The organism is Sphingomonas sandaracina, assembly GCF_036663695.1.
In the GTDB taxonomy this organism is placed as follows: domain Bacteria; phylum Pseudomonadota; class Alphaproteobacteria; order Sphingomonadales; family Sphingomonadaceae; genus Sphingomonas.
In genome coordinates this window covers 171156-228826 of the sequence record NZ_JAXOJK010000005.1, presented here as the reverse complement: position 1 = coordinate 228826, position 57671 = coordinate 171156, and the positions used below count along the sequence as shown (strand labels likewise).

Sequence of the window (57671 nt, the reverse complement as noted above, 5' to 3'; positions counted from 1 at the left end):
CGTTTAGCGCGATTATCGCGGTGCCTGGATGCCGTCGTTCATTCGATATATGGCAAATCTTGGCTGTCGTCTCAGTTGCTTCCGGTCTGACACAGTCATAGAGTAAGGCAGTTTACAGGTGAGGAACAATCCCATGAACGCTACTGATGAACGTCGCCGAACGGGAAGAAATCACCTTCTGATTGCAGCAGTCGTCGTCCTCGTGGCCGTCACCCAATATGCTGGCCTAAAAGAGGCTGTTAGCGACTTTGAACAAGGCTTCCGGGATGGCGTCGGCCGGCACTGAGCTGAGTAAGCGCTGAGTACTGTCGCTACCCGAAGCCTGAAGCAGCCTGATCGCTTTCCTTTCCGTTTGGACATACATGATGCAAAAATTAAAAATCTGCATCAAGCTCAACTCCTAGGCATAGCCTTCACCCTGCATAAGCGAAGTATATCTTTCCTCGCCTCGGATCGATGACCGTTACACCGCCACCGCGTTCATAGGAGTAGAATGAGCTGGGGTTCTGTATTGCATAGTTTATTTCGGAATCCCGTCCTTTCTCGATAGGGATCGAAAAACTGTACTTGTCGAGATACTCGACAAGATTTGCTTTGTGACCGTGCGGCTCGGAAGTGCTGTCATACTGGCGCCAGCTATTATGGGATCCGCTCTCACCAACAGGCGTTTGATGCCACTTTGTTAAGCTACCTGGGAGCGTGGCTCCAAGATGCTGTCCTTGTTTTCGAGCCCAATCGGCGCTTCCACTCATCATTCGGTAGACGATAAACCCGGTCTCATTGTCTCCCGGCATGCCAATGCCCCAGGATTTTTCGAGCCGATACTCAATCCATGAGACATGAAGTGGCTCAGGAACTCGGGACAACACAAAACGGAGTTCATTGGCCTTTAAGGCCAAATACGGTGAACTGATCGCCAAAGCGCCGGCTAAAACGATCGCTATCCTTTCACCGTGATGCTCGTTGCCCGCATTGACCCACCTCGCGCGGAGCCATCGATACCAAAAGTACAGCCCGAGAACCGGTAGGGCCAAGAGAAGCAAAAGACATAGAAGAACAACAAATCCGGCCATGGCTCGCTCCCGTGCCCTGCCGAACTAACCGACTAAGACTAACAGGTCGTGACCCGCATCGATGAGGGCTGACGTGACCCCCGCTTTTTTCTCCAGTTGAAGCTAGAGTCCGCCCCCGGAAAGGGACGGACAGATGAAGCGGAAGCAGTTTTTGGAAGAGCAGATCATCGGCATCCTGAAGGAAGCCGAGGGAGGTGCGGTGGTGACGGATCTGTGTCGTCGGCACGGGATGTCTAGCGCGACCTATTACGCTTGGAAGGCCAAGTTCGGCGGTCTGGAGGTGTCCGATGCGAAGCGGTTGCGGGCGTTCGAGGAGGAGAATGCGCGGCTCAAGCGACTGCTGGCGGATACGATGCTCGACAATCCTGTCCTGAGCGAAGTCGAAGGGGGCACCGAGCTGGCCTCAAACGCGGTGCTGGCGTGGTCGGGCGATGCCGGCGTCGAGTGGCACTATATCGCTCCGGGCAAACCGACGCAGAACGGGTTCGTCGAGAGCTTCAACGGTCGCATGCGCAACGAGCTACTCAATGAGACGCTGTTCTTCACGGTCCGCCAGGCGTGCACGATCCTCGCCCGCTGGGTCGAGGACTACAACACCGAGCGGCCACACTCCTCGCTCGGCTACGCCACACCGGCCGCCTTTGCCGCCGAACTCAAAAAGCAACGGGCGGGTTTAAACCCGTCCGTTGCTTCACCCGCGCTCCTGCGCGACAACAACGGTCGGTCTCTGGTTGCAGCTGGATGAAAGGCGGGGGTCACGTCACATCGCACCACTGTCATTTCATAACAGCCGCCCTGGCCATCGCGATCTGGTGACCGAGGTTTGACATTTCGACCTTATGTTCGAGGTGGGCGCTAACGGTTCAGCCCGCACGAAATCGGTCGCCGCCGGTTGCTGTGAACGTGTCTGACCTTCTTTGACGGCGCCCTAGCAACCGAACCGAGTCTTGCCTGACTTGGCATAGCTCGCACTTCATTCGCCGGAGATGATCTTACCGGCAGCAGCTACCGTGGGCGCTGCTGCGCGAAGAAGGAAACGGCTGTGACCCGCGTTCTTGGCTCCGTACGGTCGACGCGTTATCCACGACCATATGCCGCGCGCAGTCGGCGGCGATGTGCTGGGCGGTCGTCATCGCGACGATGGGGACGGCAAACGGAGGGCGAGCATGGCGGCACCTTTTCTTCGGGTCCCCTCATCTAGGCCGCAACTGCGGTACCAAACACAGGCTCTTGGTAATCAAACGTAACGGTTCGTATGCACGTTCTACAAAGCGGCGGCATTGCCGTCCGGGTGGCAATCGGCTTGGGCCGGATCCGGCACGGCTCGATCGGTACGGTGGCGAGGCGAACCCCGCCACCGGCCGTTCAGAACTTGACGCTCGTGCTCATGAAGAACGCACGGCCATAAGGGTCGTAGGTCGAAGGATAGGTGTTCGCCTGCTCCTGGTTGTCGCCCAGGATCGGGGGCTGCTTGTCGAACAGATTGTTGACGCCGACCGACCAGGTGAAGCCGGGCTTCACCTCGAACGCCGCGGTCAGATCGAAGTAGTTATACGCCTTAATCCGCTCGACCGCATAGGTCGTCGTGCTGTCGTCGTCCTTTACCGAAGACAGGTGACGATACAGCACCGATACCGTGACCGGCCCGGTCGCATAGGTCGCGCGGGTCGACAGCCGCCACTTCGAATACGGGTTGCCGCAGGTCACGCCGAACTTGCCCGCACAGTTGAGCGTCAGGTCGGGGATCGCCGCGACCGGGTTGTAGTCGAACGCGATCAGCCGCGTGCCGCTGAAGCGCAGGTCGAGCCGGCTGGTGTCGCTGCCGAACGCGCCGAAGCCGAGCGCCGTACCGTAGCGGGCCTCGAAGTCGACGCCGCGGGTCTTGACGCCACCGGTGTTGGACAGCGCGTTCTCCGCGTCGGTGATCGCATAGCTGTTGGAATCACGCGGCAACGACGAACAGTAACTGGTGTTGTACGGCGTGAAGTTGTTGTTCGCATCGCCGTAACATGCGCGGATCAGGTTCGCGGTGCCCGCCGTCGAGATGTAGTTGGCGATGCTGATCTTGTAGTAATCGGCGGTGAACGAGAAGCCGCGCAGGAAGCTGGGCTGCAAGACGATGCCCGCGGTATAGGTGTCCGACGTTTCCTCGCGCAGGTTCGGGTTGCCGCCATTGACCGTCTGGATCTGCGTGCTGCCGCCGTCATAGGCGGTGCCGAGCAGTGCCGCCGGTACCCCGGATGCGAGGCAGCTCGCGTTCAAGTTGGTGTTGGTGACTGCCACCGCGGTCGTGCACGGATCGGTCGCGGTCGGGAAATCCTGCGACGATCCGCTGTACAAGTCGCTGACCGTCGGTGCGCGCACCGCACGCGAATATTGCCCGCGCAAGCTGACGTCGCGGATCGGCGACCAGACCGCGCCACCCGAATAGGTGTTCACCGACTTCGCCGCGGTCGAATAATAGGAATAGCGATACGCGCCGTTCACCTCGAGCCGGTGGAAGAACGGCTTATCCGCCAGCAACGGCACCGCGACCTCGGTATAGGCTTCCTTGACGTCGTATCCGCCGCCCAGACCTTCGCCGCCGTTGAAGCCGACCACGTCGCCCGAGCTGAGCGCATAGTCCGGGTCGTAGCTGCCCTGCTCCTTGCGATATTCGGTGCCGAACACGATTCCGGCGGGGCCTGCACCCAGGTCGAACAGGTTTGTGTTCGAGATCGACGCGCTGGCGACCTGCTCGCTGATCGTGCTGGTATTCTGCGTCGGGATCGAGATGAACGCCGCCGCCGCCTCGCTGATGTTGCCCGCGCCGAAGATGTTGAGCGGAACGCAGCCGTTGCTGGCGTCCGAGCAGACCAGATTGCCGTTTGCGTCGTAGGTCGTCTTCAACGCCTGCAGCACGCGGCTGCGCGAGACGTTGCCGGTCTGCTTCTCGACCGAGCGGGTCTTCGAATAGCTGTAATAGGCGTCGTAGTTCCAGCCGCCACCCAGATCGCCGTTGGCGCCGAGCAGCGCGCGATAGGCGGTGTTGTCGGTGCTCGAGACACGCGCGCCGACTTCGGTCAGGCGGCGATAGATGGTCGAGGTGACATAGCCGTCGCCATCGGTGTCGAGACCGCCGAGCAACGCACGCGAGCTGGGCGACAGGAACGAGGAATCCGCGTCGAGCTGTACCGAGCCGGTGAACGGCGTCGATGCGAGCTGGTTCTTGACGCGGTTGTTGACCAACTGCCCCTCGGCATAAACGTTGAACGCGCTGCTGACCTCGTAATGCGTCTGCGCGCTCATCAGGAACCGCTTCTGCGGGACTTGGAGATAATTGTCGGGCGCGTAGTTATAGGCGTCGGTCGCCGAGTTGTACGGGGTGTAGCTGCCGTCGCTCTCGAACTTGCGGTTGACGCCGCCGATCGCGAAGCGCGTGCCCTCGATCGATCCGGATCCGCCGGCGATCAGCCCGCCCTCGCCGTCGTCGACCAGCGCCTGGCGCGAATAGTCGCGGGCGCCCTGCAGGATGCCGTCACGCTTGGTATAGTCGAAATAGAGCGTCGCATTGCCGCGCCCGTCGGCGAAATTGCCCCCGAGCAGCATGTTGGTGTTGAACGTACCGCCGTCGCCGGCTTCGTTGATGCGGTAATTGGCGTTCGCCTGAACGCCGGTGAAATCCCGTTTCATCACGAAATTGACGACGCCCGCGACGGCATCCGAGCCGTAGACCGCCGAGCGGCCGCCGGTGACGATGTCGACGCGATCGATCAGGCCGGCCGGGATCGTGTTGATATCGACCACCTGGTTGGAATCATACGCGACGTACCGCCGCCCGTTGACCAGCACGAGCGTTCGCGTCGAGCCGAGCCCGCGCAGATCCGCCGTCGCGACGCCGCCGCCGGGATTGTTGGATGCGCTGGTCACGCTGGGAACGAGCTGCGGCAGGTCCTTGATGATGTTCTCGACGTTGACCTGGCCGGACAGCGCGACTTCCTGCGAACTCACCACCGAGATCGGCGACGCCTGGTCGAGTTGCAGCCCGCCGAGACGCGATCCGGTCACCACGATCGCGTCGCCCTCAGCGGGGGCCGGCGATCCTTGTGCGGCATCCTGCGCAGTCGCAGGGGCTGGATCTGTCTGCGCCCAGGCAGGCGTCGCGATACCAAGCAGAAGCGTAGACGCCAGAAGACGCTTGCGAAAGTCTAGATGCATGTCGTTACTCCCTGATCCACGACGTTGAACATTGTGGTGGATATGTGCGGTACGGATTGGGTCCGCCGCTCAGGGTCTGAAGACTGGTCCGTGGTTCGACAATGAGGAATCCGTCATGGAAACGTCATCATTGATTGCTGTTGCTTTCCAGGCACTCTTTATCACTGAATGCATCTACACGGTGACTGTTGTTTTCTCGAATATTTCAGCGGTGTATTATGTGAAGACGACGCGCGTCGGTTTCACTTCGTTCGGCCCGGCCACTAGCCCGAACGGCGTGACAAGCTTGCCCCGCGACCGCAGCTGCACGCCGAAGGCGATCGTCCAGCGCTGGCGAATGGCGCGATATCCGTTCGTATAGGTCATTGGAACGTTGCTCCGGCGGCCATCGCCTTGCTCGGGCTCAGGCCTTGTTGTTCGAGGAACTGGTTGAGCCCGGCCACCAGGTCCTGCGCCGCGGCGCTGGTCAGGACGATGCGACCGACGACGACGCGGTCGACCGACGGTGGCTGGCGGGCATGGTCGCAGCGAGCGCTCTCCAGTGTCAGCACGATCACGCCGTTGAGATTGGCGAGCCCCGCAAAGCCCGTCGCGAACACTTCCGGCGCGAACGGATTGTCGATGAGCGCGGGCAGGGCCGGCATGGGTTCGGGTTCCGACGTCGGAACGCCCTTGATGGCGACACGCATAGTATACTCCTTCGCTAAGGGCCGCGATGTCGTGCGTCCCGGCGCATCTCCTTGGCTACGCGCGGTGTCCGGGACATTTCCCCCGCAACTCCGCGCTGACACATCGCCCTCGAGTCGATCGGGATGTGTCCGGTCTGTGATGGGCCGGAAAGGTCGGAACATTCCGTGGAAACATCGCACCGCGAAAGGCCGCCGTTCACACTGGAGCGCAGGCATGATTTTCGATTTGAGCGCCGGATCCATGGCGCTTGCCATGATGGGCATGGCCATGCCGGTACAGGCTGCGCCGACGGCGGCCGGGGCCGAAGCGCCCTCTCGCGTCATCAGGACCCTGCGGGTCGAGGGATCGCAGCGCATCGAACCCGAGACGGTGCTGTCCTACACCAAGCTGCGGGTCGGGATCCCCTATACGACCGAGACGCTCGATCAGGCGCTGAAGGACCTGCAGGCCAGCGACCTGTTCGCGGACTATTCGATCGCAGGCGTCGAGGACGGCAACATCGTGCTTCGGGTCCGCGAGAACCCGATCATCAACCGCGTGATCATCGAGGGCAACAAGGCGCTCAAGACCGACAAGATCACCAAGGAGATCAAGCTCGCGCCGCGCCAGATCTTCACGCGGACCGCGGTGCGCCAGGACATCGCGCGGATCATCGAACTGTATCGTCGCCACGGCCGGTTCGCCGCGGTGATCGATCCGAAGATGGTCAGCCTTGATCAGAACCGCGTCGATGTTGTGTTCGTCGTCAGCGAGGGCCCCAAGTCGAAGGTCCGCCAGATCAATATCCTCGGCAACACCGTCTTCTCGCAGGACCAGATCCGCGCGCAGATGGCGACCAAGCAGGCGCGCTTCAAACGGCTCCTCTCGTCGGCGACCAGTTACGACCAGGATCGCCTCAGCTACGACCAGCAGAAGCTCCGCCAGTTCTACCTCACGCAAGGCTATGCCGATTTTCGCGTCACTTCGGCTGTGGCCGAACTGACGCCGGACAAGAAGGACTTCATCATCACGTACGTGGTGGAGGAGGGGAAGCGCTATAAATTCGGCGACGTCAGCGTCGACAGCCAGATCCGCGACTTCGACAGCAAGAAACTCGCCGCCACGCTGCCGCTCAAGAAGGGTGATTGGTACAACGCCAAGCTGGTCGAGGATTCGGTCGACAATCTCAGCCAGACCGCGGGCCTGTTCGGCTACGCCTTTTCCGAAGTGAACCCGGAGTTCGCGAAAGACGCCGACACGCTGACGATGGGGATCAACTTCAACATCGCCGAGGCCAAGCGCACCTACGTCGAGCGCATCGAGATCAACGGCAACACGCAGACCAAGGACAAGGTCGTCCGCCGCGAGATCCGCCTCGCGGAGGGCGACGCCTTCAACAGCTTCCAGGTGAAGCGCTCGCAGGACCGGATCAACTCGCTGGGCTATTTCCAGGACAAGATGGAGATCAAGCAGCTGCCGGGGTCGGCACCCGACCGCGTGATCCTCGAGACCAACCTCGAGGAGAAGGCGAGCGGCGAGCTGCAGCTGTCGGCCGGCTATTCCAGCCTCGAAAACTTCATCGCCTCGGCCAGCATCACGCAGCGCAATTTCCGCGGCATGGGCCAGGAACTGCGCGCCAATGCCAGCATCTCGAGCTATTCGAAATCGGTCAGCCTTGGCTTCACCGAGCCGTATCTGTTCGACACCAACGTGGCGCTCGGCGGCGATATCTTCCGCCGCGACTACAGCTCGTACAGCACGACGGGCGACAGCAACGACACCACCTACGAACAGGTCTCGACCGGCTTCCAGATCCGCGCCGCGGTGCCTTTGACCGAATATTGGTCCGCCACCGCGCGCTACGGGCTGTCCTACGATCAGGTTACGCTCGACAAGGACACCTATTACACGAACGGTGCCTGCGACCCGGCGATCGCCGGCGCGTATCTGTGCGACGCGGTCGGCAATCGCTGGACCTCGTCGGTCGGCTATTCGCTGGTGTTCGACAACACCAACAGCCGCATCCGCCCGACGAAGGGGAGCAAGTTCAGCGTCAGCCAGGATTTCGCAGGGCTGGGCGGCGACACCAGATATATCCGCAGCACCGCCAACTACACGAAGTACATGGATCTCGGATCGAGCTTCATCCTGTCGGCGCATGCCGAGGGCGGATACATCAAGGGGCTGGGGCAGGATGTGCGACTGACCGATCGCTTCTATCTCGGCGATCCGCAGATGCGCGGGTTCGATATCCGCGGCGTGGGGCCGCGCGTGACACGCACCTATTACGACACGTCGACGATCCCCGCGACGCTGTCGACCGGCAACAGCAGCAACTCGCAGACCGCGCTGGGCGGCACCACCTATTACCAGGCACGCCTGGAGCTCGAATTGCCCTTGGGATCGGGCGCGCGCGAAATGGGGCTGAAGCCGTCGATCTATATGGACGTCGGCGCGGTGTTCGGCGGCAAGTCGCCGACGCTGACCGACACCTGCGCAGCCGCGACCGCCGCGGGGACCGCCTGCGTCGCCGGCACCCGCCAATATACCAACAGCGCGGGCGAGCTGCTGTATCTCGACAGTACCGGTGCCAGCACGACCGTCAACACCGGCGCCGCCTACACCTACTCGCTGGGGTCGTACCGCGAGACCTATTCGGGCAATTCGGCGAGCCCGCGCCTGTCGGTCGGCATCGGCGTGAACTGGGCCTCGCCGTTCGGACCACTGCGGCTCGACCTGGCGAAGGCGTTGTTGAAGGAACCGGGCGACGACACCAAGCTGATCACGTTCAATGTCGGCACGCAGTTCTGATCCCAGTTCTGATCACAGCCCTGTAACATGTGTGGACATACCGCAGACATCCCCACCGTCCACCGGCCCCTCCCGAGCGGCGTGCAGGACGCCGCCTAATCGGGGCAAATTCCATGAGCATTGTATCGTTCAAGCGGGCGCTGTTCGGCTGCTCGTTGTGCATCGTCGCGACGCCGGCGTTCGCGCAGTCGACCGGCACGCAGGATTTCGACGAGATCGTCGTCACCGGCAAGACGGGCGACGCGGCGGTCGGCGGTGTGGTGCTGCCGGCGACATCCAAGGCCAAGGTGGGGCTGGACGCGACCTTCATCCAGCACGAGACGCCGGGCCAGTCGATCAACGATACGATCAACATGCTGCCGGGCGTCAGCTTCCAGAACAACGACCCTTACGGCTCGGCCGGCGGCACCCTCAGCATTCGCGGCTTCGACGGCAGTCGCGTATCGCAGATGTGGGATGGCTTTCCGCTCAACGATACCGGCAGCTATGCGATCTATTCGAACCAGCAGCTCGACCCCGAACTCATCGGCCAGGTGACCGTCAGCCTCGGTTCGACCGACGTCGACAGCCCCAGCGCGTCGGCCACCGGATCGACGATCAACTACACCACGCGCAACCCGTCCGAAGATTTCCACGTCAATGTCGCGGGGTCGGCGGGCGACTATGATTTCATGCGTATGTTCGGCGTCGTCGATACCGGCGTGTTCACGAAGTTCGGCACCCGCGCGTTCATATCGGCCAGCAAATCGACCAACGACGTCGTGTTCACCGACACGGGCAAGATCGACAAGACGCAGATCAACGCCAAGATCTATCAACCGATCGGCAACAACGGCGACTTCATCTCGCTTGCCGGCCATTATAATCGCAACATCAACAATTTCTTCGGATCGGTGCCGCTGAGCAATGTCGGCACCAGCGTCGGCACCGGCTCGGGCAACCGCTTTCCGCAGACCAAGGACGAGCGCTTCTACGACGTCGCCAACTGCGTCAGCAGCGCAGGCGTCGCCTGCGGGTTCGGCGCGTATGACTATCGCTACAACCCGTCCAAGACCGCGAACCTGCGGCTCAACTCGCGCTTCACGCTCAGCGACCGCCTGACCGTCACGGTCGATGCGGCCTATTCCTATACGCTCGCCAATGGCGGCGGCACCGCGACCGCGCAGGAAGGCTCGACGACGATCGGCGGGCAGTCGGTGGCGGGCTATGTCGGGAGTACGCCCTATTTCGGCGGCGTCGACCTCAACGGCGACGGGGACACCCGGGACGCGGTGCTGGTCAGCGCGCCGAGCACGACCGAGACCAACCGCTATCTGCTCAACCTCGGCCTGCGCTACGACTTCAGCGATACGCAGACGGTGCGCGTCGGCTACAGCCTCGACTATGGCCGCCACCGTCAGACGGGCGAGCTGACCACGATCAACGCCTATGGCCTTGCGAACACGCCGTTCGCGAACACGGCCCCGCTGCTCGACGCGACCGGCACCGCGCTCCAGAAGCGCGATCGCTTTTCCAAGGCGATCCTCAACCAGGGGTTCGGCGAATATCGCGGCCGTTTCTTCGACAACAAGCTGACCGTTACCGGTGGCGTACGCGTGCCGTTCTTCAAGCGCGACCTGACCAATAACTGCTTCACCACCAGCGCGACCGGGGCGCTCATCTGTTCGGGGCAGAACGCCGCGACCGATGCGGTGATCGCGGCTACGTATCCCAACTACCAGGGACCGCAGAACCGGACGTTCGATTACAACCGTGTCCTGCCCAGCGCCGGCCTGCTGTATCAGCTGACCGCGCCGCTGGCCGTGTTCGCGAATTATTCGAAGGGCATGCAGGTGCCCGGCACGGACAATCTCTACAACAGCTTCTATTATGCCGAAGGCACCAGCGGCGCCGAGGGCGCGAAGCCCGAGACGACCGACAATATCGATGCCGGCCTGCGGTACGGCCAAGGGCGACTACAGGCGCAAGTCTCCGGCTGGTACACGGTGTTCCACGACCGGCTGGCTTCGTCCTACGACCTTGAGACCAATACCACGATCTACCGCAACCTCGGGACGGTGCACAAATACGGCGTCGACGGCAGCGTCAGCTATCGCCCGGCCGATCCGCTGACGCTCTATGTGTTCGGGTCGTACCTGAAGTCGAAGATCCTCGACGACGTACAGGCAAGCGCGACCACGACCTATCTGACCGCCGGCAAGCGCGAGGCGGGCGCACCGACCTACACGTTCGGCGGCCGCGCCGAGGGTAATGCCGGGCCGATACGGCTGGGCATCGAGGCCAAGCGCACCGGCGCACGCTACGTCAACGACCAGAACCTGCCGGTCGTGATCGGCGGTGTCCAGGTCTATGGGGCGAAGGCACCGGCCTACACATTGGTCAACCTCGACGCGCGCGTGTCGCTCAAGCCGCTCGGCCTGAACGACCAGACCTTCCTGCAGCTGAACGTCACCAACCTGTTCGACAAACTATATGTCGGCGGCTTCAGCGGCACCAGCGCGACCAACTCGCTGACCTATGCCCAGATCGGCGCACCACGCGCGGTTTCGGCGACCTTCAACATGGGGTTTTGAGGGGCCAGGGAGGGGCGGCGGTGCCGTCCCTCTCTCGGCAGTCATTGGCTCTCTGCGCTGCCGTTGCCCATTCGATATACCCGGCGACGGGGGTGTGAGATCGCAATCGCAACCTCGCCATCCACGATCGATACTATGGTCCGAGTCGAATGGATGGGAGCAACCGTTCGTCGCCAAGACTGTTGCGTCATGATCGATGCGTGGCCGGTCACTCGCCGTCGACCCCGGGCTCATATCGTGTAAGAAGGATCCTGTTCTTTCGGCCCCGGGAAATCACAGGATGGTCCTTGCGGCCCTGACGTTATTACCATTTGCTGCGGCCCTCGTGCTGGCTTTCTATACGGACGGATGTCGCCGCACGCATGTCGCGATCGCCACGGGAGCCAGTGCGCTTGGGCTGGGCTTGCTGCTTGCCGCAGCTCCTGCGGTTCTGGCGGGGGCGCCGCTGGCGCTTCGCCTTACCTGGATCCCTGCGCTGGGGCTCGACCTCAGCTTGTGGCTCGATCCGCTGGGGCTGGTGTTTGCCGGGTTGATCCTTGGTATCGGGCTGCTGGTGGTCATCTATGCGCAGGGGTATCTGGCGAAAGACGAGGCCACGGGACGCTTCCTGTCGTTCCTGATGCTGTTCCAGGGGGCGATGGTCGGGATCGCCCTGTCGAACAACATCTTGCTGATGCTCGTTTTCTGGGAAATGACGAGCCTGTCGTCGTTCCTGCTGATCGGTTTCTGGCGCGACCGTGCCGAGGCCCGGCAGGGCGCGCGGATGGCGCTGGCCGTGACGGGCGGGGGAGGTTTGGCGCTGATCGCGGGGATGCTGCTGCTGGGGCAGGCGGCGGGATCTTACGAGCTTTCGACGATCCTGACGCGGGGGCAGGTCGTCCTGGCATCGCCACTCTACCCCGCGATCCTGATCCTCGTGCTGCTCGGCGCGTTCACCAAGTCGGCGCAGTTTCCGTTCCATTTCTGGCTGCCGCACGCGATGGCGGCGCCGACCCCGGTCAGCGCGTATCTCCATTCGGCAACGATGGTGAAGGCCGGCGTCTTCCTGCTGGCACGGTTGTGGCCGGTGCTGGCGGGCAGCGAATTGTGGTTCTACCTCGTCGTTTCGACCGGCCTCGTCACGATGCTGTTCGGCGCGGGCGTCGCGCTGTTCCGCAACGACCTGAAGACGATCCTCGCCTATTCGACGATCAGCCAGCTGGGGCTGATGGTCATGCTGCTCGGCTTCGGTACGGCCGCGGCCGTCACCGCGGCGATATTCCACATCCTCAACCACGCCGCGTTCAAGGCGGCGTTGTTCATGAATGCCGGGATCGTCGATCACGAAACCGGCACGCGCGATATCCGCAGGCTCGGCGGGCTCGCCGCGCTGATGCCGCTGACCGCGACGCTGGGGACGGTGGCGGCTGCGGCGATGGCCGGCATCCCGCCGCTCGGCGGGTTCATCTCGAAGGAGATGATGCTGGAGCAAAGCGCGCGCACTGCGTTCGCCGGGCAGACGTTGCTGGTGCCCGTCCTCGCGACGCTCGCCGCCCTGCTGTCCGCCGCCTATTCGCTACGCTATGCGATCAAGCTGTTCTTCGGGCCGCGTCGGTCCGGCCAGACGGCGGCGCCGCCGCACACTCATAAGGCGGCCGCGCCGCATGATCCTGGGGCGGCCATGATCGGTCCCTCGGTGGTCCTCGTGGGCGTCGCCTTGTTGCTGGGACTGGTGCCGATGACGCTTACCGGACCGCTGGTCGCTGCCGCCACCGCTGCGGTTACCGGCGGCGCGGTGCCGGCGCTGCATCTGGCGTTGTGGCACGGCATCAACCCGGCGCTGGGCATGAGCCTGATCGCCGTGCTGCTGGGCGGCGTGGTCGTGTGGCGGCATCGCGCGCTGGCAGCGGCGATCGCCGGGCGGGCCGCCCCCGATGCCAAGCGCATGTTCGACGTCGCGATGGGGGCTGTCGTCCACCAGACGCGGCGCGCGTCGCTGGCGATTCATGTCGGCTCGCTGCAACGCTATCTGCTCGCGCTTTTCGTGGTCGCCATCGTCCTCGGCCTCGATGGTGCGTCGACGCCGGGGGGACTGTGGACCGGCCAGCGTCACCTGTTGGCGGCGTCGCCGGTGGAGATCGTGGCATGGCTCGCGCTGGTCGCCGCGACGCTGACCGTCGTGCTGACGCATCGGCAGCGTTTTCTCGCGCTGATAGTCATCAGCGTCATCGGGCTCGTCATGGCGCTGGCGTTCGTCCACCTTTCGGCGCCCGACCTGGCGCTGACGCAGATCGCGGTCGAGGTGGTGACGATCCTGTTGCTGCTGCTCGCGCTGCATCTTCTGCCCAAAACGCCGCAGCAACTGTCCAGCGTCGCGCGTCGTCTTCGCGATGGCGCGATCGGCGTGGCGGCGGGCATCGGCACCGGCTGGACCGCATGGGCGGTGATGACGCGGGACCTTCGCGACACGGTGTCCGCCTTCCACTGGGCCAACAGCTATTCGGGTGGTGGCGGCACCAATGTCGTCAACGTGACCCTGGTCGATTTCCGCGCGTTCGACACGATGGGCGAAATCATCGTGCTTGGCATCGCAGGCCTGGCGATCTTCGCGCTGCTCGAGCCGGCTGCGCGCGGTGCCGCCGGCCGTCGCTTGCGCCAGTGGCGCAAGGACATGCCGCATTCGCCCGAGCGTCATCCCATGATGTTCGTGATGGCGACCCGGCTGTTGCTGCCACTGGCGTTGCTGGTCGGCATCTACATCTTCCTGCGCGGGCATAACCAGCCGGGTGGGGGCTTCATCGCTGCCCTGGTCTTCGCGATCGCCATCCTGCTCCAGTATCTGGCATCCGGGTTCGACTGGACCGACGAGCGGCGTCGCATGGGTGAGCACCCGCTCATCGGCTACGGGGTATTGATCGCGGTGGCGACCGGATTGGGATCGCTGGCGTTCGGCGCACCGTTCCTGACGAGCAGCTTCGGATATTTCCACCTCCCGCTGATCGGCGAATTCGAGCTGGCGACCGCGACGCTCTTCGACATCGGCGTCGCCTGTGTCGTGCTGGGCGCGGTGATGATGGCCCTGTCGCAACTCAGCCATGTCGCACAGCGCGCCGCCCGCGCCAGCGAAGCCGATGATGAAGGCGCCGTCCGATGAGCCTGGGCCCGATGAGCCTGGAGTTTCTGGTGGCCAGTGCGATCGGCGTGCTGACCGCGGGCGGGGTCTATCTGGCGCTGCGCGGTCGCACGTTTCAGGTCGTGCTCGGGCTGACCCTGTTGTCCTATGCCGTGAACCTGTTCCTGTTCGCCGTCGGTCGGCTGGTGATCGACCGCCCGCCGCTGTTCGCCAAGGGCATTACCGACCATGCCGATCCCTTGCCGCAGGCGCTGGTGCTGACCGCGATCGTCATCACCTTCGGCATGACCGCGCTGGTCGTCATCCTGTCGCTGCGCAGCTTCCTCGAAAGCGGATCGGACCAGGTCGACGGGATCGCCGATGCCGGCCCCGACGAGACTGCGCCATGATCGCGCTCGATCATCTCGTCATCGCGCCGGTGGTGATCCCGGCGCTGACGGCGCCCGTGGCGCTGCTCGTGATGCGCCGCCATCGTCACGTCGGCGTCGCGGTATCGCTGGCGGGGTGCGTCGCGATGCTCGCGGCCGCACTCGCGTTGTTCGGGATCGTACAGGACGACGCGATCCGTGCCTATCCGCTGGGGGGATGGCCCGCGCCGTTCGGTATCGTGCTGGTACTCGACCGCCTGACGGCGATCATGCTGGTGCTGGCCGCGGCGCTGTCGCTGATCGTCATGATTCACGCCGTCGTCACCGCGGTCGATCGCAAGGGATGGCATTTCCACCCGTTGTTCCATTTCCAGCTGCTCGGGCTGAACGGCGCGTTCCTGACCGGTGACCTGTTCAACCTGTTCGTGTTCTTCGAGGTTTTGCTGATCGCGTCCTACGGCCTGATGCTGCACGGGCAGGGCGGCGCGCGGCTGAAGGCGGGGGTCGGCTATGTCATCGTCAACATCGTCGGTTCGGCAATCTTCCTGATCGCGCTGGGGTTGCTCTACGGGCTGACGGGAACGCTCAACATGGCGGATCTCGCGCGGCGCGTGGCGCTGCTCGGAGCGGCCGACCAGGGGCTGATCCGGATCGCCGGGCTGCTGCTGTTGACGGTCTTCGCCCTGAAGGCCGCGGTGGTCCCGCTGCATTTGTGGCTGCCGCGCACCTATGCCGCAACGACTCCGGCCGTCGCGGCGCTGTTCGCGATCATGACCAAGGTCGGCGTCTATGCGATGATCCGCACCGTGCCGCTGATCTTCGGTAGCAATGCGGGCGCCGCGGCCTGGGTGCCCGATCCGTGGCTGATGCCCGCCGCGATCCTGACCGCGATCATCGGCTTTGCAGGCGTCCTCGCCTCGCGGGGCATGCGCGAGCAGGCCGCGTTCGCGTTGCTGGGATCGACCGGCACCCTGTTACTGGCCGTGTCGTGCTGGACGCAGGCGACGACGTCAGCCGCCATCTTCTACCTGGTGCACGCGACGCTGGCGGGGGCGGCGCTGTTCCTGGTTGCCGACGTGACGTCGCGCCGTCGCGGTCAATATGGCGATGCCGTCGTCGCCAGTCCGCGCTTTGCCGGCCAGCAAGCCGCCGGCCTGCTGTTCCTGGCCAGCGCGATCGCGGCGGTCGGCCTGCCGCCCTTGTCGGGCTTCGTCGCCAAGCTGTTTCTCCTGCAGAGCATGGTCGGGACGCCAAGTGGCTGGGTATTGTGGGCAACAGTGCTGGGCACGACGCTGATCGGGGTGATCGGTTTTGCCCGCAGCGGCAGTGCGCTCTTCTGGAAGGATGCGCCCGACGGCGATCCGATCGCCTGCCCGGACCGATCGCGCAGCGAATTCGCAGCGCCCGTCCTGCTGCTGGCGCTGCTGGCGATGCTGACGCTGGGGGCCGGCTGGGCGACCGCGCAGACGCAGGCGGCGGCGGGCCAGCTGTTCGCGCCGCAGCGCTATATGGCTGCCGTGCTGGGAGAGGAGCGATGATGAAATGGCTGCTGCCGCATCCCGCGCTGTCGGCGATGCTGGTCGTGGTGTGGCTGTTGATGGCCAACGGCGTCACCGTCGGCGGTGCCGTGCTGGGCGCGATCTTCGGGATCGTACTGCCCAAGTTCACCGAGCCGTTCTGGCCCGATCGCCCGCGCGTGCGCTTCGGACGCGCGCTGATCGGCTATATCGCGATCGTGCTGTACGATATCCTCGTCGCCAATTTCCAGGTCGCGCGGTTGATCCTGTTCACCCGCAATCATGCGCTGCGCTCACGCTGGCTGAGCATTCCCATCGACCTGGCGACACCCGAGGCCGTCACCGTGCTGGCCGGCACGATCAGCCTCACGCCGGGCACGGTGTCCTCCGACGTGTCGGCGGACGGCCGCTTCCTGCTGGTCCATGCGCTCGACGTCGCCGATCCGGATGCCGAGATCGCACGGATCAAGATGCGGTACGAAGCCCGGTTGCTAAAGGTGTTCGCATGATCGACCTGGCGATCCGCATTGCCTTCGGTGCGACGGCACTCGCTTTGCTCTTCAACGGCTGGCGCCTGCTGAGGGGACCGGCGCTGGGCGACCGGATCGTCGCGCTCGACACGATGGTCATCAACGTCATCGCGCTGATCGTCCTGATCGGCATGGCGGGCGGCAACGATACCTATTTCGAGGCGGCCTTGCTGCTGGCGATGGTCGGCTTCGTCAGCACCATCGCCTATTGCAAGTTCATCCTGCGCGGGGACATCGTCGAATGACCGGCCTCGATATGGTCGTCGAGGCCGTCGTCGCGGCACTGATCCTACTCGGTGCCGCTTTCGTGCTAATCGGCAGCTGGGGGCTCGTGCGCCTGCCCTCGACGATGGAGCGCCTGCACGGCCCGACCAAGGCGACCACGCTGGGCCTGGGCGGTTTGCTGCTCGGCTCGGTCGTCTATTTCCAGGCGCGGCTCGGCATATGGTCCGCGCACGAGCTGCTGATATCGCTGTTCCTGTTCATCACCGCGCCGGTCTCCGCGAACATGATCGCCAAGGTGCATCTCCACCGCGTTCGCATCGAAGCGATCCGGGAAACCGACAGCATCGCAGGACCGCCGCCGCGGCCGAGCGAAGACGGCGAGTGGGCAACGTTCGCAGAGCCAGAGCAGAAAACACCGACCACGACGGCCAACACCTGATCGTCAGGCTCTCGCGCCGCCACTCGGCACGGATCAATCCTCGCCGAGTGGCGGAGGACTGTCCGGCTCACGGTTTTGGACAGGGCGGAAACGGACATCGCGCTGCGGGACCGGCATCGTCACACCGTGTTCCTTGAACAGATCCCAGATGCGAAAGAACACGTCGCTCGTGACGTTCCCGACGCCTGCCTCGGGACTGTCGATCCACATGCGCAGATCGAACTCGACGCCGTTGTCGCCGAACGCCTTGATCCAGCAGACGGGCGCGGGTTCGTTCAGCACGCGTGGCGAGATCGACGCAGCCTCGACAGCGAGGCGTTGCGCCAGCCGCAGGTCGCAATCGAACGAGACCCGAAAACCGACATGGACTCTGACGTCGCGGCTGGAAAAGGACCAGTTCTCGACCTCCTCGGTCATCAGCCGTTCGTTTGGGATCAGGTGCTCCTTGCCGTCGCGGGTCAGGACCGAAACCGCACGGACGCCGATCTTGTTGACCCACCCGAACGTATCGCCGACCGCGATGACGTCGCCTGGCTTGATCGATCGGTCGAGGAGCAGGATGAGGCCGGCGATCAGATTGCCGAGCGTCTTCTGCAGGCCGAAGCCGATCGCGAGCCCGAACGCGCCCGAGAATACCGCAAGCGCCGTCAGATCGATGCCGAGAAGGTCGATGCCGAGGAAGATGGCGACGGTGACGACTGCGATCTGGGCGAGCTTCTGGAACAGCACGCGTTGCGCACCATCCAGCACTCTTGCCTGTCCGATCCATCGCAGGACCCAGCCGAGGAGCGCGCGCGCGGCGATGAACAGGATCAGCGACAACCCTACCGCATTCACGACGTCGAGCAGCGATATGCGGCGCGTTCCTATCCCGATACTCGCGCGGTCCAGTCCGGCGACCAGCGGTGAAAGGCCCCCCAGCCGGCTTGCCAGCACGATGAAGAGCGCCGTGGCCGCAATCAGGGCGCCGGGTCCACTCTGAACGCCGAGCGACCGTGCAACTTCATAGGCGAGCACGGCAACCGCAATGCCAAGACCGGCGGCAAGGAGGAGATCGGCGCCGGGGTCCATCCCGCGAATGCCGAGAAACGCCGTCAAAACCAGTGCGGTCACGCCGGCGCGCGTGAGCGCCATCAGCCGCGGGGAGATCACGCTGGCATGCTTTGGGGTCAGGGCGGGGAGGATATAGCGGCAGGCAAGACGCGCTGCGGCGATGCCGAGCAGCAGCGCGACGCCGAGGATCGCCGCTGCGGAGATCAGGTCGTGGAACGGTAACGCCGTCCATTGGTCGAGATAGGTTCGCCACCACGTATCGTGTTCCACGCTGTCCTCCAGAATGACGTTCACAGCGTTGTTCTTTGGAAACCCACACGCCCCTGACCGCTGTTAGCCCGTAATGGCGCTTCGGTCAGCTTCAGGTTGCCGGGAACGACCAACATTCTTGATACGACCGTGGCCGCCAGCGTCGGGCGGCGGGACTGGTAAGATAGATACCGCTATCTATTCGCCTACTATCGCTAATTGGCCATGCCGGAAGGTCTTGACTAGTTGACCAGCGACCGTAAGGTACCGCTATCAATAGCCCGCGCAAGACGGGTGTGAGCGGGAGTTGGATGGCATTGGCGCTTCACGTATTTTCGAGCGAAGAACCGGAGCGCTTGGCGCTCTGCCAGACCTGACGCGCCTGCGAGCATCAATCGGCCGCACTACGCATTCTCGCTGCAACGTTGGCGAGGCTCCAGAGAGGATCCTGTTCCATGACATCTTATAAGACGGCACCTCGCCTGACCCGCGCGGCGTTGTTGTGCGCGACGACGATGGCGGCGCTCAGCGGATCGATGGCGATGGCGCAAACCATCCCGCCGACGCAGGACGCGTCGCCACCCGCGTCGCAGAGCACGGCGCCTGCGGCCACGCAAAGCCCTGCTCCTGCTGCCACGCAGGACGCTGCGCCGGCCACGCCACCAGCGGCGACGCCACCAGCATCGCCAGCGGCGACCTTGCCGAGTTCGGATCAGACGCCTGGAGCGATCGATGCAGCCAACGGCGCGGACATCGTGGTCACCGGCTATCGCTCCAGCCTTGCGAAGTCGACCAATGCGAAGCGCGCGGCGACTGGCTTTACCGATTCGATCTTCGCTGAAGATATCGGCAAGTTTCCCGACACGAACATCGCGGAATCCTTCAATCGCATTCCCGGCATCACGATCACGCGCGACGTGACGGGTGAGGGCACGAACGTTGCGATCCGCGGACTTGGATCGAACTTCACGAACGTGACGCTGAACGGCGCGACGATCGCGGTGGCGTCGTCGGGTGCGACCGATGCGCAGGGTACCGATCGTTCGGTCGATCTGAGCTTCTTCCCGACCGATCTGTTCACCAAGCTCACGGTCAACAAGAGCTATACGGCGGATCTTCTCGAAGGTGGCGCGGCAGGCAATATCGATCTGCGATCGGCGCGGCCGTTCGATCGTGCGACCTCGTTCCTCGCCTATAACGTGCAGGGTACGAAGCAGTCGCCGGAAGATCGCATCGGCGCGCGCGGCTCGTTGATCGGCAGCTGGCGCAATGACACATTCGGCATCCTGGCAGGCGTCTCGGCGCAGCGCCTGTTCACGGACACGCGCGGGTTCGAAACGATTGGCTATACCAATCCGCAGTTGAGCGCGGCGCAATGCGGTGCTGCGACGGGTTGCAACACGACCGGTGGCGGCAACTGGACGATCCCTGGGACGGTGCCCGTCGGCGCCGGCGGCGGCCTCGTCGCCGGAACGCCGATCAACCAGGCCTTCCTGCTCGCCAACAATCCCGGCGCAACGATCCAGCAGATCGACAACGCGTTGCTCCCGCGTCTCGGCCGCAACACCAGCATCCGTGGCCCCCGCGACCGTATCAACGCGATCATGAGCGCGGAATGGCAGCCGACCGATACGCTGCATTTCTACATCGACGGTCTGTACGGCTACAAGAAGAACGAGCTGATCCGCGAGAACGTGGCGTGGATCGTCCGCAACAGCGCGATCATCCCGACCAACCTGACGTTCGACAAGGCCGACTGCACCGTCGGCTGCGTCGTCACCGGCGGCACCTTCGCCAACGCGCAGTTCTTCAACGAATTCCGCCCCTATACCGAGACGACCAAGCTGGTCAGCATCAATCCCGGCGGCGAATGGGAAATCTCGGATACGCTGAAGCTGAACCTGCAGGCGAACTATGCGCGGTCGACCTTCCACCGCGAGAGCCCGACGGTCGGTGCGTCGACCCCGCTCGGTGTCGGCAACACGGTCACCTACAGCAACGACGGCGGTGTTCCGTCGATCTCGAGCAACCTCGATCTCAACGATCCGGCGAGCTTCGGGTGGAATACCGGCAGCCGTGTCAGCATCCAGGACGAGCGACGCCTCAACAAGAGCAAGGGCACGCGCGGCGACCTTACCTGGGGCGACAAGGCGCTCAACCTGAAGGTTGGCGGCGCATTCGACGACGTCTCGCGCCGGATCACGGGCTTCGACAACAGTCAGGCGTGGCAGAATGCGGTCTGCGGCAACAATCCCAGCGCGTTCGTCGGGTCGCCCAACACGCAGCCGCCCTGCGAAGGTCTGAACGCGCCGGGGGCGGCGCCCGCCGGCTATCCGACCTATCCCGGCTATGGCACCGGATCGACCGCGGGTATGACGGGGCCGATCAGCTATGGTGGCTCGCTGATCCCCAACGCCGCGGTGCCGACCTACCTGACGCCGGGTCCGGCCGGGTTCGTGACCGTCGACTGGAAGAAGTTCGCGGCCGCGAGCAACTATGATTTCTATCACGACAACGCGCCCGAGACCGGCGCGGCCAACACCGGCGCCAGCGGCGGCGGCATCCGCGAAGTCGTGAAGTCGGCGTTCGCGACCGTGAACGGCGAGCAGGAACTGGGCGGCAACATGCTGCGGTTCAATGTCGGCGTGCGCTACGTCAACACGATCCAGACCATCACCGGGCGCATCTCGCTGCCCGATCCGCGCAACACGACGGCGGCAGGGACGGCGCTTCCGGACGGCAGCCGGTACGAGAACGTCGTCAGCAACGTCTCGACCCGCAACGTGTATTCCAAATGGCTGCCCGCCGCGACGTTCGCCTACGACGTCAGCGAACACGCCGTTGTCCGCGTCGCAGGCTCGCGCACCATGACCCGCCCCGATCCGTCCGCGCAGTTGCCGGGTGTCAATTTCGGCGCACCTTCGGCGGACCAAGCATCGATCGGCAATCCGGCACTGGCGCCGTACATGTCGACCAACATCGACCTCGGCTTCGAATATTATACGGGCCGCGAGGGCGTCGTCAGCTTCAACGCGTTCCGCAAGTCGATCACGGGCTTTACCAACACCGCGATCAACACCGTGCCGTTCGGCGACCTGGCGCAGTACGGGATCACCTATGACACGTTGAACGCGAACCAGCAGTTTGCGATCAACCAGCGTGGCGGTCCTGGCGCCGCACAGGTTCAGGTGACGTCACAGGTCAACGTGCCCAACAAGCTGACGATCAACGGCCTCGAATTCCAGTGGGTCCAGCCGCTCGACTTCATCACCAAGCACATCGGCGTCACCGGGTTCGGCTTCAACGCCAATGCGACGGTCGTTGACCAGAACAGCGACGGTCCCGCCCAGGCATTCGGCGTGGCCCCGTTCACGTACAACATCACCGGCTATTACGAGAAGCACGGCGTGATGCTGCGGGTGTCGACGACGTCACGCGAAGGATCGCAGAACAGCGGCGCGGCACAGAACGGCATCCCCTCGGCCGCACTGTTCGGTACCGACTACACGACGTACGACTTCTCGTCGTCGTTCGATCTGGACAAGATCTTCGGTCTGGCCGGCGCACCACAGCTGACGGTCAACGTCGCGAACTTCACCAATGCGACGCTGCGGTCGTACTTCCAGTACGATAATGCGACCTTCACCCAGTACAAGCCGGGCCGTCAGTTCCTCATCGGTCTGCGCGGGACCTTCTAGCAGGCGCTCGGGGCGGTCGTGATGTGGCCGCCCCGTTCTACGTTCGGCGGGACGTCACGGTCGCGACCGGCCCGCTTCATGATCGCGGAGGTGGAACGATGATCACGCGTCGTAACATGACGGCTTCGCCCTCGACCGCCGCGGTGCGGTTCGACCGGCGCATCACGCGAGACGGCGGCGGCGTGGTACCCGTGTTGGTCGATGCGAGTCCGGCCAAACGCGGACAGCCGGTTTCGCCGTGGAAGATCGCCCGGTCATGACGCGTGCGGCAGGATAGACGATGATGAAGCAGGCGGTATCCCGACGCACGTTGATGAACGGTGCCGCCTTAAGCGCCGCACTCGCGACGCTGCCTGCGGCTGTGCTGGGTGCCGAGGCGCGCACGACAGCCGATCCGCGGACCGCATTCCCGTTGATCGCCAAGGGCATTCCGGCCGCCATCCTGATCGATGCGAATGCCGACAGCGCGGTCCGGCACGTCGCGACCAGTTTCGCCGCCGATCTGGAACGGGTCAGCGGCACGGCCGCGCGGCTGGTGGACGGGACGCACGGCGCGGTAGCAGGGCCGTGCGTGATCATCGGTGTGCTCGGTCAGAGTGTCGCGATCGACCGCCTCGCAGCGGCAGGCAAGATCGCCGTCGCCGATCTGCGCGGCGAATGGGAAGCCTTTCGACAGGTCGTGGTCGACGATCCGATGCCCGGCGTAGCGCGCGCGTTGGTGATCGTCGGGTCGGACCGGCGCGGGGCGGTGTTCGGCACCTATGACGTATCCGAGCGGATCGGCGTTTCGCCCTGGTACTGGTTCGCGGACGTGCCGGTCCGCCGCCAGCGCGATGTGCTGATCCCCGCAGGATCGCGACGCGACCAGCCGAAGGTCCGCTATCGCGGGTTCTTCATCAATGACGAAGATCCGTGCCTGAGCGGCTGGGCGAAAAAGGCGTTCGGCGGCGTCAATGCGGCGATGTACGTCCACGTCTTCGAACTGCTGTTGCGGATGAAGGGCAATTATCTGTGGCCCGCCATGTGGGGCAAGGCGTTCGCCGACGACGATCCCGCGAGCATGGTACTTGCCGACGCGATGGGCGTCGTGATGGGCAATTCGCATCACGAACCGATGTTGCGCGCGCAGGCCGAATGGCACCGTCACGAGGACCAGGGCGTGACCGGCGGCGCGTGGGACTATACCAGGAACGGCGCCAATCTGCGCACGTTCTGGCGTGGCGGCATCAAGCGCATGATGGCCAAGGGCGGCGGCCGGCAATATGATTCGGTGGTGACCGTCGGCATGCGCGGCGACGGGGATGAAGCGATGGCCGAGGGCACCGCGACCGGGCTGCTCGAACGCGTCGTTACCGACCAGCGCAAGATCATCGCCGACGTCACCGGCAGGCCCGCGAGCGACACGCCGCAGCTATGGGCGCTCTACAAGGAAGTGCAGGATTATTACGATCACGGGATGACGGTGCCGGACGACGTCACGTTGCTGTTCTCCGACGATAACTGGGGTCAGATCCGGCGCCTGCCCGATCCCGCCGCACCACCGCGCAAGGGTGGCTACGGCATCTATTACCACTTCGATTACGTCGGTGGCCCGCGCAACTACAAGTGGATCAACACCAACCAGATTGAGAAGACCTGGCAGCAGATGGACCTGGCGTACAGGCGCGGTGCGGCGCAGATCTGGATCGTCAACGTCGGCGATATCAAGCCGATGGAATATCCACTGGGCTTTTTCCTGGCGCAGGCCTGGAACCCCGATGCGATGACCCCCGCCGCGGTCGCCGACTATCCGCGCGCCTGGGCGGCGGCGACGTTCGGGCCCGAACAGGCGCCAGAACAGGCGCCAGAACAGGCGAGCGCGATCGGCCAGATCGTCACGCAGTACAGCCAGTATGTCGCACGGCGGAAGCCCGAGTTGGTCGATCAGGACAGCTTCCCGGTCGGCGGCGTTACCGGCACGGGGCTGGATGGCGGCGAGTTCGGTGCGATGGTTGCGCAGTGGGATGCGCTGGAGGCGCGGATGCTGGCGGTTCGCGCCACGCTGCGCCCGGAGCAGCGGGATGCCTATTATCAGTTGATCGAGTTTCCCGTGGCGGCGGTCGCGAACCTATACCGGCTGTATTACGGGACCGCGTGGAACCGGGTGCTGGCGTCGATTAACGATCCGCGCGCCAATTACTTTGCCGATCAGGTCGAGACCGCCTTCCGCCGCGACGGCGAGCTGACGCAGCGCTATCACGCGATCAATCGCGGCAAGTGGGACGGCATGATGGCCCAGGTTCATATGAGCTATGTCATCTGGAACGACCCCACCAGGCAGACCATGCCGAGCATCATGCGCGTCGGTGCCGATACGCCGGAGGCCAAACGCCGCCCGCGCCCGGTCTTCGTTGCACCCGCGGCGACCGAGACGGGCATCGTCGCCATCGAAGCCCCGGCGTTCAGCCGCGCGCGCGATGGGAAGGGGGTGCGTTGGACGACGATCCCGTATCTCGGGCGCACCGCGGGCGCGGTGATCGCCATGCCGCAGGGCCGACCGGCGACCCAGGTGGAAGACGGCGTCTGCCTGGAATACGACATCACCGTGCGGACGGCGGGGCCGGCGACGCTGACACTGTATCTGGTCCCCACGCTGGACACGGTCGGCCATGACGGATCGCGCATCGGCGTGTCGATCGACGGCGGGGCCGTGCAAGTGCTGCGCGCCGCACTGCAGCCGACCGGTGGCGATACCGACACCGCGGCCAAGGCGCGGTGGGCGGATGCGGTCCGCGACAATGGCGTGCACCTGTCGGCGAGCTTGGGCCGCATCCCCACCGGCCGGCACGTCATCAAGATCTGGCGGCTGGACGACAATATGGTGCTCCAGAAGCTGGTGTTCGCCACCGTCCCTGTCCCGGCATCCTACCTGGGGCCCGTGGCGAAGTGATCGCGAGCCATGCCCAAAACCGAACGCCTTATCGTATGACGGGAGATCGTCGTTGCGGACATGGTATCGCTATCAGGACGATGATGCGCCGCTGCCCGCAAGTCGACCCGCGCATCCGGGAGAGCCGATCATGCCCGACACCATTCTCGTAACTGCCTGAAGGATCGCCATGCCCAAGATCGTCAATGCTCGCGTCATCGTGACGTGCCCGGGGCGCAATTTCGTCACGCTGAAAATCACGTGCGACGACGGTACGACCGGGGTCGGCGACGCGACGCTGAACGGCCGCGAGTTGAGCGTTGCCAGCTATCTCAGCGATCATGTCGTCCCGTGCCTGATCGGGCGTGACGCCCACCGGATCGAGGATGTCTGGCAGTATCTCTACAAGGGCGCGTATTGGCGGCGCGGTCCGGTGACGATGGCGGCGATCGCTGCGGTCGATACCGCGTTGTGGGACATCAAGGGCAAGCTCGCGGGCATGCCGGTGTACCAGTTGCTGGGCGGCGCGGCGCGCGACGCGTGCATGGTCTACGCGCACGCCAACGGCACCACGATCGAGGACACGATCGCGGTCGCGAAGGCCGAGCAGGCCAAGGGCTACAAGGCGATCCGGCTGCAATGCGGCGTACCGGGGCTCGCCTCGACCTACGGCGTCGCCAAGCACGGCGCGCGCTACGAACCCGCCGATGCCGACTTGCCGAGCGAGAGCGTCTGGTCGACCGAGAAATACCTCCGCGTCGTCCCCGAGCTGTTCAAGGCGGCACGCGAGGCGATGGGCTGGGACGTGCATCTGCTCCACGATATCCACCACCGGTTGACGCCGATCGAGGCGGGGCGGCTGGGCAAGGCGCTCGAGCCGTACAACCTCTTCTGGATCGAGGACCCGACGCCGGCCGAGAACCAGGAGGCGTTCAAATTGATCCGGCACCATACGACGACGCCGATCGCGGTGGGCGAGGTGTTCAATTCGATCTGGGATGCGAAGGACCTGATCCAGAACCAGCTGATCGACTATATCCGCGCTACCGTGGTGCATGCCGGGGGAATCACGCATCTGCGCCGGATCGCGGCGCTTGCGGATCTGTATCAGGTGCGGACCGGTTGCCATGGGGCGACCGACCTGTCGCCGGTGGCGATGGCGGCGGCGCTGCACTTCGGGCTGTCGGTGCCCAATTTCGGCGTGCAGGAGCATATGCCGCACGCCGACGAGACCGATGCCGTGTTCCCGCACGCGTACAGTTTCGCCGATGGTATGATGCATCCGGGCGAGGTGCCGGGGTTGGGCGTCGACATCGACGAAGACCTCGCGGCGACCCATGACTATAAACGTGCCTATCTTCCGGTCGCCCGACTGGAAGACGGCACGCTGTGCAACTGGTGAGCGTGGTGGAGGCAGCTGCCACGCCGGTGGCCAAACCGCGCGGTCGCGTCCGCTGGATCGTCTGCGCCTTGCTGTTCGCGGCGGTGGTGCTGAGCTATATCGACCGGCTCGTCCTGCCGACGCTCAAGCCCGATCTACAGGCACGCTATGGGTGGAGCGAGACGGGGTATGCCGATCTCGCCATCTGGTTTCAGGCCGCGTACGGGCTCAGCTATGTCGTGTTCGGCCGGCTGATCGATCGCGTCGGCGCGCGCGTCGGCTATGCGGTGGCGGTGGCGTTGTGGACGATCGGCCATGTCGCGCACATTTTCTTCACGTCGACCGGCGGCATGATCCTGGCGCGCATCCCGCTTGCGCTGGGTGAGGCGGGCACGTTCCCGGCGGCGATCGCCGCGACCAACGAATGGTTTCCGCGACGCGAGCGCGCGCTCGCGATCGGCATCTTCAACGCAGGCTCGAACGTCGGCGCGATCCTGACGCCGTTGCTGGTGCCGATCATCGCGGTGACGATGGGATGGCGCTGGGCCTTCATCCTGACCGGGCTGCTGACCGTCGTGTGGCTGGTCGCGTGGCTGGGCTTTTACCGCAGCCCGCGCGAGCATCCCAAGGTCACGCCGGAGGAGCTTGCCTATATCGAGAGCGAGCCGGCCGAACCCGGCCGTCCGGTCGCCTGGAAGACACTGCTGCGCCAGCGCCAGACCTGGGCCTATATGCTCGGCCGGTTCCTGATCGATCCGGTGTGGTGGACGTTCCTGTTCTGGCTGCCCGACTTTTTCAACAAGCAGTACGGCGTCACCATGCTGGCGTTCGGGCCACCGCTGATCGCGGTGTACCTGCTCGCCGACGTCGGATCGGTTGCCGGTGGCTGGTTCTCGTCCCGGCTGATCGGGCGTGGCTACAGCGTCAATCGGGCCCGCAAGACCGCGATGTTCGCGTGTGCGCTGTGTGCGGTGCCGATCGCGTTCGCCACGCAGGTGCCGAACATGTGGTGGGCGGTGCTGATGATCGGTCTCGCGTGCGCCGGACATCAGGGCTTTTCAGCGAACCTCTATGCGCTGCCGGGCGATCTGTTGCCGCGTTGGGCAACGGGATCTGTCGTCGGGCTCGGTGGTCTGTCGGGTGCGGTCGGGGGCATGCTGATGGCCAAATTCGCTGGCAGCATCCTGGAGACGGTCGGCAGTTACCAGCCGATCTTCATCGTCGCCGCCTGCGCCTATCTTGTCGCCCTTGCGGTCGTCCACCTCATCGTGCCGCGCTATGCGCAAGTGCCCCCGGAGCGGCTCTTGTAATCCCGAGCAGTTCTTGGCGGGTATGCCGCTATGCTGAACTGCCGAAGTACGAATAGAGGATACCCGCCGGCGAACCGCCGACGGGTATAGGATCAGGCGTCTTCGGCCTGAAGGTTGACGGTCGTCTCGGCGAGTTTCGTCATATATTCGTCGCCACCGTAGATCTCCTTGGTGGCCGCGCTCAGCTTCTTGTGGTCGTCCTTGAGGCCTAGCGCCTTGGCATAGGCGGCAGCCGTGCCGAACCCGGCGATGCCGTAATGCGTCATGCGCTGATATTGCGCGATGATCATCACGTCGAGCAGCGGGCCCTTCTCCGGACCTTCCTCGAGAACATGCTTGGTGGCTTCGGCAGCGAGACCTTCCATGCCCTTGCAATGCTCCTTCGATACCTTCTCGTCGTTCGCGGCGATCAGGTCCTTCAGGATGTCGGTGTGCTTCTCGATCCCCGCCTGCGAGTCGGTCAACATCGTCTTGAGCGATGCGTCGCTGGCCTTCGCGGTGATCTTCTTCAGAACCTTCTTCATCTGATCGTTGGCTGACCAGAGGTCTTTCAGTTCGTCCGTGTAGATTTCCTTGAGATCTTCGGGAGCCGACATGATCATGATCCTCTTCTGTGGACCGGGCAGGATGCCCGGTTTCGACGGTAGATTTTCAAAGCAGGGGATTTTCAAACCGGGCAGGACACCGACGTCGGTGGTTCAACCGGCGCCGGGCTGCTTCTGCTCGTCTTCGTAACGGGCGTCGGTGCCGACCTTGCCGTCAGCCTCGGCTTCGGCAACGCCGGACGTTTCGACGACTTCGATGGCTTCGTTTGCCGCGAGAGCATGCGGCACGCGGTCCGCGTCCGGGTCGGCGGCGATCGTCGATGCCGGTGCACCATCCGAGCCTGCGACGCCGTTGGCGGCGCTCCCGCCGTCTTCACCGGCCTGACCGCCGCCGTGATAGGCGATATCGCTCTGGCCGCCATGCGCCATGAACCCGGTGTTCGTCGCGACCTTGCCGGCATGCGGATTGGGATAGGCGCCACCGCCGCTCTCCCCGCCGGGCGACCTGCCGTGCACGGTCTCGCCGTCCTTGCCGGCGGGCGAACCGGAGACGCCATCGGGGGCGCCCTTGGTGGCGGGATTGCCACTTACCGGCATCGGAACCTTGTCGCTCATGGCATATCCTCAGCGTTGGAGCGGGGGCAGGGGGACACGAAACGAACCGCATGCGCGCTTCGTGTCCGGGCGATTATGGGCGAAGAACGACCTTGATGACGCCGTCCTGCTTGTCGCGGAACTTCTGGTACATCTCGGGCGCGTCTTCGAGGCTGGCCGGATGCGTGACGACGAAGCTCGGGTCGATATCGCCTGCCTCGATCCGTGCCAGCAGCGGCTTCGTGTAAGCCTGGACGTGGGTCTGGCCGGTCTTGATCGTCAGCCCCTTGTTCATCATCGCGCCGATCGGGATCTTGTCGCCCATCCCGACATAGACGCCGGGGATCGACACCGTGCCGCCCATCCGGCAGCTCATGATCGCCTCGCGCAGAACATGCACCCGGTCGGTGGCGAGGAACGTCGCCGCCTTCACCTTGTCGAGCACCGCGTCCGCAGCGCCGTGAGCCGAGGCTTCGCAACCGACCGCATCGATGCAGCTGTCGGGGCCACGACCCTTGGTCCGGAACTGGAGCTCGTCATAGACGCTGTCGACTTCGGCGAAGTTGATCGTCTCCGCGCCGCCAGCTTCGGCCATCGCCAGCCGCTCGGGCACCTCGTCGATCGCGATCACGCGGCCTGCGCCGAGCATCAGCGCCGAGCGGATCGCGAACTGGCCGACCGGACCGCAGCCCCAGATCGCTACCGTATCGCCGGGCTCGATCTGCGCATTTTCCGCCGCCATGTAGCCGGTCGGGAAAATGTCGGACAGGAACAGCGCCTGCTCGTCGGTGACGCTGTCGGGCACCTTGATCGGGCCGATATCCGCCATCGGCACGCGCAGATACTCGGCCTGGCCGCCGCAATAGCCGCCCAGCATATGGCTGAAGCCGAACAGACCGGCGGGCGAATGGCCCATCGCCTTGATCGCCAGCTCGGCATTGGGGTTGGTCCGCTCGCAGGCCGAGAACAGTCCCTTGCGGCAGAAGAAGCAATCGCCGCAGCTGATCGTGAACGGCACGACGACGCGGTCGCCGATCTTCAGGTTGGTGACTTCGGAGCCGAGCGCGACGACAGTGCCCATATTCTCGTGACCAAGAATATCGCCCGCCTGCATCGTCGGCTGATATCCATCGAGAAGATGCAAATCGGAGCCACAGATCGCGCAAGCCGAGACCTTGATGATGGCATCACGCGGATGCTGGATTTCGGGATCGGCAACAGTGTCGACGCGAACGTCACCCTTGCCATGCCAAACGAGTGCACGCATGGAAGTCTCCTTTATGCTTGACGTGTAAATGCTGCCATTACTGCGGCAACTAATAACTGAAATCTGTATCAAGCCGTCGCCGCGGATACGGTTCCTAAACTCGAAAGTTCCGCCAGAATCTCGCTGGCAACGCTGATACGATGCAGCAATCTGTCAGATTGCTAAGCATCACAGCGATCAATGATGTGTATCGTTCCTTCGAAGATTAATTTTTCGAAAGGTATTATACTGATTTTGATTAACTTGAATTAAAGCGACCGAACGTTGACGCAGATCGAGAAGATCAATGCATCACGCCTTTGCCCAACAGCAGAGGGGTGGGAAACCCGTAAAGTGTTAGCTTACAAAGGCTTATGGCCATTCCAACTTCGTGCATCGGCCGCGTCGGAACTGTGGGAACAGGCCGAGTCAGCGCCTACTGACATGACGGCCTTCGATACGGTGGCGGTAGAGGGCAGAGCGAACGGTACCGGTTGCGGCTGCCGACGCTCTACATGTCGTCAGGCTAGTCTCGGGCCGGAGCAGTGGCGGCATGATTGCGGCGCAGGTCGCGAACTTCCGCTGCGGTGATCGGCCGGTCTCGGCCGGCGCAGGTGATCATCAAGGTCTCGGCGTCGTCATATCCGTCGAACGCCCGAACCATGTCCGCCAAGGATCCGCTGGCCACGGGTTCGCCGGCATCCTTGTTACCGGCCGTCTTGTCGTCGGCCGCATCGTCGCGCCAGATCTTGGCAGGCATGTTCCACAAGGTTTTCAGCACAATCACTCACTCCGGGCCCCCGGTTGGCGGCCTTGGTGACGCGCTGCTCGGTGCGCGTCCAGAGGTTCGGCGCAACGTATGCGCTCGTCATGCCCGGTAGCGCGGTGAGTTGCGGTGTCGGCCGTCCGGCGGGTGACACGTCTCGACAGGTGCGTGTTCGCGTTGCGGCCGGGCGCACGATATTCGAGCAAAGTCACCCGCCCACGATCCTTGCACGTAAGCTCGAGCACGGCGAGGGTATCGGGGCGGTTTGCGGAGACGGTTTGCGGAGGCGGGGGAAGGCGACCTTCCCCCGACCTAGGCTCAGGCTTCGTTGCCGAGCGTCTTCTTTGCGGCGTCGAGCGCGACCTTGCCGGACTTGCGGACCGTCTTCACGGCGGAGTCGGCAGCCTTTTCGACAGTCGAACCCGCCTTGCGGCCGAGGCCGATCGACTTCGCCATCGCGCGGCGCGCTTCCGAATAGGTCGCAGCGACCATCGGATAGTCGGGCTTCAGATTGAAGCGCTCGCGATACTGTTCCGGCGTCAGGCCGTTGGTCGAGAGATGGCGGCGAAGCGTCTTGTACTTCTTCCCGTCGAGCATCGAGATGATGTGGTCGGGCGAGGCAAGCGACTTGCGAGCCGACACGGCAGGTTCTGCGGTCAAAACCGGGGCGGCATCGGGCTCGGCATCGCCCGCGTCGACAAGCTTTGCGACAGCGGCGTGCATCGCAACCAGGAAAGCCGGCACGTCGTCTGCCGCGGTCCGCGTATTGGGGTTCGCGAGCCACGCGGCGGTCAGTTCGGCGGCGAGTTCGACGGTGTTGAGTGTATCAGTCACGGTGTGTCCTTGAATTCATAATGGCCCCTGTGCCGGCGCGCCTACAATATTCGATTGTAAATTAACACCGCTCTTGATGCTTAAATGCTCGATAAAGTTTCGATCAGCCTGATCGGTCGCTAATCGTCCTGATTTCGGACGCTCGACCGTCCAAGGGCTCGCCTGATCGAAAACGCGTGTCGACTATTAGATGAAAAAAATATCACAAAGTGTTCAAGTCGTCCGTAGCGGCGGCAGAGGCCGTCGCGACGAATGAATGCGACTACGCTGGAGTGTCGAACTTCGACGTGTCGCGAGGTCGTTATATTCTGTTGCTCAAACCCGTCGCGTACTTATGCTGTGACAGCAATTTAAGGCTAGGGTCACTGACGCATATGGTTTCGAAAGATACGGTTATTGCCATGCTCGCCACCGGGGTCGCCACAACAGCGCTTCTATCGGCCGCGCCCCTAACGGCGCAGACCCCTGCCGCCCAACGACCTGCCGCCCAACGCCCTGCTGCGGGTGCTGCAAAGCCTGCGCCGGTCGCCGATCTCGTCAAGTCGGTGGACATCCCCTATCAGCAGTTCACCCTGAAGAACGGCCTGCGCGTCGTCGTGCATACCGATCGCAAAGCGCCCGTGGTGGCGGTCAGCGTCTGGTATAATGTCGGGTCGAAGTTCGAGCCCAAGGGCAAGACCGGCTTTGCGCATCTGTTCGAGCATCTGATGTTCAACGGCAGCGAGAATGCGCCGGGCGACTTCTTCGAACCGCTGAAGCAGGTTGGCGCTACCGACTTCAACGGCACGACCTATTACGATCGCACCAATTATTTCGAGACGGTGCCGACCGCGGCGCTCGATCGCGCGCTGTTCCTTGAATCCGACCGGATGGGCTATCTCACCGGCGCGATCACGCAGGGGGTGCTCGATGAACAGCGCGGCGTCGTCCAGAATGAAAAGCGCCAGGGCGACAACCAGCCCTACGGCCTGACCCAGTACAAGATCACCGAGGGACTGTTCCCGGCGACGCATCCCTACGGCCACACCACGATCGGATCGATGGCGGATCTGGATGCCGCCTCGCTGCAGACGGTGAAGGACTGGTTCAAGGATCATTACGGCCCGAACAATGCGGTGCTCGTGCTGGCCGGCGACGTCGATGCGGTCACCGCGAAGCGGCTCGCCGAGAAGTATTTCGGCGGCATCCCGAAGGGCCCCGAGAGCATCGTGCCGCCAGCGCCGATCCCGACCCTGCCCGCGGCGGTGAGCGAAACGATCAAGGACCGGGTCGCGGCGGTGATGATCAGCCGCAACTGGGTGGTGCCGGGGCTGAACGACAAGGACGGTACCGCGCTGGACGTCGCGGCGGGCGTTCTCGGTGGCCTCGCCAGCAGCCGGTTCGATACCGCGCTGGTCAAGAACGAGAAGCTGGTCGTCAGCATCTCCGCCGCCAACCGCAGTTTCAGCCAGCTCGGCATGTTCGGCATCCGCGCGATCGTCCGGCAGGGCGTCGACCCGGCTTTGGTGTCGAAGCGGATCGACGAGATCCTCGCGGACTTCATCAAGAACGGGCCCACCGCCGATGAGGTCAGCCGCGTCGCCACGACGACCGCGGCGGGCACGATGGAGGGCCTCGAATCCGTCGGCGGGTTCGGCGGCAAGGCCGTGACGCTGGCCGAAGGCGCGCTATATTCGAACGATCCCGGCTTCTACAAGAAACAGCTGTTGCAGCTCGCGGCGGAAACGCCGGCGAGCGTCCGTGCGGCGGCGGCGAAATGGCTGTCGCGTCCGGCCTATTCGCTGACCGTCGTACCGGGGCCGCGCGACGCCTATGCCAATGCGGTCGTACCGCCCAAGGCCGATGTGGTGCCTGCGCCCGAAGTGCCGCCAAAGGGTACGCGCGGGCCCTTGCCCGCAGTCGGCAAAGTGGCAGGCCTGAGCTTCCCGAAGGTCGAGCGGACTCGCCTCGCGAACGGGATCGAGGTCGTGTACGCGCAACGCACCGCGGTGCCGGTGACGCAGGCGGTGCTGAGCTTCGATGCGGGCGTGGCGGCGGACGTGCCCGGCAAGCTCGGCACGCAGCAACTAACGCTGGCGATGATGGACGAGGGTACGCCGACGCGCGGCTCGGTGGCGCTTGCCGAAGCCAAGGAGCGACTTGGTGCGGATATCGGTTCGGGGGCGTCGAACGACCGGACTTTCCTGTCGATGCAGGTGCCGAGCGCGAACCTGACGCCTGCGGTCGACCTGTTCGCCGACATCGCGCAGAACCCGGCGTTCGCCGACGCCGAGATCGCGCGTGTCAAGAACCAGCAGCTCGCGCAGATCGCACAGGAACTGACCAGCCCGCAAGGTCTGGCGACGCGCGTCCTGCCGCCGCTGCTGGGGCCGACCTCGCCCTATGCCAAGGCGCAGGGCAGCGGCGACCCGAAGGCAGTGGCAGCGCTCACCCGCGCCGATCTGGTCGCGTTCCAGCAGGCGTGGCTGCGGCCCGACAAGGCAAAGATCTTCGTCGTCAGCGATCGACCGCTCGCCGAGGTGAAGGCGGCGCTCGATGCGCGGTTCGGTACATGGCGTCCGACCGGTGGTGCGGGTACCAAGGCGTTCCCCGCGACCGTTACACCGTCCGCGCCGAAGATCGTGGTGATCGACCGTCCGGACAGCCCGCAGTCGCTGATCGTCGCGGGCGTACCGACGGGCTTGAAGGGCACGCAGGACCTGTTGCCGATCGCGACCGCCAACGATGCGCTCGGCGGCAGTTTCCTCGGGCGCGTCAATATGGACCTGCGCGAGACCAAGCACTGGTCGTACGGCGTGTCGGGCCGGTTCCAGGTCGCGGAACATGCCGCGCCCTATATCCTGTCGGCTCCGGTGCAGGCGGACCAGACCGGCCCGTCGATCGCCGCGTTGCGCAGCGACATCGGCGCGTTCCTCGGCAAGGAGCCGATGACGCAGGTCGAGTTCGACCGCGCGATCAACGGTGCGATCCGGTCGCTGTCGGGCAATTTCGAAACGTCCGACGCGGTGCTTGGCGCGATGCAGCAGAACGACCTGCTGAAGCGACCCGACGATTACTACGCGACGATCACCCAGCGCTACCAGGGGCTTAACCTGCCGCAACTCAACACTGCGATCCAGCAGGCGCTCGATCCGAAGAAGATCATCTGGGTCGTGGTCGGCGATGCGAAGACGGTGCGGCCGCAGCTTGACAGCATCGGCCTGCCGGTCGAGGTCATCCCCGCGGCGTCGGTTGCCGGCGCCAAGTAATTCAGGAGAAGAAAGCAATGGCAAACGTCGATGGCAGCTGGGATTGCGTGGTCAAGTCGCCGCTGGGCGATCAGAAGATGACGCTGACCGTGAACAGCGCCGGCAGCACCTTTACCGGCGCGGTATCGGGCGCGATGGGCGGCATGGACGTCACTGGTGACGTCGATGGCGACACGATCACCTGGAAGCAGAGCATGACCGTACCGATGCCGATGACGCTCGACTGCAAGGCGACCGTCGAGGACGACGTCCTCAAGGGCAGCGTCGCGGCCGGCGCATTCGGCAGTTTCCCGCTGACCGGCACGCGCACGGCGTGATCGTCTAGAGTATTACGAAAGGAGGCTCGTCTTTCCATAACGGGGAGGCGGGCCTTTTTCTTTTTCGGTCCGGGAGGGAAGGAAGAAGACAATGATATCGATGCCCCGTCTGCTTACCGCCTGCGCGCTTGCTGCGCTTGCCACCGCTACGACCGCCCCCGCGATCGCACAGAATTACGACGAACGCCCCGCCAAGATGGCGCCGCGCGACGTCGGCTACGATTATGTGCGCAAGGTCGTCGAGATCCCGATGCGCGACGGGGTGAAGCTGCACACCGTCATCATCGTGCCGAAGGGCGCGAAGGACGCGGGCATCCTGATGACGCGCACGCCTTATGACGCGGACGGCCAGACCAAGCCCGACAGCGGCACCTATGCGGGGATACTCCAGAACGGTGACGGCGCCGGCGACGTGATCGCCGCGGCGAGGTATATCCGCGTGATCCAGGACGTCCGCGGGATGCACGGATCGCAGGGCATCTACATGATGAACCCGGCGCGCGCCGGTACACCGCAGAACCCGACCAAGACCGACGATTCCACCGATACCTACGACACGATCGACTGGCTGGTGAAGCACGTCCCCGAATCGAATGGCCGCGTCGGGATCAGTGGGATCAGCTATGACGGCTTCCTGCCGCTGATGGCGCTCATCAACCCGCATCCCGCGCTGAAGGTGTCGGTGCCGATGAACCCGATGGTCGATGGCTGGCGCGGCGACGACTGGTTCCACAACGGCGCCTTCCGCCAGGGCATGATGCCCTACGTCCTCAGCCAGGAGGCGACCAAGGACGCCGGCACGCCGTGGATCACCGACACCGCCGACGATTACGACTATTACCTCAAGGGCGGCTCGGCCGGCGCGATCGGCAAGGCGCAGGGCCTCGAACAGCTCGGCTTCTGGCGCAAGATCACGCAGCATCCCGCGTACGATTCGTTCTGGTCGACCCAGGCGATGGACACCGTGCTCGCCGGCCAGCCGCTGAAGGTGCCGACGCTGATCGTCGGCGGGCTGTGGGATCAGGAGGACATCTACGGCGCCCCCGCGGTCTACCGCGCGCTCGAGCCCAAGGACACCGCCAACGACATGGTCTATCTGTCGATGGGCCCCTGGTATCACGGCCAGGAGGTGCGCGACGGCAGCGCACTCGGCGCGATCAAATGGGATGCCGACACCGCCAAATGGTGGCGCTGGCACGTCCTCGCGCCCTTCCTCGCGCATTACTTGAAGAGCGACCAGCCGGCGATGGACGTCGCGCCGGTGACGATGTTCCAGTCGGGGCGCAACGAGTGGCAAAGGCTCGACAAGTGGCCGACCGCGCAGACCGCAGGCACGCCGCTCTACCTCAAGCCCGGTGGTGCGCTCGGCTTCCAGGCGGCGGGCGGCGCGGCGGCGACTGCGGACTACATCTCCGATCCTGCTGCGCCCGTCAGCTACCGCGTACGCCCGACGCTGCCGACCTACGCGACCGGATCGACCTGGAAGCAGTGGCTGGTCGACGATCAGCGCGCCGTCTCGGGGCGTCCCGACGTGCTGACCTTCACGACCGATGCGCTGACCACGCCGACGACGATTGCCGGCGTGCCGGAAGTGAATTTGACCGCTTCGACGACCGGTACCGACAGCGACTGGGTGGTGAAGCTGATCGACGTGTATCCCGACGTAACGCCGGGCGACAAGACGATGGCGGGGTATCAATTGTCGGTCGCGATGGACATCTTCCGCGGGCGTTACCGCGAGAGCCTCGCGGTCGCCAAGCCGATCGCTGCCAACGTGCCGCTCAAGTACAAATTCGCATTGCCGACCACCAATCACGTGTTCCTGCCGGGGCACAAGATCATGGTGCAGGTGCAGTCGAGCTGGTTCCCGCTTTACGATCGCAACCCGCAGACCTTCGTCCCGAACATCTTCTTCGCGCAGCCCAAGGATTACGTGAAGGCGACGCAGAAGATCACCGTGGCGGGCCCCGACGAAAGCTATATCAGTCTGCCGCTGGTGCGCTGATAGTCATGCACCACCCCGGACCGATCCGGGGTGGTGTAAGGAAATGACCTTGCTGCATATATTGGCGTTTGCTCGCGTAACTGGTTCTTAGGAGGCGGTGGGTCATGGACCTGCCGCACAACAGACCGGATCGCCGATGATACGCCTCCCCCTGATCGCACCGAACCCGCCACGGTTGAGCGAACATCTCGATGCGCTGCGCCGCGTCGAGGCGTCAGGGGTATACAGCAACAACGGCCCGGAAGTTCGCGCGTTCGAGACGGGGGTGACCGACGCACTGTTCGGCGGGCACGGCGCGAGCCTCGCGGTCGGCAATGCGACGCTGGGGTTGATGCTCGCGATCCGCCAGGCGAACCGGGCGGCATGCGGCGGATTGAACCCCAAACCCGGTACGCTCGCGCTGATGCCGGCGCTGACCTTCGCTGCGACCGCACAGGCTGCCGCCTGGGCTGGCCTCACGCCACTGATTTGCGATGTCGATCTCGACGACTGGGGTGCCTGTCCGGAGACGGAAGAGCGGCTGTTGCAGCGCTACGGCGACCGGATCGGCGTGATCCTGCCCTATGCGACGTTCGGCAATGCGATCGATCTGGACCGCTATGCCGGCTACCGCGACCGCTACGGCGTCGGCGTGGTGATCGATGCCGCATCGTCGCTCGGGACGCTGGATGCAACGGGCGCGGGGTTCGGTGCGCAGGCGCCGTTCGCGATCGTCCATTCGCTGCACGCGACCAAGACGTTCGCGGTCGGCGAGGGCGGGTTGATCCACAGTGGCGATACGCGGCTGATCGATACGCTGCGCGCGATGGGCAATTTCGGGTTCGAGAGCGGCCGCAGCGCGACCCTGCCGGGGATCAACGCCAAGATGCCCGAAATCCTGGCGATCGCGGCCCGCGCCAAGCTCGAGGAGATCGATGCCGTCGCCGTCCACCGTGCGACGATCGAGGCGACGTACCGGGAGACCTTGTCCGCATTCCAGATGCAGAAGGTGTGCGGCATGCGGCGTGCGATGCAGTTCATGCCGGTCCTGCTGCCCGAGCATCTCGCGCCGCACCGTGATGCGGTGGCCGCGCGCATGGCCCGCGACGGCATCGGTACCGGCTGTTATTTCAGCCCGCATCTCGGCGAGCAGCCCTGGTTCCAGGCGACGTCGCTGATCGAACCGACACCGATCGCGGACCGGGTCGGCGCGCGGATGATGTCGTTGCCGATCACCGATGCGATGTCGGTCGAGGATGCGTGTCGCGCCGCGGACGCGTTCGTCGAGGCCTGCGCCGCGGTCGCCGCGCAGGTCGCCGCGCCGGTCGGTCGCTGGTCCAGCCTGCCCGCGACGGCACGGACGACACCGGCGGTCGCGTCGGTGCTGATCGTCGGTGGCGGGCCGGCGGGTACGGCGATGCTGACCGCCGCCACGAAACGCGGATTGCTGCCCGAGCTCGCCGCATCCGGGCTGGTAGTCGTCGACCGCAGCGCCGAGATCGGCGGCGGACGCCTCGGTCGCTACGCGATCACCTCGGACTCGACCGCACAGACGTTCCTCAGCGCCGTGCGCGACAATATCCATCCCGAACTGTCCAGCCTGGTCGATCACCCGACCGGTCGGGCCGTCGCGGCGCACGAAGCCGGGCTCGGCGTGCCCTTGGTCGAGGTCGGGCCGCTGCTGCGTGCCACCGGCGCACGGTTGGCCGATATCGTCGCGGCACAGGGCGGCACGGTCTTGACGGGGCACGACGCCATGGCGGCCAGGAGCGTCGGCGACGGGCTGTGGAGCGTGCAGCTCCGCCGGGTCTCGGATGGGCACGTCTTCGAACAACTGGCGCGCAACGTCGTCGTAGCGGCGGGGGGACACCAGCCACTCGAACGGCTGGCGGCGCAGAACGTGGCGGGGGCGCCGTTGGTGGAGTTGGCGGCGGGGCGGCTGCTGCAGTCCGACGACGTCCTGACGATCGGTGGCTTCGAGAAGGTCGCCGACCTGCTGACCGGCCGGCGCAATCCCAGAATCGCGGTAATCGGCGGATCGACCAGCGCGCTGACGACGATCGCGCTGCTGCTCAAGAGCCAGCCGGCGCTGCCGTTCGGCGCCGGGGCGATCACGCTGCTGCACCGACGGCCGTTGCGGCCCTTCTATCACTCGGTCGAGGCGGCACATGCCGAGGGGTTCACCGACTTCGGCCCGGACGACCTCTGTCCGGTGTCGGGGTTCGTCTACCGCTTGGCGGGGTTCCGCCTCGAAGCGCGCGATCTGGTGCTGCGGATGCTCGAGGTCGACGGCCGTACGGCCGATCCGCGCGTCGCCCTTCACCGGATCACGGGCGACGACGACGCGGTGGCGCGGGCACATATCGAGGACGCGGACCTGGTGATCGCGGCGCTGGGCTATCGACCGATCGGGTTGCCGATCGTCGGGCAGGACGGGACGGCGATCGCTCTGGCGGCGGACGCGGGAAAGCCGATGGTCGATCGCCATTGCCGGATCGTCGATGCGGACGGCGTGCCGATCGCCGGGCTCTACGGGCTAGGGCTTGCCGCGGGTTTCGTACCCTGGGGCCCGCTTGGCGGCGAAACGAGCTTTTCCGGGCAGGCGAACGGGCTCTGGCTCTGGCAGAACGATGTGGGGATGATGATCGTCGAGCAGGTCCTGCCGCCCAAGGTTCTGGCGGCGGCGTGACGGCGTCCGACGCCAACGCCGCTCCGCGCGTGAGCGTCGTCATGGCGGCCTATAATGGTGCCGCCGTGATCGCGGAAACGCTGGCCAGCGTGCAGGCGCAGACCCTCACCGATTTCGAGCTGATCGTGGTCGACGATTGTTCGACAGACGACACACGCGCGGTGATCGGGGCGTGGCCCGATCCGCGCGTGCGGCTGATCACGATGGCGAAGAACGGCGGACCGGTGCGCGCCCGCAACCGGGGGTTTGCAGAAGCGCGCGGACGCTACATCGCGGCGCTCGATCAGGACGATATCTGCCGGCCCGATCGCCTGGCGCGCCAGGTCGCCTATCTCGATGCGCATCCCGACACCGTGTTGCTGGGAACGTCCGCGGAGATCCTGTGCGAAGGCAAGATCACGCCGTCACGCTACTCGCCGACGACCACCCCGGCGCTGGTCGCGTGGCTCACCTGTATCGAGAACCCGCTGGTCTGGTCGTCGACGATGATGCGGACCGAGGTGGCGCGGCGGCTCGATCCGATCACCCGGCCCGAGTTGCTGTTCGCCGAGGATTTCGACCTGTATCAACGGATCGGCCATTTCGGCGCGATCGCACGGCTCGATACGGCGCTGGTGTTGTACCGCGTCCATCCCGGCGGCGTATCGAACCGGTTCGCCGACACGATGGAGGCGTCGGCCGCGCGCGTGCTGACCGAACGCTATACCCGCTTGTTCGACGACCGTGCCGAGACGATCGCGCGGCTGATGGTGTCGCACAACATGGCCAAGCGACCGGTGGCGGATCGCGCGACGCTGGCGATCCTGGGAAGCGCGCTGAGCGTGATCCAGGCCGACTTCCTGGCCCGGTACCCGTGCGACTCGCACGACATCAGCCTGATCCGCTGGGAAACCGCGCGGCGCTGGGGCGACATTGGTCGGGCAGGGCTACGCGCGGGGACGATCAAGCTGGCGGATGTCCTGGCCGTGCGCCCCGAGCATCTCGGTCTCGGCTATGCCGGCCTGGAAGCGTTGATGTGGTCGGGGATGATCGGCGGCGCACGTCGGGCGCGGCGCCGGATGGACCAGAGTCGGATGAACCAGGGCCGGACGATCCAGACTGGGGTCTGATCTCCGGGCGTCCAGCCACCTGCTCTTCAGACCTTGGCTGCGTAGATCATCCGACCGGCGCCTAGACGGGCGAACACCTGGTCAAGATCGCGCTCGCCGACGGCGAAGCAACCCTGGCTGCGCCCGAGCATGCCGTGGCTCTCGATCATGTCCTTGTTCGCGTACCAGGCCGAATGCACCACGATCGCGCGGTCGAGTGCATTGTCGTTGGTCGGATCGAGCCCGATCAGACGCTGCGAGCGGCCGTGCTTGCCGACATAATAATCGTCGGTGACGAACGCGCCTTCCGACGAGGCGTTCGAGCCGAAGCGGTTCGAGAAGCGCTCCAGATACCCGGTATGCGCAGGGTCGGACCCGCTGCCATGCGCGACCAACAGCGACGTGCTGCGCCCGCTGGCGAGGTCGACGAAGTGGAACCGCGGCTTGCCCGAGGGTGCAGCGAAGTCGGCGATCGCGATGCGGTCATGATGCTGGATACGGCTGCCATGGCGGCTGAGTGACGCCATCGCCTGACGCAACAGATCGGGCCGGACCACCTTGGGCGAGGTCAGCGCGACCGTCGGGCGTGGCAGCGGTGGCTGTGTCATCGGCTTCAGGTCGCGCGCGGTAAGTTGGCTACCCAGTCGTGTCGTTGCGGATACAGCACCCGGTACCGCCAGAGCCCCCGCCAATACTAAACCATTCTTCAGAAGCGCGCGTCGTTCGCGCACAAGACCTTGCTCGTCGTGCATCGATTTTCCCGAAATTGCCCCGTTTCTTGAGAGATCCTATACCTGATTTTTGGTGAATATTCTGCAAGCATTTCCACCGGTTGTGGGTCTGTTCCTTCGAACCACCCCGGCTTGGGGTCGGTTCGTCGACTCATCCATGCGACGGCACGTTTTAGAGAATCGCGCGTTGGGCGCAATTACCGGGATTCGAGGACGGGCGGGACGATGAAGACGATGGCACGGTCGGTTGCGACAATGGGACTGGCCTTCGCGCTGTTGGCAAGCGCAAGCCCGGCGTTCGCGGCGTCGACCGCGACTCTGGCGGCAATGCCGATCGAGCAGGCCGCGACCGAGCTTTCGGCGAACCAGTTCGTCTGGAAGGACAATGGCTCGAGCGAGCCGGTCAGCATCGTCATCAGCCTGCTGGAGCAGCGCGCATTCGTCTATCGCGGCTCGACCATGATCGCCGCCACGACGATTTCCAGCGGGAAGGACGGCAAAGATACCCCGCTCGGGACCTATCCGATCCTGCAGAAGAACGCGGTCCACAAATCGAGCCTGTACGACGACGCGTCGATGCCGTTCATGCAACGGCTGACCTGGGACGGCATCGCGATCCACGCGGGGCGGAACCCAGGCTTCCCCGCATCGCACGGCTGCATCCGCGTGCCGCTCGGCTTTGCAAAGCAGCTGTTCGGGGTGACGACGCTGGGGACCAGCGTGACGGTAACGGACGATTTCGAAGGCGGGGTCATGCCGGAAGCGCCGGTCGCGGATCAGGAGACGGCGGTCGCAAACCTGCGCCAGTCGGTGTCGCTGGAGCAGTGAGCGACCCCACCCCGTCATCCTGACGAAAGTCAGGATCCAGAGTAACGGACCCCGGCGCTAGTGGCTCTGGATCCTGACTTTCGTCAGGATGACGGGTGCCGTGCGATCGGGAGCCCAAGCTCGACCAACCGCGCACGGAAATCTGCAGCGTTCGTAAACAGCACCGATTCGATCCCCAACGCCTGCGCGCCCGCCACGTTCGCCACATTGTCGTCGACGAACACCGCATCCGCCGCTGCCAACCCGAATCGCTCCAGCGCCAGCCGATAGATCGCCGCATCGGGCTTTACCATCTTCTCGTCGCCCGACACGACCACGTCGCGGAACCGGTCGAACAGATGGGCTTCGCGCGCGCGGAAGGGTGGCCAGAACTCGTGGCTGAAGTTCGTGATCGCGAACAGCGGTACGCCGGCCGCGTCGAGCTCCTCGACGATCTCGCGCATGCCGGCGATGCCCGCACCGATGCTTTCGTTGAAACGCGGCCCCCAGGCGGCGATCAGCTCGGCATGCTGCGGATACAGCCCGGCAAGCTCCGCCGAGGTGTCGGCGAAGTCGCGGCCAGCATCGTGCTGGAAGTGCCAGTCGATCGTCACGACGTCGCGCAGGAACGCGTCGAGCGCCCGATCGTCGTCGATCAGGCGCTCGTACAGGATTCGAGGATCCCAGTCGTACAGGACACGGCCGACGTCGAAAATGACGGCGGTCGGCCCAGCTTCACGCACGCGAGGAATTAACCCTGGCGTGCCTTGAAGCGACGGTTGGTCTTGTTGATGACGTAGGTACGGCCACGACGACGGATCACGCGGTTATCGCGGTGACGATCCTTGAGCGACTTCAGGGAATTGCGGATCTTCATGATCGATTCGCTTCTTTTCAAATCTAGGTGTGCGGAAAGACGGGATCGCCTAATGGCGGGGGGTGTCCAAGTCAAGCAACGGACAAGCTCCTACCATCCGGGAACCCACTCGGCTGGTCGAAGCGTTACTATAGCGCAACATTCTAAGGAAGTCCCGATGGCGGTACGTTCGATCCTGGTCCTGGCGCTGGCAAGCGCATCCCTCACCGCGTGCGCAACCGGCCCGTCGCTGCCGCCGACCGAGGTGCTGCGCTATCATCTGGGCGAGCCGATCGACCGCGGCACGATCGCGGTCCAGCCGTTGACCGGTGGCGGCCCGGCCAGCATCGAGTTCAAGACCTATGCGGCGGCCGTGCAGGGTCAGTTGCTCCAGGCTGGCTATAGCGTGCCGGCACCAGGCGCGAAGCCGATGCTCGTCGCGACCGTCGGCTTCGCCCGCACCACGCAGGCCGGGCCGCCCAAGCGCTCGCCGATCAGCATCGGCATCGGTGGCGGTGGCTTCAGCGGAGGAGGCGGTCGTCGTGGCGGCGGCGGTGGCGTCGGCCTTGGCGGCGGTGTCGGCTTCCCGATCGGTGGCGGTGGTAGCACCGCGATCCTCGTCTCCGAGCTATCGGTGACGATCAAGCGCAGCGCCGACCAGTCGCCGGTATGGGAGGGCCGCGCGCAGTCGTTCGTCGACGCGCGCAAGGCCGATGCGACGACCGATATCCAGGCCGGGAAGCTCGCGCGGGCGCTGTTCATGGGGTTCCCCGGCGAGTCCGGGCGCACTATTCAGGTGAAATGAACGCACAGACCATGAGCCCTGCCGCTACTCCCGTCACCGTGAACGCCGCGTTCGACGGGGGTAACATTCACGTTGTTGCCATCGACGGAGATCGAATCGACCTGGAGATCGTCACCGATCACCAGTCCGACTTTTTCCAGTGGTTCTATTTCCGGGTGGCGGGCGCGGCCGGACGGACGCTGACCTACCGCATCCTCAACGCGGGCAAGTCGGCTTACCCGTTCGGCTGGCCGGGCTACAAGACGCGGGCCAGCACCGATCGCCAGGCGTGGCGGATGATCGAGACGCGGTACGAGGGTGGTGTGCTCGAGTTCGATTTCGCTGCCGATACCGATCTTGCCTGGTTCGCGTATTTCGCGCCGTACACGATGGAGATGCACGAGGCTTTGGTGGCGCGCACCGCGTTGCTGCCGGGGGTCATGCACCGCGAACTCGGCCAATCGATCGAAGGGCAGGCGATCGATTGCTTCACGATCGGGTCGGGTCCGAAGCAGGTCTGGATCTATGGCCGCCAGCATCCCGGCGAATCGATGACCGAATGGTGGATGGAAGGCGCGCTGGAGCGGCTGACCGATCCGGCCGATCCGATCACCGCCGCGCTGGTTTCTAAGGCGACTTTCAACGTCGTTCCCAACATGAACCCGGACGGGACGCGGCGCGGTCATCTGCGGACGAACGCGGTCGGCGCGAATCTCAACCGCGAATGGCATACGCCCAGCCTCGAAAAGAGCCCTGAGGTCCTGTGCGTGCGCAACGCGATGGACCTGACCGGCGTCGATGTCGCGATGGACATCCACGGCGACGAGGCGATTCCCGCGAACTTCATCGCCGGCTTCGAAGGCATCCCGTCCTGGACCGACGCGCATGGCGAGAAATTCTACGACTATGGCCGGCGCCTCGCGGCGCACACGCCCGATTTCCAGACCGAGAAGGGGTATCCCAAGTCCGCATCGGGCTCGGCGAACCTGTCGATGTCGACCAATCAGGTCGCCGAGCGCTTCGGCGCGGTGTCGATGACGCTGGAGATGCCCTTCAAGGATCACGACGCCAACGCCGATCCCGAGTTCGGCTGGTCGCCCGAGCGCTCGAAACGGCTCGCGCATGCGATGCTAGAGACGCTCGCCGGCATGATCGAAGAAATATAGCCTGATTACAGAGGTTTGGCATGATCTAAGAGCGTGAGTTCAAGCGTCGTGGATCGTGCGTAGGCCTAACCTTATCATAACCTTTGAACTCCCTGTTCAGTCCCACCATTCCAGGAGCCCCGATGCCGACCCTAGTCCTGATCCGCCACGGCCAGTCCACCTGGAACCTCGAGAACCGCTTCACCGGCTGGTGGGACGTCGACATGACCGCCAAGGGCGAGGCTGAGGCCAAGGCCGCGGGCGAGCTGATGGCCGCCAAGGGCCTCGACTTCGACCAGACCTTCGTCAGCCTCCAAACGCGGGCGATCAAGACCCTCAACATCGCGCTGGAGGCGATGGGCCGGCTCTGGCTCCCGGTCGAGAAGGACTGGCGTCTGAACGAGCGCCACTACGGTGGCCTCACCGGCCTCGACAAGGCCGAGACCGCGGCCAAGCACGGCGATGCGCAGGTCCACACCTGGCGCCGCAGCTTCGACATCCCGCCGCCCGTGCTCGACGATGGCAGCGAGTTCGACCTGTCGAAGGATCGCCGTTACGACGGCATCGCGATCCCCAAGACCGAGAGCCTCAAGGACACCATCGCCCGCGTGCTTCCCTATTGGGACGCGCGGATCGCCCCGGCGCTGAAGGACGGCCAGCGCATCCTGATCTCCGCCCACGGCAACTCGCTCCGCGCGCTGGTCAAGCACCTCTCCAACATCCCCGACGACGAGATCACCAGCCTCGAAATCCCGACCGGCCAGCCCATCGTCTACGAACTCGATGCGAACCTGAATGCGACGGACCGCTACTATCTAAGCGAACGCTAAGCCTCCCAGTCATCCTGACGAAGTCAGGATCCAGAGCCAAGGGCGGCGGCGTTCGTGGCTCTGGATGCTGGGTCGAGCCCAGGATGACGGAGTAGGGGCCGAAGTCGGGCGACGGTTGCCCAAACCCCCGCCCATCGCTAGGCACGGCGCTCCTTTGATCCGGGGACGGAAATGGCTCTAGTCGGCATCATCATGGGCAGCACCTCCGATTGGGAGACGATGCGCCACGCCGCCGAGACGCTCGACGCGCTCGACGTCGCGTACGAGACCAAGGTCGTCTCCGCCCACCGCACTCCCCAACGCCTCTACGACTATGCGACCACAGCCGCCGATCGCGGCCTGAAAGTCGTGATCGCAGGCGCAGGCGGCGCAGCGCACCTCCCCGGCATGGCCGCCTCGATGACGCACCTCCCGGTGCTCGGCGTACCCGTCGAATCGAAGGCGTTGAAGGGCATGGATAGCCTGCTCTCGATCGTCCAGATGCCCGGCGGCATCCCGGTCGGCACGCTCGCGATCGGCAAGCCCGGTGCGATCAATGCGGGGCTGCTCGCCGCCGCGATCCTCGCGACGTCCGACAATGCGCTGGCCGAACGCCTGAAGGCGTGGCGTGGCGCACAGACCGACGCCGTTGCCACCGACCCCGCCTGAAGACGATAGCCTGAAAGACGCTGACATGACGCCGCTTCCCCCTGGATCGACCATCGGCATCCTCGGTGGAGGCCAGCTCGGCCGCATGCTCGCCACTGCTGCGGCTCAGCTCGGCTACCACACGCATATCCTCGCACCCGGCCAGGAAAGCGTCGCCGCGCAGTCCGCCTCGACCATGACGCGCGCCGATTATCACAACCGCATCGTGCTGGCCGACTTCGCCGATGCCTGCGACGTCGTGACCTATGAATTTGAGAATATCGCCGTCGAACCCGTCGAATGGCTCGCCGAACGCGTGCCCGTCCATCCAAGCCCGCGTGCGCTGCGCGTGGCGCAGGAGCGGATCGGCGAAAAACGGTTCGTAGAGGGCGTCGGCGGCCGTCCGGCACCATGGGCACCCGTCCACAGCCTCGAAAGCCTGCAGGCGGGCCTGGAGACGGTCGGCACCCCCGCCGTGCTCAAGACCGCACGGTTCGGCTATGACGGCAAGGGGCAGGTCAAGATCGACGGTCTCGATGGCGCACAGGCCGCGTGGGACACGATCGGCGGCCCCGCAGTGCTCGAAGCATTCGTGCCGTTCGAGCATGAATTCTCGATCCTGATCGCACGCGGCCATGACGGCAGCATCGCGCGCTACGATCCGCCACTGAACCTCCACCGCGACGCGATCCTCCGCCACTCGACCGTGCCCGCCCCCGCCGCGGTCCTGGCGCAGGCCGAGGAGGCCGCGGCACTGGCGCAGCGTATCGCCGCCGAACTCGACTATGTCGGCGTGCTGGCCTGCGAGTTCTTCGTCGGCGCGGACGGCCCGGTCTTCAACGAGATGGCGCCGCGCGTGCACAATTCCGGCCATTGGACGATCGAAGGGGCGGAGTGCTCGCAATTCGAGAACCACATCCGCGCCATCTGCGGCCTGCCGCTGGGCGCGACGACGCTGACCGGGCGGGAAGCGTCGATGGAAAACCTGATCGGCGACGACGCGGATCGTTGGGCGGCGTTCCTGGGCGAACCCGGTGCGCACCTGCACCTCTACGGCAAAGGCACCGCAAGGCCTGGGCGTAAGATGGGCCATGTCACGCGGATCGTTCGCTAAAGGTCCCCATCAGGAATACCCCCCAATTCCGCCTGCCCCTCTTTCCGTTCGCCCTGAGCGAAGTCGAAGGGTGTGCCCCAAGCGCAGGTGCTTCGACTTCGCTCAGCACGAACGGAATTGGGGCCCAAGCTAGTGGCTCTGCGAGTGAACCGTCAGCTTAAATCACGAGGTGAGAAAATGGTGCCCGGAGACGGGGTCGAACCGCCGACACTGCGATTTTCAGTCGCATGCTCTACCAACTGAGCTATCCGGGCAACACCCGGTCTGGGACCGGGGAGGCGTCCGACCTTGCGATCGGAAGGGCGCGTTTAGTCGGGGTCTTCGGCGCTGTCCAGCCCCGTTTGCGCAATTGATCGGCCGGGAATGCGATACCCTTCGCCGAGCCACTGCAACAGGTCGCGGTCGCGGTGGCGGCTCGAGCAGAACGGCTTGTAGTCGGCGACCGCAGGCTGGTCGCAGATCGGGCATTTGACGGTAGTCGGGGCGGGGGATGTGGCGGCGGTCATCAGCTACTCTCCAGTTCGTGGACGACGCCCGTGCGGCGGGCGAGTTCCGCCAGCCACGCCGGGCGCGCCATGAGGCGTGCGTGGACGGCAGAGGGCAAGGTATGGCGGCGCGACGCGATCGGCGGCGTGCGTTCCAGCGTGCGCAGCATCGCGCGGGTGGCCGCACCGACGGGATCGGCGCCGAGAATTTCGGGGATCGACGCGCGGGGGCGGGGGCGGACGATCTGGAGGAAGCCGAAGCCGTTCACAGCGGTGCGCTCGAAGGGTGGCGGGAGTGACTCGTCGATGGCCGAGGCGACAGCGTTGCGCTGCGCCTTGCCGGCAATGGTGGGGAAATCGATGCCGATCGAGCCACCGATGCCGTGTCGGCGAATCGCCCGTCCCACCGCGTGTGCGGCGGCGATCGCAAGGGCGTCGAGCGGTGGCGCGCCGTCGACGTCGAACAACGTCATCGCCGGCGTCGGCGAAAGACGCAGCGCGCCGAGCGGAAACACGATCTCGCCGCTCGTCGCTTCGTCGAGCAGTTCGGACCAGCCCGCCGCCTCCAGCGCGTCGGGTTCGTGCGCGCGTGGGCTGCGGACGGGCAGGCCGGTCGCTGCGAGGCGTTCGTACAGCGTGGGGGCGGGGCGGGGCGGCAGATCGCTGGGAACGGCTTTGGCGAGCTTCGCACGGCCCGCTTCGGGTAGCGCTTCGCGGACGATCTCGACGGTGAGGCTGGCGCCTTGCGCGATGCCGGGGGGAAGGTGGTTGATCAACGCCTCGCCGCCGTCGAGCGTCACGCGCCCCCGACGACCGGGCAGCAGTTCGACGAGCCGCGCGCGGGCGACGAGGCCTACCTTCAATGCGTCGGTTTCAAGCTCGATCACGGCCTCGATGATATGGTCGTCGTCCACGAGTGCGGCCCGCGCTTCGCCGATGCCGGCTTCGTATAGCCACGCTGGGCCCGCGTCAGGCAAGCGCGACGCCGGCGGTCTTCAACAGCGCGCGCGTTTCGAACAGCGGCAGGCCGACGACACCCGAATGACTGCCCGACAGGAAGCGGACGAAGGCCTCCGCGCGCCCTTGAATTGCATAGCCGCCGGCCTTGCCGAGCCCTTCGCCGCACGCGAGATAGTCTTCAATCTCTGCGAGGGAGAGTGGCTTGAACGCGACGATCGTGTCGGCGATCCGCGTGCGCACCTTGCCGGTCGCATCGATCACGCAGACCGCGGACAGGCAGTGATGGCGCCGGCCTGACAGCTTGCCGAGCAGGTCGCGCTGGATTTCCAAAGTGTCGGCGGGCGGCAGGATGCGGCTGCCGAGCGCGATCGTGGTGTCGCCCGCGAGCACGATCTCGCCCTCGGCCCGCGCAATGGCGCTGGCCTTCTCCACCGCGAGGCGCAGCGCATAGGCGCGGGGCGGCTCGGCCTTGCGCGGGCTCTCGTCGATGTCGGGGGATTTCACGCGCGACGGCACGACGCCGAGCCGCGCGAGCAGGTCGCGGCGGCGGGGCGAGGAAGAGGCTAAGACCAGTGCTGGGACCACCATTGGTGCCTCGTAACAGCAAGCGGCGGGCGCCGAGGCGCCCACGGGCTTATTTGAAGCGGTAGGTGATGCGACCCTTGGTCAGGTCGTAAGGCGTGAGTTCGCACAGCACCTCATCGCCGACCAGCACGCGGATGCGGTTCTTGCGCATCTTGCCGGCGGTGTGACCGAGAATCTCGTGGTCGTTTTCGAGCTGAACCCGGAACATCGCGTTGGGGAGCAGTTCCACCACGCGGCCGCGCATCTCGAGCAGTTCTTCCTTGGCCAAATATAATCTCTGAATTGGGGGAATTTCGGGACGAGCGCCCTTACCGCAGGTTCGCGAAAAAGGAAAGCACGGCCGACGGCGGATACGGACGTAAGGTCCGAACCCGCTTGCTAAACCCTATATCGGCGGTCGGGGCGCAATGGGCAAGGGCGTCGGTAGAGGGCGACGGGGTGGTGTCGTCACAGCAAATTTGGCTGATGCACGGTCGCCTCGCGCGCCGCACGCCGAAACGCGGCGCGGTCGATGTTGGGGATGCGCGGCCGCTTGTCCTGGAACAGGTCGGCGAGCGTCAGGATCTGGAGCTTCGGGAACGTCTCGTCCACGCCCGCCCGGTAGATACCGACCGCGGCGGCGCGGCGCTCCATCTCGCGCGTCGGCTCGGCGTTCATTATCAGGATGCCGATCGGCGCCTTCTCGCGCGCCATCGTGGCGGCGAGCGTCTCGACCATCGCCGTGTCGGGATTGAGCCCGCCCTTCACCGACACGATCGCACGGTGCGTAACCATCTTGCCCGACGCCGGGTCATGATCGTTGAAGTAGATCAGCCCGTCGATGCCGCCGTCCGCGCCCTTCTTCTTGCCGCCGAACGGCAATGCGTCGACCATCGAGACCGCCCACCACTGGAACTGGTATTTGTCGCGCAACGCCAGGTCGCGCGCCGATGCGAGATCCTTCGGCGTGCCCTCGACGGTGAAGGTGACGGCGGGAAACGCGTCCCTCATGCGCTTTTCGATCAGCGAGATGGCGAGGTGCGTGACGTCGATCCCGATCCATTGCCGCTTGAGCTTTTCCGCGGCGTGCACCGCGGTGCCACACCCGCAGAACGGGTCGAGCACGACGTCGCCCTCGTTCGACGACGCGGCGATGATCCGTTCGAGCAGGGCCACCGGCTTTTGCGTGGGATAGCCGAGCCGCTCCTTCGAGACCGGTGCGATGATCGGGATTTCCCAGACGTCGTTCATCGCGACGCCCAGAGAGAGCCCCGATTCCTGCGTCGGATTGCGTGCGCCCTCCGCAGTGAATGTCACCTTCTGCATCGCGCCCTTCCAGCGCTTGAGCGAACTCGGCGAAGGCGGCACGGTAAGCGTATTGAACAAATTGCCGGTTTCCCGCTTCGTGTAGAATAGCAGGACATCGTGCATCCGCTGGAACCGATGCGATACCGTCGGCCAGCGGCGATAGCTCCAGATGATCTCGTTCTGGAAATGCCGTTTCCCGAAGATCGCATCGAGCAGCAGCTTGAGATAATGGCTCGCGGTCGGATCGCAGTGGAGATACAGGCTGCCGGTCGGTTTCAGCACGCGGTGCAGTTCCAGCAGGCGGACCGCCATCATCGCCAGATACGCCATCATGTCGTTGTCGCCGAGAAACCCGCGCATCGCGTTGAGCAGGTCGAACGCCTTGGTATTGCCGCTGCGCGCGACCTGATCAAAGGCCTCCTCGGCAGAGTCGTTCCAGTGCCAGGTGTCCTCGAACGCCTCGATCTGTGCGTTGGAAGACTTGCCGTCGGGCTCCTTGAACAGGATGCCGTAATTCGCGTTCGAATTGAACGGCGGGTCGAGATAGATCAGGTCGACGCTCTCGTCGGCGAGCTCCTTGCGGAGGACGGCGAGGTTGTCGCCGTAGAACAGGTGGTTTTCGGGCCGGTTTCGCATCGGCCGAGGATGCGCGTGCGAGGCTGCGCTCGTCCAAGCGAGACGCATCCAACGGCGCGGGAATGGCTCCGTTTCGGAGGTTTTCCTGCACCGTCGCGCGCCTGTCCGTCCTTCACCCCACGCCGCCGCCCGCCAGCGCCGCGAGCAACAGCAGGGCGACGATGTTGGTGATCTTGATCATCGGGTTCACTGCGGGACCCGCCGTGTCCTTGTACGGATCGCCCACGGTGTCGCCGGTGATCGCGGCCTTGTGCGCCTCGCTGCCCTTCCCGCCGTGGTGGCCGTCCTCGATGTATTTCTTTGCGTTGTCCCATGCGCCGCCGCCGCTCGTCATGGAGATCGCGACGAACAGCCCGGAGACGATCACGCCCAGCAGCATCGCGCCGAGCGAGGCGAAGCCGGCGGCCTGGCCCGCGACCGTGGTGATGATGAAATACACGGCAAGCGGCGAGAGGACAGGCAGCAGCGAAGGGACGATCATCTCGCGGATCGCCGCCTTGGTGACGAGGTCGACGGTGCGCGCGTAATCGGGGCGGCTGGTGCCGAGCATGATTCCGGGGTTGTTGCGAAACTGCTCGCGGACCTCCTCGACGACCGCGCCGGCTGCGCGACCGACGGCGGTCATCCCGAACGCGCCGAACAGATACGGAAGCAGCGCGCCGAGCAGCAGACCGACGATGACGTACGGGTTGCTGAGGCTGAAATCGACCGTGACGTCGGGGAAGTACGTAGCAAGATCGGTAGTGTAGGCGCCGAACAGCACTAGCGCGGCGAGCCCGGCCGAGCCGATCGCGTATCCCTTTGTGACCGCCTTGGTAGTGTTACCGACCGCGTCGAGCGCATCGGTCCTTTGCCGGACGTCGTCGGGCAGCCCGGCCATCTCGGCGATCCCGCCGGCGTTGTCGGTGACAGGGCCATAGGCGTCGAGCGCAACCACCATGCCGGCCTGTGCGAGCATCGCGGTGGCCGCAAACGCAATGCCGATGATCCCGGCCAGCTGGTACGCGACAATCACCGCGACGACGATGACCAGCGTCGGCAGCGCGGTCGATTCGAGGCTGATCGCGAGCCCCTGGATGACGTTGGTGCCGTGGCCGGTCTCGGACGCCTTGGCGATCGACTTCACCGGGCGGTGGTTGGTACCGGTGTAATATTCGGTGATCCACACGATCAGCCCGGTGACGACCAGCCCGATCATCATTGACCAGAACAGGTCCATCCCGGTGAAGCTCTGCGTCAGCGACGGCGCCGCCTGCGTGGTCAGGTCGTCGGTGGCGGGATCGAGAAAACCGGCGCCGCCGATCACGCGGTGGAGATCGCCGAGTACATATTGCGTCGCGAGATAGATCGCCGGGATCGACAGGATCGTCGAGGTGAAGAACCCCTTGTAGAGCGCCCCCATGATGCTGCCGCCGCCGAGCCGCACCATGTATGTGCCGATGATCGAGGTGACGATGCACACCCCGCCGACGAGCAGCGGGAGAGTCATCAGCCGCATCAGTTCGGCGCCGCTCGCCTGGATCAGTAGTGCGATCGAGATCATCGTGACGCCGAGCGTGACGACGTAGGTTTCGAACAGATCGGCGGCCATGCCCGCGCAATCGCCAACATTGTCGCCGACATTGTCCGCGATCACGGCGGGGTTGCGGGGATCGTCCTCGGGAATGCCGGCCTCGACCTTGCCGACCAGATCCGCGCCGACATCCGCCGCCTTGGTGAAGATACCACCGCCGAGCCGCGCGAAGATCGAGATCAGCGAGGCGCCGAACGCGAGCGCGGTGAGCGCCTCGACGATGATCCGGTCGTTGGGCGCATGGCCTGCGGGGCCGGTGAGGTACCAGAAGAACGCGCTGATCGAGAGCAGGCCGAGGCCCGCCACGAGCATGCCGGTGACCGCGCCGGAGCGGAACGCCATCGTCAGCCCGGCCTGTAGCGATGTCCGCGCGGCCTCGGCGGTGCGGACGTTGGCGCGGACCGAGATGTTCATGCCGACATAGCCCGCGACGCCCGACAGCACCGCGCCGATGACGAAGCCGATCGTCGAGGTCATACCAAGAGTGAACAGCAGGATCGCCGCGACGATGACGCCGACGATCGCGATCGTGGTGTATTGCCGTCCGAGATAGGCCTTCGCGCCCTCCTGGATGGCGGCGGCGATGTCCTGCATCTTGTCGTTGCCGGGGGACGCGGCGAGCACCTGTCGACTGGTGACGAAGCCGTACAGGACGGCAATCACGCCGCAGATCATGGCCAAATAGACGGTCGTCATACGGCGCTATCCCTATTTTCAGGTCCTCTCCGGTCCCGACTTTGCCGAGTCCCGATGAGGGGAACCTATCAGTGCAGGGGCATTGCGCAAGTTATCCGAGAGGTTGGTGCTCGTATCCTAGACTTGGCGGGAGCGGGATAGGCGTGCCCGAGTCGTGAAGGGTAAGCCCGGAACCGGTCGAGAACGTGCCGATGCGCGTGGCATCGCTCACGAAATCTTGCGGTGCGGCGAAGAGAAGCTGGTAGTCGTCGCCCGCCGTCGCCGCGGCAAGGCGGTCGCCCGAAAAGGCGCGGTAGGCGTCGGACAAGGGGACGCGGGCGAGGTCGATGCTGAGCGCGAGCCTGCTGGCTAGCGCCATGCGGGACGCGTCGATGAGCAAGCCATCGGAGACGTCCATCATCGCATGGACGTGGGGGGCGAGGACGCGGCCGTCTGCGAGCCGTGGCTGCGGGCGCCGATACGCGGCGAGCAGTTCGGCTGAGCCATCCGCGCCGAGTGCGATCGCAAGACCTGCGCCCGCGTCGCCGATCGTTCCCGTGACGTAGAGCGCGTCGCCGGACTTCGCTCCGTTGCGGGCAGGGGCGGCGGCGTCGCTGCCGAACGCGGTGACGGTAAGGACGCGGGGGGCGTTCTGGGGGAGCGTCACGGTGTCGCCGCCGATGATGCTGGTGTCGAACGTCGTCAGGACTTCCGCGAACCCTTCGAGAAACGCGCGGTCCCATGCGTCGTCGCCGAGCGGGTAGTTGAGGAGGATGCCCTCGGGTTTCGCGCCCTTGGCAGCGAGGTCGGAGAGGTTGGTAGCGACCAGCTTCCACGCGACGTCCTGCGCGGGGTCGGTCGGGAGGAAGTGCACGCCTTCGACCAGCGTGTCAGTGGTGACGACGAGCGGGCCTGCGTCGAGCAGCGCCGTGTCGTCGTTTAGGCCACGCGCGGCCGGATGCAGCGGGAGGCGGCGGAGTGCGGCAATGAACTCGGCTTCGGTCATTGCATCCGATCCCACGACCTTTACGCTACAAGACCGTCATCCTGACGAAAGTCAGGATCCAGGGCTAGGACCGTTACGCGCCATTACTCTGGATCCTGGGTCGAGCCCAGGATGACGATAATTCAGGCCCGCACCTCTTTCGCAATCCCGTCGAGCAACCCGTTCACGAACCCGGACTCGCGCTTGTCGTAGAACGCATGCGCGACATCGACATATTCGCTGATGACGGCGGCGATCGGCACGTCCTTGCGCGCCAGCAACTCATATGTGCCGACGCGGATGATCGCCTTCATCGGCTTGTCGAGACGGGCGAGCGTCCAGCCCTTGGCCAGCTTGCCCTCGATCAGCACGTCGATCTCGCCCGCGCGGGCGTTCGCGCCGGTCACGAGGTCGTCGAAGAAGTCGACGTCGGCCTCGGCATATTCGACGTCCTCGATCGTCGCGCCGAGCCGGTGCTGGTGGAATTCGTTGAGCAGGACGGGCATCGCGGTGCCCTCCATCTCGTGCTGGTAGGTCGCCTGAACGGCGGCGAGGCGAGCGGCGGCACGCGCCTTGGTGCGGGGGGCGGTTCGAGTCATAAGCGGTTGCCTGTAGGCGCGGGGGGCGTGTGTGTCAGCCCTTTGCGTTCCTGGCGGAGCAAGAAGAAGGTTGGTTCACGCGGAGGCGCGGAGGCGCGGCGCAGCCGCTTCGATCTCCGCCGATAATTGAAGGGCCGCTACGCGGCAAGGTCGACACCTCCGCGTCTCCGCGCCTCCGCGTGAACAAATCTAACTGTTGAGCCGCAACCGCAAAGCCACCGATTTTGCGTGAGCTGGCAGTCCCTCTGCATTGGCCAAAGCGACTGTCGCAGGCCCGAGTTCGCGCAGGGCGGCTTCGTCCAACGCCAGAAAGCTGGTGCGTTTCATGAAGTCGAGCACCGACAGCCCGGACGCAAACCGCGCACGGCGGCCGGTCGGCAGGACGTGGTTCGGGCCAGCGACGTAATCGCCGATCGCTTCCGGCGTGTACCGCCCGAGGAAGACCGAACCGGCATGGCGGACGCGGTCGAAGAACGCCTGCGGGTCGGGGATCGCCAGCTGGAGATGCTCGGCAGCGAGGCGGTCGACCAGGGGGATCGCGTTCTCCAGCGTATCGACCACGACTATCGCGCCGTTGGTGTCCCACGCGACGCGCGCGACGGCTTCGGTGGCGAGGTCGCGCAACTGGCGGTCGACCGCGTCGGCCACCTTGTCGGCAAATTCTGCTTCATCGGTGAACAGGATCGACTGCGTCGTCGTGTCGTGCTCGGCCTGGCTGAGCAGGTCGGCGGCGGTCCATTCGGGGTCGTTGAGCGCGTCCGCGACGACGACGATTTCGGAGGGACCCGCGACCATGTCGATGCCGACGACGCCGTAGACCTGGCGCTTGGCCTCGGCGACCCAGGCGTTGCCCGGGCCGGTGATCACGTCGACGGGTTCGATCCGGCCGCCACCGTATGCGAGCGCCGCGACCGCCTGCGCGCCGCCGACGCGCCAGACTTCGTCGACCCCGGCGAGGTGCGCGGCGGCTAGGACGAGAGGGTTGATCTGGCCGTCCGGGGTCGGCGTCACCATCGCGAGGCGGCCGACGCCCGCGACCTTGGCGGGGATCGCGTTCATAAGCAGCGACGATGGGTAAGCCGCACGGCCACCGGGGACGTAGATCCCGGCGGCATCAACTGGCAACCAGCGCGCGCCGAGCCTGACGCCCGCGGAGTCGACCGAGTCGCTGTCGAGCGGGCGCTGTTTCTCATGATAGGCGCGGATACGCGTCGCGGCGAGTTCGAGCGCGGTGCGGAGGTCGGGATCGAGTGCGTCGAACGCGGCCTTGCAATCGGCGGCATCAATCTGCCAGCCGGTGGTGTCGAGGTCGTGGCGGTCGTGCTTCTGCGTAAGATCGCGGAGGGCCGTTTCGCCGTCGCGACGGACGGACGCGATGATCGTGGCGACGTCCTGTGTCACGCCTGCGTCGGATTCGCGACGGTCTTCGACCAGCGCGGTGAAGCGGGTCGCGAAGTCCGCATCGGAAGTGGAAAGGCGGATCACTTGCCCCCCTCCCGTATGCGGGAGGGGCTGGGGGTGGGCACGCGCTCACCTCCGGCGTTACGATCGAGGTGAGCGCGAGCCCA

At 64.9% G+C, this 57671-nt stretch carries 47 protein-coding genes and 1 tRNA gene; 25 read left to right on the top strand and 23 right to left on the bottom strand.

What is annotated here, in order from left to right; genetic code table 11:
• Positions 1-413: 413 nt before the first annotated feature.
• Entirely contained in the window at positions 414-1073 is a 660-nt protein-coding gene (locus tag U1707_RS15810) for a hypothetical protein (RefSeq protein ID WP_332801021.1), read from the bottom strand.
• A gap of 133 nt (positions 1074-1206) precedes the next feature.
• On the opposite strand from U1707_RS15810, the gene U1707_RS15805 reads away from it, so the two are divergent.
• Positions 1207-1818, top strand: coding sequence for an integrase core domain-containing protein (locus tag U1707_RS15805; protein WP_332801020.1), 612 nt, complete (start codon positions 1207-1209; stop codon positions 1816-1818).
• 620 nt (positions 1819-2438) lie between these two features.
• Here the strand turns inward: U1707_RS15805 and U1707_RS15800 are convergent.
• From U1707_RS15800 to U1707_RS15790, 3 genes are all read right to left on the bottom strand, one after another.
• Entirely contained in the window at positions 2439-5270 is a 2832-nt protein-coding gene (locus U1707_RS15800) for a TonB-dependent receptor (RefSeq protein ID WP_332801019.1), read from the bottom strand.
• 216 nt (positions 5271-5486) lie between these two features.
• Positions 5487-5636, bottom strand: coding sequence for a hypothetical protein (locus U1707_RS15795; protein WP_332801018.1), 150 nt, complete (start codon positions 5634-5636; stop codon positions 5487-5489).
• Complete coding sequence (locus U1707_RS15790; RefSeq protein WP_332801017.1) at positions 5633-5959, bottom strand: hypothetical protein; 327 nt, start codon at positions 5957-5959, stop codon at positions 5633-5635. Before U1707_RS15790 ends, U1707_RS15795 begins: the two co-directional genes overlap by 4 nt.
• 214 nt (positions 5960-6173) lie before the next feature.
• Here U1707_RS15790 and bamA point away from each other — a divergent pair, with 214 nt between their 5' ends.
• The 8 genes from bamA (at position 6174) to U1707_RS15750 (ending at position 17514) form a co-directional block, all read left to right on the top strand.
• Positions 6174-8750, top strand: a complete 2577-nt coding sequence (gene bamA / locus U1707_RS15785; protein WP_443025715.1) for an outer membrane protein assembly factor BamA — start codon at positions 6174-6176, stop codon at positions 8748-8750.
• Positions 8751-8863: 113 nt separating this feature from the next.
• Positions 8864-11323: a TonB-dependent receptor gene (locus U1707_RS15780; protein ID WP_332801016.1), complete on the top strand. Its 2460-nt coding sequence runs from the start codon at positions 8864-8866 to the stop codon at positions 11321-11323.
• 280 nt (positions 11324-11603) lie between these two features.
• Positions 11604-14456: a monovalent cation/H+ antiporter subunit A gene (locus tag U1707_RS15775; RefSeq protein ID WP_332801015.1), complete on the top strand. Its 2853-nt coding sequence runs from the start codon at positions 11604-11606 to the stop codon at positions 14454-14456.
• Between the two features lie 11 nt (positions 14457-14467).
• A complete protein-coding gene (locus U1707_RS15770; protein ID WP_332801046.1) occupies positions 14468-14824 on the top strand; it encodes a Na+/H+ antiporter subunit C in 357 nt (118 codons plus the stop codon).
• Positions 14821-16341, top strand: coding sequence for a monovalent cation/H+ antiporter subunit D (locus U1707_RS15765; RefSeq protein WP_332801014.1), 1521 nt, complete (start codon positions 14821-14823; stop codon positions 16339-16341). The genes U1707_RS15770 and U1707_RS15765 overlap by 4 nt, the downstream gene beginning before the upstream one ends.
• Entirely contained in the window at positions 16338-16829 is a 492-nt protein-coding gene (locus U1707_RS15760; protein WP_332801013.1) for a Na+/H+ antiporter subunit E, read from the top strand. The genes U1707_RS15765 and U1707_RS15760 overlap by 4 nt, the downstream gene beginning before the upstream one ends.
• Positions 16826-17095, top strand: a complete 270-nt coding sequence (locus U1707_RS15755; RefSeq protein ID WP_332801012.1) for a K+/H+ antiporter subunit F — start codon at positions 16826-16828, stop codon at positions 17093-17095. Before U1707_RS15760 ends, U1707_RS15755 begins: the two co-directional genes overlap by 4 nt.
• Positions 17092-17514: a Na+/H+ antiporter subunit G gene (locus U1707_RS15750; RefSeq protein WP_332801011.1), complete on the top strand. Its 423-nt coding sequence runs from the start codon at positions 17092-17094 to the stop codon at positions 17512-17514. Before U1707_RS15755 ends, U1707_RS15750 begins: the two co-directional genes overlap by 4 nt.
• Positions 17515-17547: 33 nt before the next feature.
• On the opposite strand, the gene U1707_RS15745 is transcribed toward U1707_RS15750, so the two are convergent.
• Complete coding sequence (locus tag U1707_RS15745; protein ID WP_332801010.1) at positions 17548-18861, bottom strand: mechanosensitive ion channel family protein; 1314 nt, start codon at positions 18859-18861, stop codon at positions 17548-17550.
• Positions 18862-19271: 410 nt separating this feature from the next.
• On the opposite strand from U1707_RS15745, the gene U1707_RS15740 reads away from it, so the two are divergent.
• The 5 genes from U1707_RS15740 (at position 19272) to U1707_RS15720 (ending at position 28113) form a co-directional block, all read left to right on the top strand.
• On the top strand, positions 19272-22514 hold the full coding sequence (locus U1707_RS15740; RefSeq protein ID WP_332801009.1) for a TonB-dependent receptor: 3243 nt from the start codon (positions 19272-19274) through the stop codon (positions 22512-22514).
• Between the two features lie 98 nt (positions 22515-22612).
• Entirely contained in the window at positions 22613-22774 is a 162-nt protein-coding gene (locus tag U1707_RS15735; protein WP_332801008.1) for a hypothetical protein, read from the top strand.
• Positions 22775-22794: 20 nt separating this feature from the next.
• Positions 22795-25443, top strand: a complete 2649-nt coding sequence (locus U1707_RS15730) for a glycosyl hydrolase 115 family protein (protein WP_332801007.1) — start codon at positions 22795-22797, stop codon at positions 25441-25443.
• A gap of 169 nt (positions 25444-25612) precedes the next feature.
• Positions 25613-26824, top strand: coding sequence for a D-mannonate dehydratase ManD (gene manD / locus U1707_RS15725; RefSeq protein WP_332801006.1), 1212 nt, complete (start codon positions 25613-25615; stop codon positions 26822-26824).
• Positions 26818-28113, top strand: coding sequence for an MFS transporter (locus U1707_RS15720; protein WP_332801045.1), 1296 nt, complete (start codon positions 26818-26820; stop codon positions 28111-28113). Before manD ends, U1707_RS15720 begins: the two co-directional genes overlap by 7 nt.
• Before the next feature lie 92 nt (positions 28114-28205).
• On the opposite strand, the gene U1707_RS15715 is transcribed toward U1707_RS15720, so the two are convergent.
• The 5 genes from U1707_RS15715 to U1707_RS15695 all read right to left on the bottom strand — a co-directional run bounded on the left by U1707_RS15715 (position 28206) and on the right by U1707_RS15695 (position 32098).
• Positions 28206-28709: a ferritin-like domain-containing protein gene (locus tag U1707_RS15715; RefSeq protein WP_332801005.1), complete on the bottom strand. Its 504-nt coding sequence runs from the start codon at positions 28707-28709 to the stop codon at positions 28206-28208.
• Between the two features lie 102 nt (positions 28710-28811).
• Entirely contained in the window at positions 28812-29273 is a 462-nt protein-coding gene (locus U1707_RS15710; protein ID WP_332801004.1) for a hypothetical protein, read from the bottom strand.
• 73 nt (positions 29274-29346) lie between these two features.
• Positions 29347-30519 carry a zinc-dependent alcohol dehydrogenase gene (locus tag U1707_RS15705; RefSeq protein ID WP_332801003.1) on the bottom strand — a complete coding sequence of 391 codons (1173 nt, stop codon included), beginning with the start codon at positions 30517-30519 and terminating at the stop codon, positions 29347-29349.
• Positions 30520-31024: 505 nt separating this feature from the next.
• A complete protein-coding gene (locus U1707_RS15700) occupies positions 31025-31279 on the bottom strand; it encodes a hypothetical protein (RefSeq protein WP_332801002.1) in 255 nt (84 codons plus the stop codon).
• A 303-nt stretch (positions 31280-31582) separates the two neighbouring features.
• Positions 31583-32098 carry a Ros/MucR family transcriptional regulator gene (locus U1707_RS15695; protein WP_332801001.1) on the bottom strand — a complete coding sequence of 172 codons (516 nt, stop codon included), beginning with the start codon at positions 32096-32098 and terminating at the stop codon, positions 31583-31585.
• 401 nt (positions 32099-32499) lie between these two features.
• On the opposite strand from U1707_RS15695, the gene U1707_RS15690 reads away from it, so the two are divergent.
• From U1707_RS15690 to U1707_RS15670, 5 genes are all read left to right on the top strand, one after another.
• Positions 32500-35346: a M16 family metallopeptidase gene (locus U1707_RS15690; protein WP_332801000.1), complete on the top strand. Its 2847-nt coding sequence runs from the start codon at positions 32500-32502 to the stop codon at positions 35344-35346.
• Positions 35347-35363: 17 nt separating this feature from the next.
• Positions 35364-35663, top strand: a complete 300-nt coding sequence (locus tag U1707_RS15685) for a hypothetical protein (protein WP_060525867.1) — start codon at positions 35364-35366, stop codon at positions 35661-35663.
• 91 nt (positions 35664-35754) lie between these two features.
• Positions 35755-37668, top strand: a complete 1914-nt coding sequence (locus U1707_RS15680; RefSeq protein WP_332800999.1) for a CocE/NonD family hydrolase — start codon at positions 35755-35757, stop codon at positions 37666-37668.
• 136 nt (positions 37669-37804) lie between these two features.
• Positions 37805-40336, top strand: coding sequence for a DegT/DnrJ/EryC1/StrS family aminotransferase (locus U1707_RS15675; RefSeq protein ID WP_332800998.1), 2532 nt, complete (start codon positions 37805-37807; stop codon positions 40334-40336).
• On the top strand, positions 40333-41445 hold the full coding sequence (locus U1707_RS15670; protein WP_332800997.1) for a glycosyltransferase family 2 protein: 1113 nt from the start codon (positions 40333-40335) through the stop codon (positions 41443-41445). Before U1707_RS15675 ends, U1707_RS15670 begins: the two co-directional genes overlap by 4 nt.
• A gap of 26 nt (positions 41446-41471) precedes the next feature.
• On the opposite strand, the gene U1707_RS15665 is transcribed toward U1707_RS15670, so the two are convergent.
• On the bottom strand, positions 41472-42176 hold the full coding sequence (locus U1707_RS15665; RefSeq protein WP_332800996.1) for a murein L,D-transpeptidase catalytic domain family protein: 705 nt from the start codon (positions 42174-42176) through the stop codon (positions 41472-41474).
• Positions 42177-42380: 204 nt separating this feature from the next.
• On the opposite strand from U1707_RS15665, the gene U1707_RS15660 reads away from it, so the two are divergent.
• A complete protein-coding gene (locus tag U1707_RS15660; protein ID WP_332800995.1) occupies positions 42381-42983 on the top strand; it encodes a L,D-transpeptidase family protein in 603 nt (200 codons plus the stop codon).
• 83 nt (positions 42984-43066) lie between these two features.
• Here U1707_RS15660 and U1707_RS15655 read toward each other — a convergent pair whose 3' ends face one another.
• Both U1707_RS15655 and ykgO read right to left on the bottom strand, forming a co-directional pair.
• Positions 43067-43705, bottom strand: a complete 639-nt coding sequence (locus U1707_RS15655; RefSeq protein WP_332800994.1) for an HAD family hydrolase — start codon at positions 43703-43705, stop codon at positions 43067-43069.
• 8 nt (positions 43706-43713) lie between these two features.
• Positions 43714-43839 (bottom strand): type B 50S ribosomal protein L36, encoded by a 126-nt coding sequence (gene ykgO, locus U1707_RS15650; protein ID WP_003046794.1) that lies wholly within the window; start codon positions 43837-43839, stop codon positions 43714-43716.
• Positions 43840-43996: 157 nt separating this feature from the next.
• On the opposite strand from ykgO, the gene U1707_RS15645 reads away from it, so the two are divergent.
• The 5 genes from U1707_RS15645 (at position 43997) to U1707_RS15625 (ending at position 48318) form a co-directional block, all read left to right on the top strand.
• Positions 43997-44623 (top strand): DUF4136 domain-containing protein, encoded by a 627-nt coding sequence (locus U1707_RS15645; RefSeq protein ID WP_332800993.1) that lies wholly within the window; start codon positions 43997-43999, stop codon positions 44621-44623.
• 11 nt (positions 44624-44634) lie between these two features.
• Positions 44635-45768 carry a M14 family metallopeptidase gene (locus U1707_RS15640; protein ID WP_332800992.1) on the top strand — a complete coding sequence of 378 codons (1134 nt, stop codon included), beginning with the start codon at positions 44635-44637 and terminating at the stop codon, positions 45766-45768.
• A gap of 122 nt (positions 45769-45890) precedes the next feature.
• Positions 45891-46577, top strand: a complete 687-nt coding sequence (gpmA, locus tag U1707_RS15635; RefSeq protein WP_332800991.1) for a 2,3-diphosphoglycerate-dependent phosphoglycerate mutase — start codon at positions 45891-45893, stop codon at positions 46575-46577.
• Positions 46578-46748: 171 nt separating this feature from the next.
• Complete coding sequence (gene purE / locus U1707_RS15630; protein WP_332800990.1) at positions 46749-47225, top strand: 5-(carboxyamino)imidazole ribonucleotide mutase; 477 nt, start codon at positions 46749-46751, stop codon at positions 47223-47225.
• A gap of 25 nt (positions 47226-47250) precedes the next feature.
• Entirely contained in the window at positions 47251-48318 is a 1068-nt protein-coding gene (locus U1707_RS15625; RefSeq protein WP_332800989.1) for a 5-(carboxyamino)imidazole ribonucleotide synthase, read from the top strand.
• Between the two features lie 178 nt (positions 48319-48496).
• Here the strand turns inward: U1707_RS15625 and U1707_RS15620 are convergent.
• The 10 genes from U1707_RS15620 to hisD form a co-directional block, all read right to left on the bottom strand.
• Positions 48497-48572 (bottom strand) — tRNA-Phe (locus tag U1707_RS15620).
• Positions 48573-48626: 54 nt separating this feature from the next.
• Positions 48627-48824 (bottom strand): DNA gyrase inhibitor YacG, encoded by a 198-nt coding sequence (locus U1707_RS15615; RefSeq protein WP_332800988.1) that lies wholly within the window; start codon positions 48822-48824, stop codon positions 48627-48629.
• Complete coding sequence (locus U1707_RS15610) at positions 48824-49780, bottom strand: Rne/Rng family ribonuclease (protein ID WP_332800987.1); 957 nt, start codon at positions 49778-49780, stop codon at positions 48824-48826. The genes U1707_RS15615 and U1707_RS15610 overlap by 1 nt, the downstream gene beginning before the upstream one ends.
• On the bottom strand, positions 49773-50351 hold the full coding sequence (locus U1707_RS15605) for a Maf family protein (protein WP_332800986.1): 579 nt from the start codon (positions 50349-50351) through the stop codon (positions 49773-49775). The genes U1707_RS15610 and U1707_RS15605 overlap by 8 nt, the downstream gene beginning before the upstream one ends.
• Before the next feature lie 46 nt (positions 50352-50397).
• Positions 50398-50616, bottom strand: coding sequence for a translation initiation factor IF-1 (gene infA / locus U1707_RS15600; protein ID WP_031441079.1), 219 nt, complete (start codon positions 50614-50616; stop codon positions 50398-50400).
• A gap of 179 nt (positions 50617-50795) precedes the next feature.
• Entirely contained in the window at positions 50796-52271 is a 1476-nt protein-coding gene (locus tag U1707_RS15595) for a DNA-methyltransferase (RefSeq protein ID WP_332800985.1), read from the bottom strand.
• A 112-nt stretch (positions 52272-52383) separates the two neighbouring features.
• Positions 52384-54540, bottom strand: a complete 2157-nt coding sequence (locus U1707_RS15590; protein ID WP_332800984.1) for a sodium-translocating pyrophosphatase — start codon at positions 54538-54540, stop codon at positions 52384-52386.
• A gap of 91 nt (positions 54541-54631) precedes the next feature.
• The gene (thiL, locus tag U1707_RS15585) at positions 54632-55525 is read right to left on the bottom strand and encodes a thiamine-phosphate kinase (RefSeq protein ID WP_332800983.1); all 894 of its coding nucleotides are present in this window, start codon (positions 55523-55525) and stop codon (positions 54632-54634) included.
• A gap of 122 nt (positions 55526-55647) precedes the next feature.
• On the bottom strand, positions 55648-56103 hold the full coding sequence (gene nusB, locus U1707_RS15580) for a transcription antitermination factor NusB (RefSeq protein ID WP_332800982.1): 456 nt from the start codon (positions 56101-56103) through the stop codon (positions 55648-55650).
• A gap of 189 nt (positions 56104-56292) precedes the next feature.
• Positions 56293-57588: a histidinol dehydrogenase gene (gene hisD, locus U1707_RS15575; RefSeq protein ID WP_332800981.1), complete on the bottom strand. Its 1296-nt coding sequence runs from the start codon at positions 57586-57588 to the stop codon at positions 56293-56295.
• Between the last annotated feature and the right edge of the window lie 83 nt (positions 57589-57671).

Bases quoted from the DNA above. Each gene is read 5' to 3' on its own strand.
- U1707_RS15810 (WP_332801021.1), bottom strand. From the start codon at position 1,073: ATGGCCGGATTTGTTGTTCTTCTATGTCTTTTGCTTCTCTTGGCCCTA.
- U1707_RS15805 (WP_332801020.1), top strand. From the start codon at position 1,207: ATGAAGCGGAAGCAGTTTTTGGAAGAGCAGATCATCGGCATCCTGAAG.
- U1707_RS15800 (WP_332801019.1), bottom strand. From the start codon at position 5,270: ATGCATCTAGACTTTCGCAAGCGTCTTCTGGCGTCTACGCTTCTGCTT.
- U1707_RS15795 (WP_332801018.1), bottom strand. From the start codon at position 5,636: ATGACCTATACGAACGGATATCGCGCCATTCGCCAGCGCTGGACGATC.
- U1707_RS15790 (WP_332801017.1), bottom strand. From the start codon at position 5,959: ATGCGTGTCGCCATCAAGGGCGTTCCGACGTCGGAACCCGAACCCATG.
- bamA (WP_443025715.1), top strand. From the start codon at position 6,174: ATGATTTTCGATTTGAGCGCCGGATCCATGGCGCTTGCCATGATGGGC.
- U1707_RS15780 (WP_332801016.1), top strand. From the start codon at position 8,864: ATGAGCATTGTATCGTTCAAGCGGGCGCTGTTCGGCTGCTCGTTGTGC.
- U1707_RS15775 (WP_332801015.1), top strand. From the start codon at position 11,604: ATGGTCCTTGCGGCCCTGACGTTATTACCATTTGCTGCGGCCCTCGTG.
- U1707_RS15770 (WP_332801046.1), top strand. From the start codon at position 14,468: ATGAGCCTGGAGTTTCTGGTGGCCAGTGCGATCGGCGTGCTGACCGCG.
- U1707_RS15765 (WP_332801014.1), top strand. From the start codon at position 14,821: ATGATCGCGCTCGATCATCTCGTCATCGCGCCGGTGGTGATCCCGGCG.
- U1707_RS15760 (WP_332801013.1), top strand. From the start codon at position 16,338: ATGATGAAATGGCTGCTGCCGCATCCCGCGCTGTCGGCGATGCTGGTC.
- U1707_RS15755 (WP_332801012.1), top strand. From the start codon at position 16,826: ATGATCGACCTGGCGATCCGCATTGCCTTCGGTGCGACGGCACTCGCT.
- U1707_RS15750 (WP_332801011.1), top strand. From the start codon at position 17,092: ATGACCGGCCTCGATATGGTCGTCGAGGCCGTCGTCGCGGCACTGATC.
- U1707_RS15740 (WP_332801009.1), top strand. From the start codon at position 19,272: ATGACATCTTATAAGACGGCACCTCGCCTGACCCGCGCGGCGTTGTTG.
- U1707_RS15735 (WP_332801008.1), top strand. From the start codon at position 22,613: ATGATCACGCGTCGTAACATGACGGCTTCGCCCTCGACCGCCGCGGTG.
- U1707_RS15730 (WP_332801007.1), top strand. From the start codon at position 22,795: ATGATGAAGCAGGCGGTATCCCGACGCACGTTGATGAACGGTGCCGCC.
- manD (WP_332801006.1), top strand. From the start codon at position 25,613: ATGCCCAAGATCGTCAATGCTCGCGTCATCGTGACGTGCCCGGGGCGC.
- U1707_RS15715 (WP_332801005.1), bottom strand. From the start codon at position 28,709: ATGTCGGCTCCCGAAGATCTCAAGGAAATCTACACGGACGAACTGAAA.
- U1707_RS15710 (WP_332801004.1), bottom strand. From the start codon at position 29,273: ATGAGCGACAAGGTTCCGATGCCGGTAAGTGGCAATCCCGCCACCAAG.
- U1707_RS15705 (WP_332801003.1), bottom strand. From the start codon at position 30,519: ATGCGTGCACTCGTTTGGCATGGCAAGGGTGACGTTCGCGTCGACACT.
- U1707_RS15690 (WP_332801000.1), top strand. From the start codon at position 32,500: ATGCTCGCCACCGGGGTCGCCACAACAGCGCTTCTATCGGCCGCGCCC.
- U1707_RS15685 (WP_060525867.1), top strand. From the start codon at position 35,364: ATGGCAAACGTCGATGGCAGCTGGGATTGCGTGGTCAAGTCGCCGCTG.
- U1707_RS15680 (WP_332800999.1), top strand. From the start codon at position 35,755: ATGATATCGATGCCCCGTCTGCTTACCGCCTGCGCGCTTGCTGCGCTT.
- U1707_RS15675 (WP_332800998.1), top strand. From the start codon at position 37,805: ATGATACGCCTCCCCCTGATCGCACCGAACCCGCCACGGTTGAGCGAA.
- U1707_RS15665 (WP_332800996.1), bottom strand. From the start codon at position 42,176: ATGCACGACGAGCAAGGTCTTGTGCGCGAACGACGCGCGCTTCTGAAG.
- U1707_RS15660 (WP_332800995.1), top strand. From the start codon at position 42,381: ATGAAGACGATGGCACGGTCGGTTGCGACAATGGGACTGGCCTTCGCG.
- ykgO (WP_003046794.1), bottom strand. From the start codon at position 43,839: ATGAAGATCCGCAATTCCCTGAAGTCGCTCAAGGATCGTCACCGCGAT.
- U1707_RS15645 (WP_332800993.1), top strand. From the start codon at position 43,997: ATGGCGGTACGTTCGATCCTGGTCCTGGCGCTGGCAAGCGCATCCCTC.
- U1707_RS15640 (WP_332800992.1), top strand. From the start codon at position 44,635: ATGAGCCCTGCCGCTACTCCCGTCACCGTGAACGCCGCGTTCGACGGG.
- gpmA (WP_332800991.1), top strand. From the start codon at position 45,891: ATGCCGACCCTAGTCCTGATCCGCCACGGCCAGTCCACCTGGAACCTC.
- purE (WP_332800990.1), top strand. From the start codon at position 46,749: ATGGCTCTAGTCGGCATCATCATGGGCAGCACCTCCGATTGGGAGACG.
- U1707_RS15625 (WP_332800989.1), top strand. From the start codon at position 47,251: ATGACGCCGCTTCCCCCTGGATCGACCATCGGCATCCTCGGTGGAGGC.
- U1707_RS15615 (WP_332800988.1), bottom strand. From the start codon at position 48,824: ATGACCGCCGCCACATCCCCCGCCCCGACTACCGTCAAATGCCCGATC.
- U1707_RS15605 (WP_332800986.1), bottom strand. From the start codon at position 50,351: ATGGTGGTCCCAGCACTGGTCTTAGCCTCTTCCTCGCCCCGCCGCCGC.
- U1707_RS15595 (WP_332800985.1), bottom strand. From the start codon at position 52,271: ATGCGAAACCGGCCCGAAAACCACCTGTTCTACGGCGACAACCTCGCC.
- U1707_RS15590 (WP_332800984.1), bottom strand. From the start codon at position 54,540: ATGACGACCGTCTATTTGGCCATGATCTGCGGCGTGATTGCCGTCCTG.
- thiL (WP_332800983.1), bottom strand. From the start codon at position 55,525: ATGACCGAAGCCGAGTTCATTGCCGCACTCCGCCGCCTCCCGCTGCAT.
- nusB (WP_332800982.1), bottom strand. From the start codon at position 56,103: ATGACTCGAACCGCCCCCCGCACCAAGGCGCGTGCCGCCGCTCGCCTC.